Origin of the sequence: Kitasatospora kazusensis (assembly GCF_039529945.1) — a bacterium.
In the GTDB taxonomy this organism is placed as follows: Bacteria; Actinomycetota; Actinomycetes; order Streptomycetales; family Streptomycetaceae; genus Kitasatospora; species Kitasatospora kazusensis.
In genome coordinates, this window is the sequence record NZ_BAAANT010000021.1 from 1 (window position 1) to 55,862 (window position 55,862).

Genomic DNA, 55,862 nt, shown 5'->3' on the forward strand with positions numbered 1-55,862 from the left:
GGCCGCACCCGCGCGCGGGTGCGGCCCCGCCGCCGTGCGTACCGCCGCAGGGTCAGGCGGGCACCGTCCAGCGCTGGGCGCCGGTGCCGTTGCAGTCCCAGATCTGGAGCCGGCTGCCGTCGGTGGTGTCGCTGTTCGGGAGGTCGAGGCAGCGCCCCGAGGGCGGGTTGAGCAAGGAGCCGTCCGAGCGCGGCCACCACTGCTGGGCGCCGGTGCCGTTGCAGGTCCACAGCTGCACCTCGGTGCCGGCCGCGTTCCCGCTCCCGCTGACGTCCAGGCAGTGGCCGAAGGCCTGCAGGGAGCCGTCCGAGGCGGTGGTCCACTGCTGGGCGCCGGTGCCGTTGCAGGTCCACAGCTGTACCTTGGTGCCGTTGGCGGCCTGGCTGTGGTCGACGTCCACGCACTTGCCGGCGAGTCCGGTGACCGGGCCCGTGGCGGGCTTGGCCGGGCCGACGTCGAAGGACGGCGGTGCGTCGGCCGGCGCCGAACCCCACCAGGACGGGCTGCCGCTCACCCCGAACTGGAGGGTGCCGCCGGTACGGACGAAGTCCTCGCTCAGCCAGGGCTTCTGCGACCAGGCGCCGTTGAGCAGCAGTGAGCCGACGTACGGGGTGCCGTCCGCGGCGCCGGGGGCGCTGATGTCGATCGTCACGCCGTTGCCCCGGGTGATCGTGATGTTCGGGAACAGCGGGCTGGCCAGGGCGAGTTCGGCCCGGCCGGGGACCTCCGGGTACATCCCGAGCGCCGCCCAGACCGCCCAGGCGGACATCTCGCCGAGGTCGTCGTTGCCGACCTCGCCGTTCGGGGCGTCCGAGTACAGGGTGGTCAGTGCCTGGCGGACCACGGCCTGGGCCCGGTACGGGCGCCCGGCGTAGTCGTAGAGCCAGGGGACGCCGAGCGAGGGCTCGTTGCCCAGGTAGGCGTTGTCGGCGTTCGGCCCGGCGTTGAGGTTGGAGAAGAACGGGTCGAGCCGGCCGACCACCGCGTCGTTGCCGCCCATCGCGTCGAACAGGCCGCGCGGGTTCTGGGTGGCCAGCCAGGTGTACTGCGCGCTGTTGCCCTCGACGAAGCCGTTCTGCCAACTGGGGTCGAAGGCCGGCCAGCTGTGGTCGGCGTTGCGCGGCTGGACGTAGCGGCTGTCGGGGTTGAGCAGGTTGCGCCAGTTCGAGGAGCGGTGCAGCATGATGTCGTGGATGGCCGAGTCGCCCAGCCGGCCCGCCAGTTGGCCGATCGCGAAGTCGGCCGCGGCGTACTCCAGGGTGTCCGCGGCGGGCCCCCACTCGGAGCCGGTGCCGACGGGGACGAAGCCCTCGGCGTCGTACTGCGCGTGCCCGCCGCGCTCGTTGTCCTTCACGGTGCCCTGCCAGGCCTGCCAGAGCATGCCCCAGGCGTCGAACCCGGTGGCGCCGAACGCGTAGAGCTCGCTCGCGATGATCGGCATCGGATCGCCGATCATCACCCCGGTACCGCCGTTCGCCAGGGTCCAGCGGTCCAGATAGCCGCCCTGGGCACCTTGGTTGACGATCGACTGGCCGATGTCGGACGCCTGCTGCGGCGCGAGGAACGCGAGCAGTTGGACCTGTGAGCGGTAGATGTCCCAGCCCGAGAAGTCGGCGTACTGGGCATGGCCGGCCGGGACGCTGTGCAACTGCCCGTCGAAGCCGGGGTACCGGCCGTCCGTGTCGCTCAGCACGCTCGGGTGCAGCAGAGCGTGGTAGAGCGCGGTGTAGAAGGTCCGGGTGTCGTGCAGACTGCCGCCGGAGACGGCGAGCCGGCCCAGCATGCCGTTCCACGCCGCCCGGGTGCCGGCCGCGACCGTGGCGAAGCTGTTCCCGCCCTGCTCCGCCTGGAGGTTGGCCCAGGCGTTGTCCGCACTGACGAAGGACAGGCCGACCTTCGCGGTGACGGTGCGGTTGACCGAGGTGTCGAAGGACACCAGGGCCAGCGCGTTCGAGGCCGCCGCGGTCATCTGCGGGTGCGGGGCGGGGGTCGCCGTCCCCGTCCGGGCCTGCTGCGCGACCGCCGGTCCGGTCCGGGCGGGCTCCGGGGCGAGGCCGTCCGTCGTCCCGGTGGCGGAGGTCCGGCCGGTGTCCAGGACGCCGTTGGTGACGATGCCGGACCGGGTGAACGGCCGGTCGAAGACCACCGTGAAGTACAGCCGGTAGCGGTTGCCCATCCCGCAGAACCCGCCGCTGTCGGTGTAGCCCGCGATCCCGTTGGCGCTGATGGAGATGGAGCCGGAGGCCGCGTTGAACGCCGTCCCGGCGTCGACGGTGAGCGAGGCGGTCTGGCCGGCCGGGTAGGTGAACCGGGCGATGCCCGACCGCTGGGTGACGGCCAGGTCGGTGGTCAACCCGTTGTCGAACGTGACGGAGTACGTCCCCGGCGAGGCCGACTCGTGCGCGTGCGAGAAGGAGTAGTCGGCGACCGGGCTGCTGCCGAGCACCGGCATGAAGGGGATGTTCCCGTAGTCCCCGCAGCCCGCACCGGAGATGTGGGTCAGGCTGAACCCCCGGATCCGCTGGTCGTTGTAGTCGTAGCCGCCGTTCTGGTAGGTGACGGTGTCGGGGCTCCACTGGACCATGCCCAGCGGCGCCGAGGCCCCTGGGAAGGTGTTGCCCGCGCCGCCGCCGTTGCCGTAGTCCACGGCGGCCTGCTGGGTGCCGACGAACGGATTGACGTACTGCGCCGGGTCGTTGACCGTGACCCGGCGCGCCGCGCCGAGGACGGTGGTGGGCGCGGGGGACGCGGCGGCCGGCTGGAGGCCGCTCACGGCCACCAGTGCACTGCAGGCCGTCAGGGCGATGCCGCCGCGCCGCCGGGCGGGACGGTGCAGGGTGTGAGCGGGGCCCGGTCGGCGGACGGTACCCGAGGAGAGTGACGGACAGTGGGGGCGTGGCGGCCGAACGGGCCGCAGAGGGTGCGAGGTTCTCTGGCGTCGCGGAATGCGCACGTGGAACTCCCTCCTGACTCAGGGTCATTGTTCCCGTGCGGAGCGTGATAATTCGAGAAGGCTCTCATCTGTTCATGTGGATTTCCCGGGCTGTCCGTTGACGCCGCCCTGGGGCCACCGGAGGCGACCCTGATTCCGCAGAGCACGCGGCGCCCCTTACGGAAGTCGAACGGAGCCCCGCCGCGGCGGCCGGGCGCGGCCTCCCGGTGGCAGGGTGAACGGGTGCCCTCCCGTACCGCTGGTCCCCGTACCGTCCTGTCCCGTACCGTCCTGTCCCGTACGGCCCTGCTCCGTACCGTCCTGCCCTGCGCCCTGGCGCTCGCCGCGCTGGCGGCCGCGCTCGCCCGCACCGTCACCGGCGGCGGGACGCTCGGCGACCCCCTTCCGCTGCACGACTGGTACCTCGCCGACGCCGCGCTGTTCGCGCTCGCGCTGGTGCTGCTCCGCCGGGTCCCCGGGCGGTACGTGACCGGGCTGGTGCTCGCGGGCGCCGTCGCGGTCGCGGCCACCGGCCTGCTCGCCCCGCCGCGGACCAGCGACGACGCCTACCGGTACGTCTGGGACGGCCGGGTGCAGGCCGCCGGGATCTCCCCGTACGCGCACGCGCCGGACGACCCGGCGCTGGCCGGGCTCCGTGACCCCGGGCTCTTCCCGGGCGGTTCCTGCACGCGCTGGGACGAGCGCCGGACGGCGGCGGGGGACTGCACCCACATCAACCGGCCCGCCGTGCACACCATCTACCCGCCCGTCGCCGAAGCCTGGTTCCTCGCGCTGCACCCCTTCGGGGGCGGTGTGCGCGGGCCGCAGGCCGGCGGGGCGCTGCTCGCGGTCGCGACGACGGGGGTGCTGCTGCTGATCCGGCGTCGGGACCGGCGGGCCGCCCTGTGGGGCTGGTGTCCCGGGGTGGCCGTGTGGTCGGTGAACGACGCCCATGTGGACACCCTCGGCGCCCTGTTGATGGTCGGCGGCCTCGGCTGCGCGGCGCTCGGGCGGCCGGTGAGGGGCGGCGCGCTGCTCGGCGCGGCCGTCGCCACCAAGCTCATCCCCGCCCTCGCCCTGCCCGGCGCGCTGTCCGGCCTGCTGGCCCGCCGCCCGCGCCCGCGCGACCTGCTGCTGCCCGCCGTCGCGCTCGGCGCCTTCGTGCTCGCCTACGTCCCGTACGTGGCGGCCTCCGGTGCCGGGGTGCTCGGCTACCTGCCGGGTTACCTGAAGGAGGAGGGCTACGACGACGGCCGGATCGAGCGGTTCGGGCTGCTGCGGCTGGTCTGCTCCGACGCGCTCGCGCCGTACGCGGCGGGGGCGGTCCTGCTGGCGGTCGTGCTGTACGTGCTGCGCCGGGGCGACCCGCGGCGGCCGTGGAGCGGTGCGCTGCTGGTGACCGGTACCGCGTTGCTGCTGGTGGCGCCGAACTACCCCTGGTACGGGCTGCTGGTGGTGGCCCTGGTCGCGCTCGACGGGCGGTGGGAGTGGCTGGCCGTCCCGGCGGCCGGGCAGGCGCTCTACCTGCTGGGCGGCGAGGTGCAGCAGGAGGCGTACGGGGCCGCACTGGGGGTGGTGCTGGCGGGGGCGCTGGTGCGGCGGCTGAGGAGACGTCAGGGAACGGCCTGACGCAGTGGATCACCGGAACGAGTGACACCCGGAGGGCGGAAGGCGGCCCGTTCGATGCCGTTCGTCACCGCTCTGACCTGCGGGGATCATCGGTTGCGGTGGCGTCAATCTGGCTACCGTCGAAGGCGCTTGGGAGAAACGTTTCGGCAGACCCGGCCGTCCCTAGGCTGGTCACGACCCAAGGGATTCACCCGTTTTTCCGGAGAGGTACCCCCGCTCATGCGCCTTCGCAATGCCGCCGTCGCCGCCGTTTCCGCCATCGGACTCGTCCTGGCCGTACCCGGATCCGCCCTCGCCGCCACCGGCCAGTTCCGGTACACGTTCCGGAACTCCGACGGCTACGAGCTGGTCGGCTTCATGAACAACCCGGTGAGCGGGAGGTGCATCAACCTGCCGGGTGCCGACGACGACCTGCCGCCCGCGTACGCACCGGAGAACGCGACCAACTCGCCGGCCGTCGTGTTCGTGGGCACCGACTGCCAGGGGCCCGACTGGCTGCTCGCTGCGGGTCGCGGCGGCTCGGACCGCCTGAAGCTGCGCTCGGTGGGGTTCCTCTGACCGAGAGGTTCCGCGCCCGATCGGCCACAGGCAGGGGCGCGGGGAGCTGCGCGAAACCGGCAGGGCACAGGTCGTTGTCCTCCGATCTCGCGCAGCTCCCCGCGCCCCCTCAGCCTCCGGTCAACTCCCTGTCAGAGGACGGTCGTTGCACAGGGACAGGAACCGCCGTCCGTGCGAGGTCCAGCGTTCGACCTCGGTCAGCCCGGCCCGGGCCGCCCGCAGGGCGGTCGCGTCGGCGCCGAGCCGGGCCCACTCGAACGGCGGGCCGCAGCGCCCGTCCGGGCCCTCGACCCGGACGGTGGACCGCTCGTCCATCTCCCGGGGCTCCACCTCCACCAGCAACACCCCGCCCGGCGCGAGGAGTTCGGCGGTACGGCGGAGCAGGGCGTCCGGGTCGCCGCCGATCCCGAGGTTGCCGTCGGCGAGCAGGGCCGTGCCCCAGCGGCCCTCGGCGGGCAGCCGGTCGAAGACCGACCGGCACAGGGCGGGCCCGCCCAGGCCGAGCGTGCGCGCGACGGCGGCGTCCGTCACGTCGACCCCCAACGCCGGTACGCCGAGGGCCAGCAGCTCCGCGACCAGGCGGCCCGGCCCGCAGCCCAGGTCGAGCACGGGGGTGGCGAGGTGCAGGCAGCGCAGCAGCAGGCTGTGGTCCGCGCCGGAGGCGGGGTCGCACCAGCGCTCGACCTCCAGCCGCTGCCGTCCGCCGTCCGACCGCCGCAGCCAGAGCGGGCCGCGACCGGTCCGCATCGCCTCCGCGAAGGGATCGTCGACCCACGCGGTGGTGAGGCTCAACCCGCCACCTCCGAAGGGGAATCGAGCCCGGCGGCCAGGTGCGGGCCGATCGCGCGGCGGCAGGCCGCGAACCGTCCGTCCGGCGCCAGCTCCGCGACCCGGTCCACCTCCGTGGCGGTGTCCACGTCGGCTAGTGAAGGAAGTTGACAGACCGTCAGATCTGCGGCGGCGAGCCGTTCCAGCAGCGCCGCGCCCGTCCCGGCGGTCGACATCGGGACACCCAGCAGCAGTTGCCGCGCGAGCCCGGCCGTCGGCCGGGCCAGGCCGAGCGCCCAGAACCCGCCGTCCACCGCAGGCCCGTACCAGGCGTCCACCCCGGCCCGCCGGGCCCCCGACAGCGGCTCGGCCAGCATCCGCCCGGTCAGCTGCGGGGTGTCCATCCCGACCAGCAGGGCCGGCGCGTCCGGTGAGGCGAGCGCGAACGCCGCCGCCAGCCGCTCGTCCAGCCCGCCGCCCGTCTGCGGCGCCACCTCCCAGCCGGGCGGCAGCCACCCGCCGGGAGTACCGTCCAGCACCAGCAGCCGCCGCCCGGCGGGCACCTGCGACAGGGTGCCGAGAGTGTCCGCGAGGGCCGCCTCCGCCAGCGCGGCGGCCTGCTCGGGGGTGTAGGGCGGGGTCAGCCGGGTCTTCACCCGGCCCGGGACGGGCTCCTTGGCGATCACCAGCAGGGTGGGCGGCGGCGCGGCGAGCACCGACCGCATGTCCCGCACCGCCTGCCGGGTGCCGCGCAGCGTGCCGGTCACCTTGGAGCGGCCGGCGCGCGGCCGGTAGTCGACCTCGCACTCGGTGATCCGCATCCCGGCCGCCGAGGCCGTCAGGACCATCTCCAGCGGGTAGCCGGAGCGCCGGTCGCCCAGCCCGAGGGCCAGCAGCCGCTCCCGCCGGGCGGCCCGCATCGGGCCGAGGTCGTGCAGCGCGGCCCCGGTGCGGGCGCGCAGCCGCCGGGCCAGCTCCGCGTTGGCGAGGCGGGCGTGCGGCGGCCAGGCCGTGAAGGCGGTGGGCCGTCGGCGGCCGAGCACCAGATCCGCCGCGCCCGCCAGCACCGGGCCGGCCACCCGGGGCAGCTGGGCGGGGTCGAGCGAGCCGTCGCAGTCCAGGAAGCACACCACGTCGGCGGTGGCCGCCAGCAGCCCGGCGTGGCAGGCGGCGCCGAAGCCGCGCCGGGGCTCGGCGACCACCGTGGCGCCCAGCGAGCGGGCCAGCTCGGCGGAGCCGTCGGTGGAGCCGTTGTCCACCACGATCGCGCGCCAGCCTGCCGGGATCCGGCCGAGTACCCAGGGCAGTGCCGCGGCCTCGTCCAGGCAGGGCAGCACCACGTCTACGGAGAGAGGGGGAGTGGTCACCCGGCTCACGCTACCGACCGGAATCCGGACAATTGCCGCATCGGCACCTTACGGAAGTCGTACGGAGGCGGCCAGGAGACCCGGGTGGCACCGCGATGTTCCTATCCTCGGAGATGTGACACAGACACCCGCCGAGCCCGTCCCCGCCGCGCCGCCCCCCGCCGGCCGCATCCTGGTGGTGGACGACGACCCCACCGTCGCCGAGGTGGTCGCGAGCTACCTGACCAGGTCCGGCTACCTGGTCGACCGGGCCGCCGACGGCCGCGAGGCGCTGGCCCGCGCCGAGGCCTTCCGGCCGGACCTGCTCGTGCTCGACCTGATGCTCCCGGAGATCGACGGCCTGGAGGTGTGCCGCCGGCTGCGCGCCACCGACCACGGCGCCGCCCTCCCGGTGGTGATGCTGACGGCCAAGGGCGACGAGGCGGACCGCATCCTCGGCCTGGAGCTGGGCGCCGACGACTACGTCACCAAGCCGTTCAGCCCGCGCGAACTCGTCCTGAGGGTCCAGTCGGTGCTGCGCCGCTCGCGCGCCGCCACCCCCGCGCCCGCCCCCGGGCTGGTCACGGCGGGCGATCTGAGCCTGGACCCGCAGGCCCGCCGGGCGCACCGGGGCGGACGTGAACTCCTCCTGACCCTGCGCGAGTTCGACCTGCTCGCGTTCCTGCTGCGGCACCCCGGCACGGCCTTCGGCCGGGAGGAGCTGATGCAGCAGGTCTGGGGCTGGGACTTCGGCGACCTGTCCACCGTCACCGTCCACGTGCGGCGACTGCGCGAGAAGATCGAGGACGACCCCGCCGCGCCCGTGCTGATCAGCACGGTCTGGGGCGTCGGCTACCGTTTCGACCCGGTGAAGGGCTGACCCGCCGTGAAAGACCTGCTCCTGATCGCCCTCTACGCCGCCCTCGGCGCGGGCATCGCCGGCCTGCTCGGCTGGCCGGTCATCCGGCTGCTGCGCCGCCGCTCCGTCGCGCTCTCGCTCTTCTGCGTCGCCGTCGTCACCGTGCTCGCCATGACCTCGGGCACCGCCGCCGTCGCCCAGGCGATGTTCCTCTCCGACCACGACTTCGGCGTGGTGATAACCGTGCTCAGCATGGCGGCCGTCGTCTCGCTGCTCACCGCCGCGCTGCTCGGCCGGCAGGCGGTCGCGGGCAGCCGGGCCCTCACGCTGGCCGCGCGCACGGTCGGCAGCGACACCGGTTTCGCCGCCCCCGCCGAACCGCTCGGCTCGGAACTCGCGGCGCTGAGCGCGGAACTGTCCGCCACCAGCGCCCGGCTCGCCGAATCCCGCACCCGGGAGAAGGCGCTGGAGCACTCCCGCCGTGAACTGATCGCCTGGATCTCGCACGACCTGCGGACCCCGCTCGCCGGACTGCGCGCGATGGCGGAGGCGCTGGAGGACGGGGTGGCCGAGGACCCGGCCCGCTACTTGCTCGGCATCCGCACCGAGGTGGACCGCCTCGCCGGCATGGTCGACGACCTGTTCGAACTCTCCCGGATCCAGGCGGGTGCGCTGAGCCTCTCGCTCGCCCGGGTGTCGGTCTACGACCTGGTCGGCGACGCCATCGCCGGGGCCTACCCGCTGGCCCGCCAGCGCGGCATCCGGCTGGAGGGCGAGGAGGTCGCGGCCGAGCCCGTCGAGGTGGACGGCCGCGAGATCACCCGGGTGCTCGGAAACCTGCTGGTCAACGCGATCCGCTCGACCCCCGAGGACGGCGTGGTGGCGGTCGCGGCCCGCCGCGAGGCGGACGAGGTGGTGCTCTCCGTCACCGACGGCTGCGGCGGCATCCCCGAACAGGACCTGACCCGGGTCTTCGAGACCGGCTGGCGCGGCGGCACCGCCCGTACCCCCCGCGCCGCCGCACCCGGCGCCCGCCAGGACCACGGCGACAGCGGCGCCGGCCTCGGACTCGCCATCGTCCGGGGCATCGTCGAGGCCCACTCCGGCCGCGCCAGCGTCCGCAACGTCACCGGCGGCTGCTGCTTCGAGATCGCCCTCCCGGCGGCCGTCGCCCCCCGCTGACCCGCCTCCCCCTCGGGGGTTGGGCCTACCCGGGCAGGGCCCACCCAAGGCAGGGCTCACCCACCAGGCAGGGCCCACCCAGGGGCGCGAGGAACTGCGCGAAATCGGGAGTGACGGCGCCGCACCTTCCGCTTCGCGCAGTTCCTCGCGCCCCTGGATGCGCCGCACCTCACCCCCGCAGGGGCGCCGCCGCGAACTCCGTCATCCCCTCGGCGAACGACACCTCCGGTCGCCACCCCAGCTCGGCCCGCAGCCGCGCCGAGTCCGCCGTGATGTGCCGGACGTCGCCGAGCCGGTACTCGCCGGTGACCACCGGCGCCGGGCCGCCGTACGCGGCGGCCAGCGCGAGCGCCATCGCGCCGACGGTGTGCACCTCCCCGCTCCCGACGTTGTACGCCCGCGCGCTGCCCGCCGGGCGCGCCGCGACGGCCCGCAGCGCCGCCAGGTTCGCCGACGCGACGTCCCGTACGTGGACGAAGTCGCGCCGCTGCCCGCCGTCCTCGAACACCCGGGGCGCCTCGCCCCGGGCCAGCGCCGAACGGAACAGGGACGCCACCCCCGCGTACGGCGTGTCGCGCGGCATCCCCGGCCCGTACACGTTGTGGTAGCGCAGCGACAGGACGCGCCCGCCGCAGGCACGGGCCCAGGCGGCGGCCAGCTGCTCCTGGGCGAGCTTGGTGACGGCGTACACGTTGCGCGGGTCGGCGGGCGCCTGCTCGCCGACCAGACCGGGGGCGAGCGGCGCGCCGCACCGCGGGCAGGGCGGCTCGAAGCGGCCCGCGTCCAGGTCGGCCGTCCTGCGGGGACCGGGCGCGACCTCGCCGTGCTCGGGGCAGCGGTAGCTCCCCTCGCCGTAGACGACCATCGACCCGGCGAGCACCAGCTCCCGCACCCCGCCGCGCGCCATCGCGGCCAGCAGCACGGACGTGCCCAGGTCGTTGCAGCCCACGTAGTCGGGCGCGTCGTCCAGATCCAGGCCCAGGCCGACCATCGCCGCCTGGTGGCAGACCGCGTCCACCCCCTCCAGCGCCCGCTCCACGGCCGCCCGGTCCCGGACGTCCCCCTGCCGGAACTCGACACCGCCCGGCAGTGCCGGCGGCCGCCCGGACGGGTGAACGGCGGGCAGCAGCGCGTCCAGCACCCGGACGCCGTGACCCGCCGCCACCAGCCGCGTCGCGACGGCCGAACCGATGAACCCGGCACCGCCGGTGAGCAGAATCTCCATACCGGTGACGCTAACCGCGCCCGCCGGGCCCGGCCGCGCCCGGCGACGCTCCGTCAGGGGTTCGTAAGCAGATCACGGGCAGAATACCCACCAAACCGGCACGACCCGGACAACGAATACCCGGTGACCGGCCGACCACCGAACAGGAGTCCCGACCCCGTGCCCGAGCCCCAGCACTGCCTGGTCACCGGCGCCACCGGCTACATCGGCGGCCGTCTCGTCCCCGAGCTGCTCGCGGCCGGACACCGGGTGACCTGCCTGGTCCGCGAGCCCGGCCGGCTCCGGGACCAGCCCTGGCGCGGCCGGGTCGGGGCCGTCCAGGGCGACGTCACCCGGCCGCAGACACTGCCCGCCGCCTTCGAGGGCGTCGACACCGCCTACTACCTCGTCCACTCGCTCGGCACCGGACCCGGCTTCGAGCGCCTCGACCGGGCGGCCGCCGAGGCCTTCGGCGCGGCGGCCGCCCGTGCCGGGGTCCGCCGGATCGTCTACCTCGGCGGGCTCACCCCGGCCGGCGTACCGGCGGCCGAACTGTCGCCGCACCTGCGCTCGCGCGCCGAGGTCGGACGGGTGCTGCGGGACTCCGGAGTGCCGACCGCCGAGCTGCGGGCGGCGGTGATCCTCGGCTCGGGCTCGCTCTCGTTCGAGATGCTCCGCTACCTGACCGAACGGCTGCCGGTGATGGTCACCCCGAGCTGGGTCGGCACCCGGATCCAGCCGATCGCCGTCCGGGACGTGCTGCGCTACCTGGTCGGCGCCGCCGGGCTGCCGCCCGAGGTGAACCGCACCTTCGACCTGGGCGGCCCCGAGGTGCTGACGTACCGGGAGATGATGATCCGCTACGCCCGGGTCTCCGGCCTGCCCCGCCGGGTGATCCTGCCCGTCCCGGTGCTCACCCCCGGGCTCTCCAGCCACTGGGTCGGCCTGGTCACCCCCGTCCCGAGCGGGCTGGCCCGGCCGCTGGTGGAGTCACTGCGGCACGAGGTGGTCTGCGGCGAGCACGACATCGCGGCCCACCTGCCCGACCCGCCGGCCGGGCTGATCGGCTTCGACGACGCCGTCCGGCTCGCCCTCAAGCGGGTCCGTGAGGCCGACGTGGCGACCCGCTGGTCCTCGGCCTCGCTGGCCGGCGCCCCCAGCGACCCGCTGCCCACCGACCCGGACTGGGCCGGCGGCAGCCTCTACCACGACACCCGCGAGACCGCCGTGGACGCCACCCCGGCGGCGCTCTGGGACGTGGTCGAGGGCATCGGCGGCCGCAACGGCTGGTACTCCTTCCCGCTCGCCTGGGCCGTCCGGGGCTGGCTGGACCGCCTGGTCGGCGGCGTCGGCCTGCGCCGGGGGCGGCGCGACCCGCACCGGCTGCGGGTCGGCGACTCGCTCGACTTCTGGCGGGTCGAGGAGATCGAACCCGGCCGCCTGCTCCGGCTGCGCGCCGAGATGCGGCTGCCGGGCCTGGCCTGGCTGGAACTCGCGGTCGAGGACGGCCCGCAGGGCGGCGCCGTGCTCCGCCAGCGGGCCCTGTTCCACCCGCGCGGCCTGGGCGGACACCTCTACTGGTGGAGCGTCGCACCCTTCCACTCCGTGGTCTTCGGCGGCATGCTGCGCAACATCGCCGACCGGGCCCGGCGCCCGGCCGCCGACCGGCCCTGAACCCTCCGCACCGACCGGCCCCGAACCCCCTGGAGGTCCACCCCGATGCACTCCCGCCTGCTCCGGCTCGTCGGCGCCGCCACCGCCGGCTACGGCCTCGCCGTCACCGCCCGCCCCGCACTGCTCGCCCGGCCGTCCGGACTGGTCGACGCGGCGGGCAAGGTCGCCCCCGACACCGAGACCAGCCTGCGGCCGCTGGCCTGGCGCGACGCCGCCTCCGGCCTGGCCATGGTGCTGGCCCCGGACGGCGCCGCGCTGCGGCTGGCCGCCCTGCTCCGGATCGCGGCCGACTTCGGCGACGCCGCGCTGCTCGGCAGCACCCTCCCGCGCGAGCGCCGGGCGCTCGCCGTCGCCGTCTCGGTCGGCTGGGGCGCCCTCTCGGTGGCCGGCCTGCTGCTGCCCGGCCCTGACGAACAGGCCGATCGCCGGTAGCCGTACCTAACATGGCGTCATGGGAGCACTGAACGACCTCGACCGCGAGCTGTTCGTCCGGGTTGCCGTCCGAGGCCTGCGCGGCGCGGACCCGTGGCTGCCCCGGCTCAGCCGGGCCGCCGACCACGGGAAGCTCTGGTTCGGCACGGCGGCCCTGCTGGGCGCCACCGGGCACCGCGGCGCCCGCCGGGCCGCGCTGCGCGGCGTCGGCTCGGTGCTGCTCGCCTCCACGGCCGCCAACATCTTCGCCAAGGGCGCGACCAGGCGGCCCCGGCCGCTGATCGACCCGGTGCCGGTGGCCCGGCGGCTGCTCCGGCAGCCCGCCAGCAGCTCCTTCCCGTCCGGGCACTCCGCCTCGGCGGCGGCCTTCGCGACCGCGGTCGCCCTGGAGTCCCCGCTGCTGGGGCTGGCCGTCGCACCCGTGGCGGCGGGGGTGATGGCGTCCCGGGTCTACGTCGGCGTGCACTACCCCGGGGACGTCCTGGCGGGCGCCGCCCTGGGAGCGGGAGTGGCCGCGCTGACCCTGCGCTGGTGGCCCCGCCGCGCCGACCGGCCCGCCACCACCTCCCCGCCCCGGATCGACGCGCCCGCCCTCCCGGGCGGCGCGGGGCTGCACGTGGTGGTCAACAGCGGCGCGGGCAACGGCGCACTACCCGGCGGCGACGGGCCCGAGGAGATCGTCGCGGAGCTGCGCGCCGCCCTGCCGGAGGCCGACATCCGGCTCTGCGGGCCGGACGACGACCTGGTGAAGCTGATCGACCAGGCCGCCGCCCGGGCCGCCGAGTCCGGTGGCGCCCTCGGGGTCTGCGGCGGCGACGGCACGGTCAACCTGGCCGCGAGCGTCGCCGACCGCGAGGACCTCCCGCTCGCGGTCTTCCCGGGCGGCACCCTGAACCACTTCGCGGTCGACCTCGGCAGCCACACCCTGCGCTCCACCGCCGAGGCGGTACAGGAGGGCAGCGCCGCCGGGGTCGACCTCGCCACGGTGTCGGGGGAGGGCACCCGGCAGGTCTTCCTGAACACCTTCAGCATCGGCGTGTACCCGGAACTCGTCCGGGTCCGCGAGAGTCTGGAGGACCGCCTCGGCAAGTGGCCCGCGCTGGCGGTCGCCCTGGTCCGGGTACTGGCCACGGCGGAACCCGTCCGGCTCGAAGTCGCCGGAACCCCGCGCAGCCTGTGGATGCTGTTCGCGGGCAACGGCGCGTACGACCCGCCGGGCTTCGCCCCGAGCCACCGCAGCAGCCTGGACGACGGCCGGCTCGACGTCCGCGCGGTGGACGGCAGCCACCCGTTCGCCCGCACCCGGCTGCTGGCGGCCTTCCTCACCGGCACGCTCGGCCGCTCCCCGGTCTACCGCGAGGCCCGCCTCACCGCCCTCGACCTCGCCGGCCTGCACGACGTCGACCACCTCGCCGTCGACGGCGAAGCCGTCCCGGCCCCCGACCGCCTCCGCCTGGCCAAGACCCCCCGCCGCCTCACCGTCTACCGCCCGGCCCGCCCGGCCATCCCCTGACCCACCCGGAAGGCACGCCGCCGCACCGGTGCACGTTGCCCAGAGGTCAGAAGAGTGCGTCCTGCTCGCCGGGGTCGGCCGGCCGTCGGCAGAGCCGCAGCTCCAGCCCGGTCGGCGGACCGGGTTCGGCGGGTGCCAAGGTCCAGCCGGTGAGCAGCCGGGTGTCGAGCAGCAGCGGCGGCTCGCCACCGTCGGTGTCCACGGCGTCCACCGCGTCCACGGTGTCGATGAACAGGTGCCGTCCGACCGGTGCCCGGAGCGTGCCGCTGACGGTGGCGCCGCAGCTGAACGCCGCGACCTCCCGGTAGGCGGGCGGCGCGTCCTCGGCCAGCCCGAACAGTTCCACCTGGTCGATCACCGGACCGTCCGGGAACAGCTCGACCGCGTGGCCGTCGAGCAGCCGCAGCACGTCCGCCCGCAGCCCCAGCAGCTCCTGCCGCCGAGCCGCCGTCCCGGGCAGCCCCCACCAGTGGGCCGCCTTCACCCGGGTGGTCAGCCGCTCCCGGGCCAGCCCGGCCTGCGCGACCGTGAGCTCGGCCCGCCGGACGGCCGGCAGCGGCCCGCGCGCGACGAAGGTGTACCCGAGCGCCGCCTGTTCCAGCAGCCGGGTGGTGCCGCGCTGCTCGGCGGTGAGCCCGACCTTGAGCAGCCCCGCGCCGAACCAGGCCAGGTAGAGCCGGTAGGTGCGGCCGTCGTCCAGGATCTGGTCGCGGGCCAGCGCCAGCCCGGGATCCGCCCCCTGGCACGGCCCGCACTGGGCCGACTTCGCGCCCGGCTCGACGACCGCCCGGTACGGGCACGGGTGGTGCACCCCGCCCGTCCGCACCCCGCCGCACCGCCGGGGCCCGCTGACCAGCCAGCTGACCCGCGTCCCGCCGGTGACCACCCGCTCGTGCGAGCGCCGCCCGTTACCGGCCGTCAGCACCGGCAGCCCGCCGCGCCAGCGTAGCCCGGTGGCCGTCCACCCGCCCTGCCCGCTCAGCCCGCCGTCCTCCGAGATCGCCACGACAGGTGAGCGTACGTCCCACCACTGACAACGGCCGTGCTCAGGGCAGCACCAGCGCCGGGTGCCGGGGGTCGTCCGACCGCACGGTCAGGTCGGCCGCCGTGGCCGGGTCGGTCTCGGCGGCGTAGCGGGCGAAGGCGGGCAGGGTCCACTGCCGGTCGGCCGGGGTGCGGCGGGCCAGGGCCGCCGGGGTGAGGGTCAGGTGCACCGTGAGGTCGAACGGGAGCCAGCGCCCGAGCAGCAGCGCCCCGTCCAGCACCAGCACGCCGCCGGGCGGCAGCGGGATGTACGGCGCGCGGGTGGCCCGGTCGGTGGCGGCGTCGCGGAGGGTGGGCAGGATCAGCCCGCTGCCGCCCGGCTCCAGCGGGTCCAGGACTTCGCGCAGCAGCGCGCCGTCGTCCAGCCAGAGGTCGTGGTAGGCGTCCGGGTCGTGCCGCCCGTACTCCAGCCGGACGGAGGCGGGCCGCAGGAAGTCGTCGGCCGACACCCGCTGGACGGGCCGGCCGCGCAGCCGCAGCGGCTCGACCAGGGCGTCCGCCAGTTCGCCGGGCCGGGCGGCCGGGGCGCCGTCCACCGCGACCCTGATCCACCGGCCGTCGTCGGCCGGCAGCGCCGCGATGCGCTCGGCCAGCAGCTGCGCCAGGCGGTCGGGGGAGATCGGGTTCACCTGCACGGCCCTCGGTGTCCTTTCCTGTCCGTCAGGCCGACTATATTGCGGCGGAACTGATCACCGCTCACACCCGGGAGCCTCCATGGCCGTGCTGACCCCCGCCGAGGTCGAGGCCTTCGCGGTCGAGGCGTACGCCGGGCTGACCGACAAGAGCGGTGTCCCGTACATCGAGCACGTCCGCGCGGTGGCGGCGGGCGTCGCGCCGTTCGGGGCCGGGCTGCGGATGGCCGCGTTGCTGCACGACGTCCTGGAGGACACCGCGCTGACCGCCGAGGACCTGCTCCGCGCGGGGGTGCCGACAGCCGTGGTCGCGACCGTCCGGCGGGTCACCAAGGTGCCGGGCACGGACTACCGCACCATGATCACGCAGATCACCACCGACCACTCCGCCACTCTCGTCAAGATCGCCGACAACGCTCACAACTCCGTCCCGGCCCGCGCCGCACTGCTCCCCGAGCCGCAACGCCGCCGCCTCGCCGACCGGTACCGCGAGGCCCGCGAGCTGCTCTGGCCGGCCGTGGCCGCCGAGGACGTCCGCACCGTCCTGCTGATCGTCAACCCGTCCCTGCTGCCGGAACTCGACCCCGGGCAGGCGGGCCGGGGTGACTGGACTGCCCGGCCGGGCGGGCGCAGGCTGGAGTGAGCAACACGCCCGGCCGACCGCGTGCCGTCACGGCCGCGCGGCCGGGGCGACGGGCCCGAGCACCCAGGGAGCCGGCGATGTCCGACATGTACGAGAGGTTCAGCGACAAGGCCGAGCGGGACGGCGAGGACGTCCGCGCGGCGGACCCGGAAGAGGGCATCACCTCCTACCAGACCGCCCACGCGCAGGACCTCGCGGCGGCGGAAGGGGCCCGGGAGCAGGAGCGCGAGGAGGACGGCGCCAGGTAGTCGCGAGCACGACCCCTGGGGCTCCCGCGCGCACCCGTGGGCGACCTCAGCCGGACGGCCCCGGCCGGGCGGCGGCCGGAGCGATCCGGGCCAGGTCGGCCGCCAGGCCGGACAGCCAGCTCCCGGCGTCGAACAGCAGCGGGAGACCGGCCGGGGGAGTGTCGGGGCGACTGTCCGCGTACGGCGGCGCGTCCGCTACGGGCCGCCGATCCGCGCGTGTCCGGTCCGCGCGTGTCCGGTCCGGGCGTGTCCAGTCCGTCCAGTCGGTCCAATCCGTCCGGTCCGAACGGCCCGGGCGGTGGGCGAGGCGGTCGGCGAGCAGTACGTACTCGCGGGCCACGCCGTCGGCGTACCCGACGAGCCACGCGCCGGAGCGCGGGCCGGGAGCGGGGGTGCCCGGCGACTCCCGGTGGTGCAGCAGGCGCTGCGCGCCGTGCAGGGCGTGGTGCCCCGAGATCAGCGCGGCCTGCCAGTCCGGGTGGTCGGTCCGGCCGTCCGGCGGCTCGGACTGGAACTGGGCGTAGGCCGACTCGGCGAGGGTCAGGGCGTGCAGGACCGACCGGTCGGGGGGCGGGCCGTCCGTCGGGCCGTTGACGACGACGGATGCCGTGCTGGTGATGGTGGCCGCCACGGTGTCCAGCACGAGGCTGATGTCCCGGCGCAGTTCCTCCTGGGCCCCCCGGGGCCAGGCCAGCAGCCCGCAGAGCAGACCGATCATGCTCCCGGTGAGTACGTCGAGAAGTCTGACCTCGGCCAACTGCCAGGTGGTCGGTGCGAGTTGGGCGAAGGCCGTGGCGACGGTCAGGGTGAACAGCGCCTGCGCCCAGCCCACCCCCAGGGTCGGGCCGAGGCAGAACGTGGCCAGCATGACGAACGGCAGGACGGCGGCGTACACCCCGGTGTTCTCGCCGATCGCCGCCAGCAGCCCGGCCGCCGCCAGCGCGCCGACCAGTGTGCCGGTGAGCGCCTGGCGGACGGTCCGGCGGGTCTGGACGGCCGTGGTCCGGGTCAGGGTCAGTGCGGCCAGCATCACCCAGAAGCCGTGCGGCAGGGCGACGGCGCCGGCCACCGCCCGCGCGGCCGCCAGGCCGACGCTGATCCGTACGGCGTTCTGGAAGTACACCGAGCGGGGGCTCAGATGGCCGGTGAACCGGCGCCACCAGAGCCGCCGGGCACTCAGCCCGCTGTACCAGAAGGACCCGGCCCGCAGCTCCGCCGAGAGCAGCGGGCCGTCCGTCGCCACCGCCACCGCCCGGACCAGCGTCAGCGCCGCCTCGGCCGTCTCGACCAGGGCCGCCTGGCGCGCCAGCACGGCCGTCGGCAGACCGCCCGGCGCCGTTTCGGCGAGGAGCGCCCGCCTGCGGGTGAACTCCGCCGTCGCCGCCTCCAGCGCGGCCGGGTCCGGCGGCGGTCCGCCGCGCAGCGCCGCCGCCGCGCGGGTGGTGGCGTCGCCGACCCGCTCCAGTACGGCCTGGGTGTTCCGGGCCAGACCGGGCCCCGGGTCGGCCGGCACGCCCGGGAAGTCGTGCAGGCACATCAGCAGCCGGCGGGCGGCCCCGCCGGCGTGCGAGAGTGCGCGGTCCCGGCGTCCGGGGCCGGCCGGCCGCTCGGCGGGCGGCAGGCCGGACAGGCGCAGCGTCTGCCCGGCCGCCGAGCTGCGGTCCCGCAGCTCGGCGGAGAGCGGACGGCCGTGCCGCGCGCTCTCGGCGGCGCAGCGGCCCGCCAGCGCGACCGCCTTCGCCAGCAGCTCCCGGTAGCCGGTCGCGGGCCGGTCCGGCAGCAGGAGGGCCTCGGCCAGGGCGAGCAGGGCCACGCCCAGGGTCGCGCCGCCGAGCCGCTCGCCCAGCTCCTGCGGGGCGTACGGCGGGAAGCACGGGAGGATGTAGAGCAGTTGCAGACCGGGTGAGGCGCCGCCCGGTCGGGGTCCTGCCACGGCGGCCAGGGCCAGCACGAAGCCGATGACCAGCATCCCGGCCACGGCCGCCCAGGTGGTGACGGCCAGCAGCGTTCCGGCCGTCACCAGCAGCCAGCCCGCCGGCAGCACCCGCAGGATGGTCGCGGCCCGCTGGCGCCCCGACCCGGGGATCCGGGACAGCCCGGCCAGCGCGACCGGTCCGAACAGCGCGTAGAGGGCGACCACCGGCTGGTGCAGCCCGTACAGGCCGAGGTAGAACCCGGCCGAGGCCGCGAGCGCCACCCGTACCGCACGGCGCACCGTCGTCGCCACCAGGTCCCCGCCCGCCCCGCGCCGGGCCCCGAGCGCCCGCAGCCGGGCGAGCGTCCCGGCGCCGCCGGGCCGGGCCGGGCCCGGGTGGGCCGCTCCCCGGCGTGACGGCTGACCCCGGTCCTCGGCTTCGGTGTCCATACCGGTCTGCCCGTCCTCGCCTGTGTGCCCAAGCATGGCACCGGCACCGGCCCGTCGCAGCCTCCGCCGGACCGCTCGGCCTCGCGCCTGCGGTCGGCCTCGCGCCCGCGCGGGGCAGTACAGGCTCACGCGCGGGGCAGTACAGGCTCAGGGGTGCCGGTCGCGACCGTGCCGCACCCGGCAGTTCGCCGCCGCCGGCCTCAAGATCAACCAGGGACGGCATCCCGCCCCCGGCGGCCCGAGCTGTGCCGCGCCGGGCTGCCGCGCGTTGTACCGGGAGTGGACCGTTTCCGGCGACCTGGCGCCTAGCATTCCCGCGACATCGCGCAGTGGGACGCGATCGGAACCGGGGAGGGACCATGGCGACTTCACCGAGCGCGCCACCGGCGGCCGGGCGGGCAGCGGCTGATCCGGAAGTGGAGGCGGTGCACGCGGCCGCCCTGGACGGCGCGTTGCTGTGGCCACGGACGTACGCCGCCTACCAGCGGTACGCGGCCATGCTCGACGACGCCGCGGCCGCGCACGCCCTGCGCCGCTCCCGGCTGGCCGCGCTGCTCCACCACGCGGTGCGCAACGTCCCGGTCTACCGCGAACGCGGCCGCCACCGGGCCGCGCCCGCGGACCCGGCCGAGTTCCTGGCCACCTTCCCGCTGCGCAGCAAGCAGCAGCTCCAGGCCCGCTTCGCGGACCACTGCGACGACGAACTGCGGCCGGAACAGAGCTACTCCGTGCACACCTCGGGCACCACCGGAATCCCGTTCACCTTCCTGACCGACCAGCACCACGCCGTCCACCTGGCCGCGCTGAACCTGGCACTGGAGGAACGGGAGACGGCCGGCGGGGTCTTCCACCGGCGGATCCTGGAACTGTACGACGCCCGCCATCACGGCTGGTTCGAGTTCACCTCCACCGCGCGCGGCTTCGCCCGGGTGGGCAGCGGCACGCTCCGGGGCACCGAGGACGCCCTGCGGGCCACCGTGGCCCGGATCCGCGAATTCCGGCCCGACTCGGTGACCGGCCTGCCCTCGCAGTGCGTGGAGTTCGTCGATCTGGTGGCCGAACTCGGGCTCGCCATGCCGCCGGCCCCGGCCGCCGTGCACACCACGAGCGAACTGCTGACACCCGCCGCGCGCGCCAGGATCGAGGAGGGCTTCCAGGCCCCGGTCCGGGACACCTACGCGATGCGCGAGATGGGCGCCATCGCCGCCGAATGCGCCTTCGGCACCCGGCACGTGATGGACGAGCGGCTGTGGGTGGAGGTGGTGGACGACGACGGGCACCCGGTCGCGGACGGGAAGCAGGGCGAGATCGTGATCACCAATCTGATGAACCGGGTGATGCCGTTCATCAGGTACCGCACCGGAGACCTCGGCGCACTACGGCCGGCCGAGGGGCCGTGTGCCTGCGGACGGACCTCCGACGTCCTGCAACTGACCGCCGGCCGCAGCAACTGGGCGATCGAGCTGCCGGGCGGCACCAAGCTCGCCGTCCTGACCCTCACCCGGCTGATCCGGCAGTTCCCCGTCGAGCGCTACCAGCTCGTCAAGCGCCGCACCGACCTGATCGAGGCCCTGGTCAGACCACTGCCCGCGTGCCGCACGGAAGACCTGCGAGCGATGGAGGAGCTGTTGCGCGCGACCTGCCGGCAGAGCGACAGCAGCGTCGAGTTGCGCTTGCGCACGGTCGGCAGCCATGACTTCCTCAGCACCGGCAGCCGCAAGCAGGTCGACTTCGTCGACCTCACCGACCGCTGACCCACTGCTCGTCCGACCGTTCCTCCTCTCCAGCTCCTCCTCTCCCTTTCCTCTTCTCCCTGCGACTGTTCCTCCGAAGGAGCCCGGTGCCCGGCGACAACCTGACACGCGAGGAGGCCGGGCAGCGGTCCGGGCTGATCACGGTGGACGGCTACGCCGTCGCACTGGACCTGCGATCGGCCATGGACCCCGACTGCCCCACCTTCCGCTCCGTGAGCACGATCGACTTCCGCTGCGCCCGCCCCGGTGACGGCACCTTCGTGGACCTGATCGCGCCCTCGGTCGACTCCGTCCTGCTCAACGGCGAGCGGCTGGACCCAGCGACGGTGTTCGACGGGACCCGGATCTCGCTGTCCGGTCCGGCCGCGGTGAACCGGCTGGTGGTGACGGCCGACTGCGCGTACAGCCGCAGCGGCGAGGGCCTGCACCGGTTCGTGGACCCGCTGGACGGCGAGGTCTACCTGTACACCCAGCACGAGCCGGCCGAGGCCCGCCGGGTCTTCGCCGTGTTCGAACAGCCGGACCTCAAGGCGCCGTTCACCATCACGGTGACCGCGCCGGAGCACTGGACCGTGGCGAGCAACAGCCACCAGGGCGAACCGGACGCCGGCACCTGGCGGTTCGCCCCGACCCGGCCGATCGCGGGCTATCTCAGCGCGATCGTCGCCGGCCCCTACCACCTGGTCCGTGACCGGTACACGCGCACCCTCGAAGGCGGCAGCACGCTGGAGATCCCGCTCACGCTGCTGTGCCGGGCCTCGATCGCCGAACACCTGGACGCCGAAGAGCTGTTCACGCTCACCCGGCAGGGCCTGGACTTCTTCCACGATCAGTTCGGCTTCGACTACCCGTTCGGGGGCTACGCCCAGGCCTTCGTGCCCGAGTACAACATGGGCGCGATGGAGAATCCGGGGTGTGTCGTGCTCCGGGAGGAATTCCTCTTCCGCGGCAGGGCGACCGATGCGCAGTACCAGACCCGGGCCAATGTCGTCCTGCACGAGATGGCGCACATGTGGTTCGGCGGCCTGGTCACCATGCAGTGGTGGGACGACCTGTGGCTCAAGGAGTCGTTCGCGGACTTCATGGCCACGTTCTCGATGGTCGAGGCCACCCGGTTCGACGGCGGGTGGGTGGCGTTCGCGAACCGGAGCAAGTCCTGGGCCTACCACGCCGACCAGTTGCCGACCACGCACCCGATCGCCGCCGACATCCCCGACCTGCGCTCGGCCGGGCTCAACTTCGACGGGATCACCTACGCCAAGGGCGCCTCCGTACTCAAGCAACTGGCCGCCTATGTGGGCCGAAGCGCCTTCCTGGACGGCGCGCGGCTGTACTTCCGGCGCCACGCCTACGGCACCGCCCGGCTGGCCGATCTGCTCGCCGTACTGGCGGAGACCTCAGGCCGCGACCTGACCGCCTGGGCACACGCCTGGCTGCAGACTTCCGGCGTCAACACGCTGACACCGCAGGTCTGTTACGACGAAGACGGCCGGATCGCCGAACTCGCCGTGCGGCAGCAGGCCACCCCTGAGCAGCCCGAGCTGCGTCCGCACCGGATCGCCGTCGGCCTCTACCGCCTTTCGGCCGCAGGGACGTTGGAGCGCTACGCCCGTGCCGAGGCCGAGCTGGCGGGTCCGCGTACGGTGGTCGCCGAGCTCGCCGGAGCCGGGCGGCCCGACCTGGTCGTGGTCAACGACGAGGATCTCGGCTACTGCCTGATCCGCTTCGACGAGACGTCGCTGGCCACCCTGCGCGACCATCTCGGCTCCCTCCCGGACCCGTTGACCCGTGCCGTGTGCTGGACAGCGCTGTGGAACATGGCCCGGGACGGGCTGCTGCCGGCCCGCGACTTCCTGGCCATGGTCCTGCGGTTCGCCGGGCAGGAGAGTGACATCGGCGTCCTCCAGTCGCTGCACACCTGGGCGACGCAGGCATTGGAACGGTTCACGGCGCCGACGCACCGGGAGGAGGCCCGCCGCCTGCTCGGCGCCGGCGCCAGGCGTGAGCTGGCGGCCGCCGAACCCGGCAGCGGGCACCAGCTGGCGTGGGCGCGGTTCCTGGCCGCGGTGGCCTCGACGCCGCCGGAGCTGGTGCTGCTCGGTGACCTGCTGTCCGGCGCCGCCGCGGTCGACGGGCTCGACATCGACCAGGAACTGCGGTGGAGCTTCCTGGAGTTGCTGGCCGCCCACGGCAGCGTGGGGGAGGAAGAGCTGGCGGCCGAACTGGACCGCGACAACACCGCGGCCGGCCGGCTGCGCCTGGCCCGCTGCCTGGCCGCCCGCCCCCTCGCCGAGGCCAAGAAGGCGGCGTGGACGGACACGGTGGAGTCCACCCGCCTGTCCAGGGCACTGGTCGCAGGCACCGTCGCGGGCCTTGTCCATCCGGCTCACCGCGAGCTGCTGGCGCCGTATGCCGCACGCTACTTCGAGGTCATCGAACGTCTCTGGTCCGAGCGGCCGGCCGCGATCGGCACGACGCTGGTACGCGGCCTGTTCCCCGCACTCCAGGTCAGCGAGGCCACGGTACGGGCCGCCGACGCGTGGTTGGCCGAGCACCCGGACGCTGCGCCCCCGCTGCGCCGGCTGGTGCTGGAGGGCCGCGACGAGCTCGTCAGGTCGCTGCGCGCCCAGTCCCGGGACCGGGACATCGGCACGGCCTGACGGTCTGGCCGCGCGTGTGCCCGAGCCCGGGGAAGCCCGACCGGATCTGCCGGCCGTGCTTCCCCGGGCTCGGGCTTTCGCGGATCTCCCCGGGCTTTCGCCGCTGCCGTCGGGCCGGTGTGTCCGTCGGGCCGGTGTGTCCGTCAGGCCGGCGCGTCCGCTGCCGGCCCGACGAGCGACCGGGCGAAGTCCAGGACCGAGGGCAGCGGCCCGGCATCCGCCTGCCCGGTCCCTTGGAGCGCCGTGCGGACAGCCGTGTCGGCCGCGTCGACCAGTTGCGCGGGTGTCAACGAGTCCAGGCAGCGGCGGTACCGGGCCAGCAGCTCCGCCGCGGCCGCCAGCATGCCCGCCTCGTCCACCGGCAGCGGCGCGACCCGCGGTCCCGATTCGAGCCGTTCGCGCAACGCCGCCTGCAGATCGTCCGTACCGGCCTGACGGACGGTCAAGGACAGATGGACGGAGAGGCCTTCCTGATCACCCACCGCCGAGTGCGGGGCGCCGCGCGGGATGTAGAGCACTTCGCCGGTCTCCACGGCCGCTTCCAGAATCGGTGGCCCGGGATTCGGCTCCGGCGCGGCAGCCCAGTCGCCGTCCTGTGGTGGGCGGTGCACGTTCCACCGCTTGCGGCCGTTCAGCTGCACGACGAAGACGTCCGCGTCGTCCCGGTGCGTGCGCAGACCCTGCGCACCCGGCGGGGTCACGAACACGAACGCCTCGACCCGGCGTCCGAGTTCGCCGGCCAGACAGCGGGTCAGGGCCGCGACGGGCTCGTGCCAGTGCTCGACGTTGCGCAGCAGCAGCGTGGCGCCGTCGGCGAGTTCCCGCAGCACGCCGGCCCGGTCCGCCCAGCCGTGGTAACTCACTCCGCCGACCAGGCGGTTGCCGGTGAAGCGGTCCGGCGGCTGGTGCCGGCCGGCCTTGAGCATCTCCAGATAGGGAAGCCGCAGCCTGCTGCCGAGCAGCACCCGGTCCAGGTCGGTGAGCGTCACGGCGTCCAGCGGAGGCCGGTCCGGCCGCAGGACGCGGGCCTCCCGGCGCCAGGCCGTGGCGAGGAACCCGGGTACGTCACCGACCAGTGAGCCCAGTGCGGTGAAGTCCTGCCGGGCAGCTGATGGTTCCAGACCTGTCGACGTCCTCATGGCCGTCCCCCCTTTTTTCTCCGAGTGGGTCGGATACGGGCTCACAACTCCACCTGCCAGCCTCTCGCTCTGCGGTACGGACGGGGTACAGAACCGGTCCGCACATCGTTGCGGGGGCGCCCGGAACGGCAACGGGGCTCTTCCCAGGGCCGGTCCGGGCGGATTCCGTGCGGCTGCCGGACCGGCCCACCGGACCTGCAAGCGCCTCTGACGTGCGGAGCGTTCGATTCCGTTCCCGTGACCAGCTGTTTCTGTACCGGCCGTTCCTAGTGTTCTCGGTGTCGGCAGGAAGCCCCGGGGTGAATCCCCCGGAGCCGGTCGGCGCACGGTGTGCACGGTGTGCAACCACCATCCCCTTTCGCCTACAGGAGGCTCCCATGTCCGAGAACATCAACACCGCCCCGGAGCAGGACGAGACCGAGACCCCCGAGGTCAGCGCCCACCAGGAGAGCAAGTCGGAGCGTATCGACCAGGTCGTGGGCCAGGCTTTCGCCGAGGGCCACGTCATCTGACCAGGGGCACTCCGCGCACCGGCTCCAAGAGAGCCGGTGCACCCCGGTCACAGCAGGAACCGGACAGGGCCCTGCACCCGCCCGGCGCGGTGCGGGGCCCTGCCCCACCTCCTCCATCCGCTTTCCTCATCGCTCCCCTTCGCTACAGGAGCTCGGCTCATGGGCATGATTGACGCGGCAGAACCGGCCGTGGCCGACGCGGCAGAACCGGCCGTGGCCGACGCGGCAGAACCGGCCGTGGCCGGGACGGTTGAACCGGCCGAGGCCGAAGCCGTTCTGGTGAGCGCCTCGGGACTGCACAAGAGCTACGGCGACCACCACGCCGTCCGGGGAATCGACATCCGGATCCGGCGCGGCGAGGCGTTCGGCCTGCTCGGACCGAACGGCGCCGGCAAGACCTCGACCATGCGGATGCTGGCCTGCGTCTCGCCACGCTCCGGCGGCGAGCTGTCGGTGCTCGGCCTCGATCCCGACCTGGCCGGGCCGCAGATCCGGGCCCGACTGGGCGTGGTGGCCCAGCAGGACAACCTGGACACCGAACTGAACGTGAACCAGAACCTGCTGGTCTACGGGCGCTACTTCGGCCTGTCCCGTGGCCACTTGCGGGAGAAATCGGTCCAACTGCTGGAGTTCGCGCAGCTGTCGGACCGGGGCGACAGCCGGGTCGACGCGCTTTCCGGGGGCATGAGGCGACGGCTCACCATCGCGCGGTCACTGGTCAACGACCCGGAGATCCTGCTGCTCGACGAGCCGACCACGGCCCTCGACCCGCAGGCGCGACAGGTGGTCTGGGAACGGCTCAGCGCCCTCAAGCGGCAGGGCGTGACCCTGATCATCACCACCCACTACATGGACGAGGCCGAGCAACTGTGCGATCGCCTGGCCGTGATGGACCAGGGGCGGATCGTCGCCGAGGGAACGCCCGCCGAACTGATCGAACGCTACTCCAGCCGGGAGGTCCTCGAACTGCGCTTCCCGGCCGGCGACACCGCGCAGGCGGACGCCGTCGCCGGTCTCGGTGACCGGACCGAGGTGCTGGCCGACCGGGTGCTGCTCTTCACACACGACGCCGAGGCGGCGCTGAACGCCGTGCGGGCCCGCGGCATCCGCCCGGAATCCAGCCTGATGCGGCGCAGCACGCTCGAAGACGTCTACCTGCGCATCACCGGCCGCGAACTCGTGGACTGAAGGGATCGGCCCATGCTTGACACCGCGTCCACCGCGTCCACCCCGCCGGCCGCACCCGCCGCGCCGGCACCCCCCACGCCGTGGCAACCGGCCCCGCAAACGTCCTGGCAGGCGGCACGTTGCGTGCTGGGGAACCTCTGGATCCGGCACCGCGTCACCTGGCGGTCCACCTTCATCTCCAGCGTGCTGCAGCCGACGCTCTACCTGCTCGCGCTGGGCCTGACCCTGGGCGCGCACATCCGTCCCGGGCCGAACACCTGGGGGCAGCCCTACGCGGTCTACCTCGTCCCGGGGATCCTGGTCACCAGGGCGGTGCAGAACGCCGTCGGCGAGTCCACCTACCCGCTGCTCGACGGATTCCGGTGGACCCGGACCTACTGGGCCGCGGTGTCCAGCCCGTTGGAGCCGGTCGACCTGCTGAACGGGCAGGTGCTCTGGGTCGCCGTCCAGGTGCTGGAGTCGGCCGTGGCGTTCCTGGTGATCGCGGCGGTGTTCGGCGTGGTGACGGGACCGGGGGTCGTCCTCTCGCTGTTCTTCGCGATGCTGACCGGACTGGCCGTCGCCGTACCGGTGATGGCGTTCGTCGCCTCGCTCGAACGCGAAGGCCCGTGGTTCACGGTTCTCTCACGCTTCGTCATCCTCCCGATGACGCTGGCCGCCGGTACGTACTTCCCGGTGAGCCAACTGCCGGGCTGGCTCCAGCCGGTCGCCTGGGTGACACCGGTCTGGCACGGCAACGAACTGGCGCGGGAGGCGGCCTTCGGCGGCCTGAACGTCGCGACACTGTCCGTCCACACCGGCTACCTGCTGCTCTTCCTCGCAGCCGGATACGCAATGGCACGTCGGCGGTTCACCCGGCGGCTGAGGTTCTGAAGGGTTTCCAGCCATGCCAGTGGTCGAATCACCGCTCACCCTGTCCGCAGTCCTGCCACCGGGGATCTATGCCCGCCGCGCCCGGGCTCTGATCGGGCGCTCCGCCATGGTGGGCCGCCACATCTGGCTGCTGATCGCCTCCGGTTTCGTGGAGCCGCTGCTGTTCCTGGCCGTCTTCGGCGCGGGATTCGGAACCATGATCGGCCCGGTGACCGGACCGGACCACCACCCGATGCGCTACATCACCTTCGTGGCGCCCGCGCTGCTCGCCGTCTCGGCGATGAACGGCGCTCTGCACGACGCCACGTTCAACGTCTTCGGGAAACTTCGCTCGAAGTTCTACGACACGGTGCTGTCGACCCCGCTGGGCACCCTGGACATCGTCATCGGCGAGATGTCCTGGGCCCTGATCCGGGGCGGCATGTACTCGGCCGGCTTCCTCGCCGTGATGCTGGCGACGGGCCTGGTCGGCCCCGTCGCCGCGGTCGTCTGCCTGGCCGCGGCGTTGCTGGTCGGCGCGTCCTTCGCAGCGACCGGCATGCTGGCCACCACCTACCTGCGGAGCTGGCAGGACTACTCGTTCGTCACCACCGCGACCATGGTGCAGTTCCTGTTCTCGACCACCTTCTACCCGCTGTCGACCTATCCGAAGGCGCTGCAGTGGGCGGTCCAGGTGTTTCCGCTCTACCAGGCGATCCAGCTGATGCGGGACATCACGTTCGACACCGTGGGCCCGCAGACGGCGGTGCACATCGCCTATCTCCTCGTGCTGGCGGCGATCGCCTTCGTCTGCGCGGTCCGCCGACTGCACAGAAAGCTGATCTCGTAACTCCCCTCCGAAGAGGCACGCTCATGCTCCTGTCGGCTGCCAAGCCCCCCGGCCCCGCCAAGTCCCCCGGTTCTGCCAGGTCCGGCGGCTCTGCCAAGCCCACCGGCCTCGTCAAACCTCCCGGCCGTGGTCAGATCCGGCCTTTCCCCCCGTTCGAAGGCACACCCACCGTACGGCAGCACGCCATCGCGGCGGTGTTCCAGGAGATCTGGGCCAAGACCCAGCGCGAGCTGCCGCCGGCCAACCCCGACCGGGCGCGACCGGTGCTGCTGCACCGTCGCAACGACCCCGAGTGGAGCGGCTGGCGCGGTGCCACGCTGACCCGGGAGGTGGACCTGGCCGGCCTGACCCAGGCACAGCTCCCCCTCCCCGCCAGGCGGGCGAACCTGGAGACCGCCGCGTTCGTCGACGGCTGGATCGCGGACTTCCGCCGCTCCGGCCGTACGGTCGAGCAACTGCGCGGATCGGCGCACGAGAAGCGCCTGGTGCTGCTGCTGTTCGGCTTCTGGTCGACCGTCCGGCTGGCCGCGGACGGCCGCAAGCGGTCCCACCCGATCGAGAGCCTGCCGGCTTCGGCCGTCGAGGAGATAGCGCGCTGGCGCTCGCTGTCCCTCGGCCCAGTGGGCGACGGCGGCATCGACCGCTTGATGGCGGCGACCTTCGTCCGTACGCCCTACCAGGCCGTCCTGGACAGCCGGATGATCCGCGGCGCCGTCGAGTGCCACCGGGTTCCGCCCGACGGCGTCGTGCAGATGGCCCGCTACGGCGGCTGGCCCGGTCGGCACGAGTCCCTCTCCGCACGCGTCCCCGCCGTCCCGAAAGGATGAGTGCACATGTACGCCAGGCTGCTGGGTCCGGCCGACGCAGGTGAGATCGACCGCCTCTTCCGCGACGGTACGGGCGCCCTGTTCGTCTGGACACCGCGCGAGGCCGCGGGCGTGGAGGCGTCGATGGCGGCCTTGAAGGACCTCCTGACCGGCCTCGCGCCCCAGGACACCTTCCCCGGCCTCGACCGGCTGCGGGCGGACCGGCAGAGCTTCTGGCTGGCCTCCCGAGGACTGGGTACGCCGTTCACGCCCGACCCCGCCTTCCTGGAGTCGCTCGACGGCGACCCGGCCGGCGGACGGCGGGGCGCGGCGTTCCTGCACGGGAACCCGCAGGCCGGGGCCGACCTGGAGACCCTCAAGGAGAGCCTGGACCGGGCACTGGCGCTGAGCGCCGCCGAGGTGGGCATCCCGCGGTCGTGGTACCCCGCGCTCACCGTGCGGTACCGGGTGATCCGCTACGCACCGCTGCGCCGCCGCTCGGCCGGCATCGGGATGCACCCCGACGGCAGCGTCCTGTCGGCACTGGTCACCGACCGGCCGGGGCTGACGCTGTGGCGCGACGCGGGGACCGCCGTCCAGCCGGCGCGGGACGGCACCCTGGTCCTGCCCGGTTCCATCCTCCACCGCTGGTCCGAGGGCCGCTACGATCCCACGTTCCACCGGGTCGAGGTGGGCCGGGACGCGGAGCCGAAGTTCTCGATGGTGGCCTTCCTCAACTTCCCCGACCGGTCCGGGATCCCGCGGCGGGGCGGGACCACGGCCGGGCGGGTCTTCCCCAACGACGTCCAGGCGTGCAAGGAGGACGACATGGACCGAGGGGGAGGGCACTGGCAGCGGTTCGCCGGGCCCCGCCCCGCCACCGAGCCCCGCCCCGCCACCGGGCCCCGCTCCGCCGCTGGGCCGGCGAACGCCCTCAGGGCCGGCTGACGAGCCGCCCCACCCGGTGCGGAACCCGGCTCTCGGCGCCAGGGAGGGGACGCCCTGGTCACGCCGCGGCGCTCTCGCGGGCGTAGAGCTGGGTGAGGACCGGCATCTCGTACAGTGCCATGTGCGCGGAGACCTCGGCCGTCGGGTAGCCGAGGAGGCCCACTTCCATCAGGCTTTCGACGGTCCGGCTGGCGACGTGTTCGTTGCACTGCAGGGCGGCGGTCGCGTCGGCCAGGGTGAAGAGCGGCCTGGGAAGGTGCCCGAGACGGTGCAACTGGCACCGGACCTCCTCGGGCAGGCTGTGCCACCACGCCGCGAGGCGGCTGCGTACCGAGAGTTCACCCGCGGTCAGCTCGTCGAGCAGGGACGGGCACTTCTCCAGCCGGGCCGCGTACTCCTGGGGCGTCAGGTACTTGAGCAGGGCGAGTTTGGTGCCGCTGACCCGGAGGGCGAGCGGGAGTCGGCCGAGTGCGCCGGCGATTCGTTCGGCGGCGGCGCGGTCACCGGCCAGCCAGGCATCACCGGTGATCCGCGACAGCAGGGTGACGGACTCGTTCTGGGTGAACGGGCCGAGTCCGACCTGGTGCAGCGGGCCGAGGCCGACGAGAATGCGACGGCTGGTGACCAGGACGGAGCCCGAACCGGTGCCGGGAAGCAGGCGGCGCACGCTCTCCTCGTCCGGTGCGTCGTCGAGCAGCACCAGGACCCGGTGGCGGGCGACCCAGGAACGCCAGACGGCGGCGGCCTCCTCGCAGTCCTCCTGCGCGACGGCCCGCAGGGCCGACCGCGGGACGGAACCCAGCAGCCCAGCGGCGCGGAAGAGTTCGGCCAGCACCGACGCGGCCGGCCGCGGCGAACCGTTCTCCTGGCGGAGCCGCACGCTGAGCACACCGTCGGGGTACTCCGCCTGCAGCTGATGACAGACATGCACGGCGAGGCTGGTCTTGCCCACGCCGACCGGCCCGTGCAGCACGACGAGCCGTCCCTCGCCCAGGAGCGCCTGCCGCAGGTCCTGGATGTACGGCTCGCGCCCGGTGAAGTCCGGCAGGTCGGCGGGCAGCGCGACAACCGGATGCCGCGGCTGGGGGGTGACGGACTCCGTGACGGAGTGTCGCGGTCGGCCCGGCCCGCCGTGGTCCTCCACCGGGCGGTCCTCCACCAGGCGGTCCTCCAGTACGCCGCGGTGGACGGCCTCCAGGGTCGGGCTGACGTCGAGCCCCAGTTCCCGGGCCAGGTACTGGCGGATGTCGTCGTAGGAAGCCAGCGCCTCGGTCTTCCGTCCCGCGCGGTAGAGCGCGGTCATGTGGGCCGCGCGCAGCCGCTCGCGCAGCGGGTGCTCGCGAACGGTCTCCGCCAGCAGTTCGGCGACCGCCGGTGCGTGGCCGAGCCCCAGTTCGACCTCGGCCCAGTCCTCGCAGACCGCTACCCGGCGCGCCGCGTAGCGGTCAGCCTCCTGCCAGATGGCCTGCCCGGCCGACAGGTCACTCAGCAGCGGTCCGCTCCACAGGTCCAGTGCCTCGCGCAGCAGGCGGGCGCCGTGCTCCGCCGCGCCCAGCTGAACGGCCTGCCGTCCGGCGCGCAGGAGTTCCTCGAACCGGAGCAGGTCCAGCTCGGCGGGAGAGACCCTCAGCACGTAGCCGCCGGCGTGGCGGACCAGCCGGTCGGGGCGGCCCGCAGGGGCGAGCAGCTTGCGCAGCGAGCAGATGTAGGACTGCAGGTTCTTGCGGGCGGAGGCCGGTGGTTCGTCGGCCCAGACGGCTTCCGCCAGCAGATCGACCGACACCGTGGTGTTGGGGCGGCTGACCAGGACGGCGAGAGTCAGCCGCTGCTTGACCGGGCCCAACGGCACCGGTCGGCCGTCGATCGTCACTTCCAGTTCGCCCAGGGCCCGGATGCTGAGGCCCTGCGATGCCGGACTCTGAGGTCGGGGCAGTGAGTTGATCATGGGTCACCCCTGGGATGCGCTGTTCGTCCGTCAAGTGAAGCGGGCCCGCAGGCCGCACGGTCGTCGTGCTGTACCAGGAACGCACCACCGCACGGCGGCCGTTCACTCCGTACCGGCCGCCACTCGGTGCCCGGAGCCGGAGGGCCCGTACCCAGACCCTGCCGGGCCCGGCTCACGTGCCGCGTGCGTTCTGCTAACGCCCTGATGACCGGAACCGGCCCCACCCTCGGGCACCCCCGGGTGTCCCCGCCGTACGGCCCCCGTCGGACCGATGGATTCTGAGCAGCCATCAAGATGTGCCATGGGTATGCGTATTGACGGGACGAGGTCGGGCGTCATCGGCCCAGGATTCCGATCGCACGCGTATGTGCAGGTCACAGGGCTCGGACTTCACCCCACGTCCGACGATGACTTCGCGGGCCTCGTCCGTGAGGACGGGCTGTCCACGGCGTCCAACGCGTCAACAACTACCGGTCTCAGAACCGGCGGACCAGGCCCTGCCACACCTCACGGGTCGGGTGGAGCTGGTGCGGCATGTTCCAGCCGTCGGCGAGTTTCGAGGGGTGGATGTTCTGTCCGCCGCCGAAGAACTCGCAGAACTTCATCGCCCGAGGCAGTGATGAGATCGTACAGCGCGCGACGTGAAGGGAAGGCTCCGGGTTCGGTGAGGCGAAGGGGGTGCCGCCGTCTGCGGCCACTCGCCCCGAGCCTGCAGTCGAAGCGCTGGAGTGGGTGCGTTGACCTGGCCTTTTGTAGTGGTTCAACAGGAGCCGAGGAAGGCTGGGAACTGCTTCCGGTCGGAGCACGGCGGTCTGTTGTGTCGGATGAGGATCGGGTCTTGGACAGGGATCCGAAGGTGTCGCGAGTCCCAGGTGTAGCTGCCCGTGGCAGCGTCTACTCGGATCAATGCCGACCTCTCTGACGGATCATCAGATAGGAGTCGCAGTCTCTCCGGAGTGGGCAGGGAGCTCATCGGCGGAGCGACGCGAACCATTTTCCCACATGCATTCTCGCTGTTCAGCGCGCTGCAGCGACGCTCGACCTGTACGGGTCGGGCCCACCTTTCCCGTGGGCCCGGCTCGTGCGCCCGGGGACTACTGTCGCTGCCGACCAGCAGTTCCCGACGTCCTACGACCCTTTCCCGCTGCCGTGGACACCTTGGACTTCTCCTGAGCGATTTCCCCCGCTACCTGTACCGAGAAGCCGGTTTCCTTCAGGAACTCCATGGCGGCGAAGATGTCCTTTGAGCTCAGGGCGGGTTCACCACGGGAGGTTCCCGGATCGGTCGATGAACTGTCCCGTCGGCCCGTCCGGGCCGATCGTCGCGAGGGTCACGATGGACTCTGCGCCGTCGGCGACGCTGTGTCCGAGGCCGCCGGTGAAGTCGGTCGCGGTCTGCCCGGGGTCTGCGGCGTTGACCTTCACGTCCTTCAGTTCCTTGGCGTACTGCGTCGTGAGCATCGTGACCGCGGCCTTCGAGGCGCAGTAGAGGGGCAGGGCGTACTGTGACTCGATCCGCGCCGGGTCCTGGGTCATGCCGAAGGAGCCCATCCCGCTGGACACGTTGACGATGACGGGGTTCGGTGACTTGCGCAGCAGCGGGAGGAAGGCGTGCGTGACGCGCACGATCCCGACGACGTTCACGTCGAGCACGGCGCTCACGTCGGCCGCGGTGTACTCCTCGACGGGGCCGACCTTGCCGAGGACGCCGGCGTTGTTGATCAGGACGTCGATCGTCCCCTCATGCGCGGCGACATCCGCGGCCGCGGCCTGGACCGAGGCATCGTCGGTCACGTCGATCTGAACGAACCGGGCGCCGAGCGACTCGGCCGCGGCCCGACCGCGCTCAGGGTGGCGGGCACCGAGGAGGACGGTGTGCCCCGCCTCGACGAGGCGACGAGCGGTTTCAAAGCCGAGGGACTTGTTGGCCCCGGTGACGAAAGTGGTGGTCATGCTGGTTCCTCCTGGTCCGAACAGCACGGTCGTGCGCTGTTCACGCACTCCATGCTGGGTTCCCGGGAGGGTTGGCGGGAGCTACGGAACTTCCTGGTACCGCGCGTACCACCCAGCAGCCTGGTCCACCGGACGGGGCGGAACGCGGGCCTTCATGTCTGCGGAGACATCCTCTGGACGCCAATGGCCGCAAGGAATTCGAGTTTGCTGCGGGCGTCGGTGCCTGGCTGCGGCGTGTACACCACGAGGCGAAGGTTCGTGTCCTGGGTGTTGAGGATGTCGGAGTTCATGGCGATGTCTCCGACATCCGGGTGCCGGACGAGTTTGTGCGCACTCTGGTGACCGCCCACCGCTCCGCGGCTCCACAACTCGCAGAACCGTGGGCTGAGGTTCAGCCTCGATACCAACGCCGCGAGGTCGGGATCGTCGGGGTACCGGCCCGTCGTCGTGCGCAGGTCCGCGACGAGGGACTCCTCGAACGCCACCCGCTCGGCCGCCGTCTGCCGAACCCGGGGCAGCTCACCCAGGAACTGCCAGACCAGGACGTTGCGGTCTCCCACACCGCGGACCGTGGGATCGCCGAACGTGGCCGCGAACAGCGGATTCCAGTGCAGCAACTGCCAGGTGGCGTCGTAGATCGCCAGCGGGTTGCCGGCGAGCTGGTCCACGATCCGGTACAGGCTCCCTGGGATCGTTCGTGGAACCCTGGCCGGATCCGCCGTGTGACCGGCCATGCGCAAAAGGTGAGCATGCTCGTCGTCGGACAGGTGCAGGGCGCGAGCCAGGGCCGAGCAGACCTGCGCCGAGGGTGTCGCCACCCGTCCCTGCTCCAACTGGACCACGTACTCGACCGAGATGCCGGCCAGCGTCGCCAGCTCCGCGCGTCGCAGACCGGGGACCCGACGGGGTGAGCCGTGTGCGAAGCCCACCGTCGCGGGATCCAGCCGGTCCCGCCACGCCCGCAGCGCGGCACCGAGTTGATCCATGCGCGCCATCCTCCCGCACACTCCGCCCCGCTGGGTGGTACGCGCTGTACCACGAAGCCCCGTAGCTCCCGCCGACGCTCCCCGGGGCTCAGTGTCGAGTATCGAGTCCGTGATCGCCGGGCTCAACGCCGACGAGGACGATCACGCTGCGGAGTTGCCGGTGAGTGGTGCTCAGCGGTACGGATCGCGCCGCTGAGCTGCGCCGGGGCTGCTGTGAGCCTGTGGCCAGAGCTACGCCGAGTGACGACGTGGCCCTTCCGTGCCTGGGAGAGGCGGCCGGTTGGGGGATCTCCTCGGCAGGGCCGGCCAGTGTCACCCTGCCGAATTGCCGTGTCCGTCAGGAATGTCGGATGGCCGGTTCTGTCCGGCTGTGTGGCTGTGTGGCAGATGTGGTGGCGGCGGGCATGGTTTTACTCCTGTGCTATACCTAGGAAGACAGGTAGCAAGTTTATCTAGCAAATAGGGGGTCGTGTTGTCCTCGACCAGAGCCGTACGCCGGTGGCGGTGGCTTCTTCCGGTGGTGCTCGTCGTGCTGTGGCTGGCGATCGGCGGCGGCCTCGGGCCGTTCGCCGGAAAGCTCGGGCAGGTCGCGACCAACGACAGTGCGGCGTTCCTCCCGCAGAGCGCCGAGTCGACGAAGGTCCTGGCCGCTCAGCGGGCCATGGACACCCGGGAGTCCGTCCCGCTGGTGGTCGTGTGGTCCTCGGCCCCGGCCGCGCTCCCCGCCGCCGCAGCGGACGGGGCGCAGCGGGCGCTCGCGGGCCTGACGGGGCTGTCCGCGCTGGCGGGTACCCCCGGTGCGGTGGTGCCGTCCAAGGACGGCCGGGCGCTTGAGGCAGTGGTTCCCCTGCGGACGGATCTGGGTGACCGGCTGCGGGCGACGGTGGACCTCGTGCGCTCCCGGGCGGCGGTCGCCGGCACGAGCGTGTACCTGGCCGGGCCGGCGGCGAGCCAGGCGGACCTGGTCGACGCCTTCTCCGGGATCGACGGGTTGTTGCTCGGCGTGGCGCTGGGGGTGGTGCTGATCATCCTGGTGCTGGTCTATCGCAGTGTCCTGCTGCCGCTGGCGGTGATCGTCAGTGCCGTCTTCGCACTGGGGCTGGCCAGCGGCGTCGTCTACGTGCTCGCCCGGCACGGGGTGGTCCGGATCGACGGGCAGGTACAAGGGATCCTGTCGATCCTGGTGATCGGTGCGGCGACCGACTACGCGCTTCTGCTCAGCGCGCGCTTCCGCGAGGAACTCATGCACGCGCCGGACCGGTTCACGGCGATGCGCACCGCGTGGCGCCGCTCCTTCGAGCCGGTCGTGGCCAGCGCCACCACCGTCGCGCTGGGCCTGCTGGCGCTGCTGCTGAGCGATCTGACGAACACCCGGGCGCTCGGCCCGGTCGGTGCGATCGGGGTGGTGTGCGCCGGCCTGAGCGCGTTGACGTTCCTGCCCGCCGTGCTGGTGCTGTTGGGGCGCGCCGCGTACTGGCCGACCCGACCCCGCCCCGGACAGGGCGCGAGTTCCGGGCTCTGGACCCGTGTCGCCCGCCTGGTCGGCGCCCACCCCCGCCGGGTGTGGGTGTGGTCCCTGGCCGCCCTGGCCGCGGCCGCCTGCGCGCTGCCGCTGTTCTCCGCGCGCGGCCTTCCCCTGGCGGAGACGTTCATCCACACCGAGCCCTCGGTCACCGCCCAGCGGGTCGTCGACGCCCACTTCCCCGCAGGACAGGGCAACCCCGCAGTGATCCTGACCCGCGCGGACCGGACCGACGCCGTCCTGGCCGCGGTCCGGGCGACCCCGGGAGTCGCTGCCGCCGCCGCAGCGCCCGACGGCACGACAGGTCCCGTACGTGTGCTGGACGCCGTCCTCGCAGATCCCGCCGACAGCCGTGCCGCGCAGGACACGGTGCACCGGCTGCGCGCCGCCGTGCACCGGGTGCCGGGCGCCCAGGCCCTGGTCGGCGGCTACACCGCTCAGCAGTCCGACATCCAGGACACCGCCGCACACGACCGGCTCGTCATCATCCCGGTGGTGCTGGCGATCATCACGTTCATCCTGATCCTGCTGCTGCGGGCCCTGGTGGCGCCGCTGCTGCTGATTGCGACCGTCATGCTGAACTTCGCGGCCACCCTCGGCGTGAGCGCCCTGGTCTTCCCCGCCGTCTTCGGCCTGCACGGCGCGGACGCCTCGGTCCCGCTGTACGGATTCGTGTTCCTGGTGGCTCTCGGGGTCGACTACAACATCTTCCTGATGACCCGTGTCCGCGAGGAGTCCCGGCATCTCGGCACCCGCTCGGGGGTCCTGCGCGGACTGACCGCCACCGGAGGTGTGATCACCTCCGCGGGTGTCGTCCTGGCAGCCACCTTCTCCGCCCTGGGCGTCATCCCGCTCGCGTTCCTCTTGCAGATCGCTTTCATCGTGGCGTTCGGCGTCCTGCTGGACACCACCGTCGTGCGTTCGCTGCTGGTGCCGGCCCTGGTACACAGCCTGGGCGAGCGCGTGTGGTGGCCCGGCCGCCCGCGGCACGGCGCGGCCGGCGCACCCGCCGGTACGGACGGGGAGCCGGCCGGAGGACAATAGGCGGGACAGCGCGACGGAAGGTGGTGTGGCCAGTGGCCGAGGCAGTCGAGGACGGCGCACGGACGCAGGCCGCGCCGCCGCCACGCGGGGGCGAACTCGGAGGGCCGGTCTCCTGGGCTCTGCGCCAGGTGCTGCTGGCGAACCGGGACGCCGAACAGGCCCTCGCCCGGCACCTGGGCCTCGGGGTGAACGACGTCACCGCGATGGAGCACCTGCTGGGTGCTCCCGAAGGTCTTGGCCCGATGGACATCGCCCAGCGGCTCGGTATCCGCTCCGCGTCGGCCACCGTGCTGGTGGACCGGCTGGAGGAGGCCGGACACGTGACCCGGGTACCACACCGGACGGACCGGCGCCGGACGGTGGTGCAGCCCACCCAGCACGCGCGCGCGGAGATCGTCAGGGCATTGCTGCCCCTGGTGGCGGCCGTCGAGGACGCCGCGGCCGGACTCAGTGAGACCGAGCGGTCGATCGTGGTCCACTTCCTGGACAGGGCGGCCGAACGCATCAGGGACGAGGCGGGAAAGCTGAACGCCACCCAGGATTAACGCAAGGAAGCGATGCTGCTCCGGCGAACGGCCTCCGGTCGGTCTCACTCCAGACAGGCGCGCCGGGCAACGCGCAGCCTGAGTCGGACAGCTGACGGGTCACTATGTCGACCGCGAGCATGGTCCGGCTCGGGGTTCGGTTCGACCAGCGGTCACGGCCGCAGCTCGCGGGACGGCGTTCCCGCCGGTACCAACTACCGCTCCGCTCACCCCGTCGGTTGCCCGGACCGGCTGCCGAGCGGGCGCGCGACGGGCGGGCCGGTCCGCGCAGGACGAGGACCTCGATACAGGCAGCGCCGACTGGGACCGAGCTGAGCGTCTCGGTGGTGGCTGTTCTCCTGGGGATCAGCCGCAGGTCCGCGACCGCTGCGCGTAGCGCGCCGGCCGTCGAATCGACCAGGACCACGAAGACAACCGCCGGTCAGATCATCGATGCCGTCGGACGCTACTGTGCGAGGGTTCCGGACAGGGCCTATGCACCGTACCGGTCGGCAAGTTCGCGGACGGTCGCCACGAGGCGGGCCCGCAACTCATGTGGTTCGAGGACCTCCAAGTCGGCGCCCAGTTTCAGGAACTCGCCGTGGGCGTGGTCGAGCGACTCGATGGGCACGGCCGCCCTGGTCCAGCTGTCCGCCTCGACCACCCCACCGTCCGCGACCGCCCGGCCGACCGCGTGGCCCAGCTGCTCGCGGACCCGGGCGACACCGCGCGGCGACAGCCGCACCACCGCCTCTCCGGTGTGCAGTCGGGCGTGAAAGTCGGCGAGCCGGTCCCGCCAGTGGGCGGCCAGGTCGAAGCCCGCAGGTGACTCGAACTGCTCCTCCAGAGCACGTAGTTCGAGGATCTGGTCGACCCGGTACGTACGCGCGGTGCCGCCGCCCTCGGCGGCGACCAGGTACCAGCGGCCGGCCTTGAGCACCAGTCCGTACGGCTCCAGCCGCCGCTCGACCTCGGTGGGAGCCTTCCACCGCCGGTAGCGGACCCACACCGCGTGCCGATCCCAGACCGCGGCGGCGACGGCCGCCAGGTGCGGCGTCTCGTCCACGTTCCCGTACCAGCCGGGTGCGTCGAGGTGGAAGCGCTCCTGGATCCGCCCGGCCTGCTCCCGCAGCTCCGCCGGGAGGGCGGCCCGCAGCTTGAGCTGGGCGGCGGCCAGCACCTCGCCGAGGCCCAACTCGGCGGCCGGGCCGGGCAACCCGGCCAGGAAGACGGCCTGCGCCTCATCGGCTGTGAGCCCCGTCAGCCGGGTGCGGTACCCGTCGAGCAGCTGGTAGCCGCCGCCGTGCCCGGCGTCCCCGTACAGCGGGATGCCGGCTGCGGCGAGCGCCTCGACGTCCCGGTAGACCGTCCGGACCGAGACCTCCAGTTCATCGGCGAGCTGGCAGGCCGTCATCCGGCCCCGGTTCTGAAGGAGCAGGAGCAGCGAGATCAGTCGGCCGGCGCGCATGGCTGTCAGTATCCACTGACAGGAGATGGCAGTGAACCGGCTTTAGTCTCCGGACCATGAACGACTTCGACTTCCTCCACGGCTCCTGGGACGTGGCCAACCGCAGGCTGACCGAGCTTCTGGTCGGCGGTGGCAGCTGGGAGGAGTTCCCCGGCCACGCCGTCGTCCGCCCGCTGTTCGGCGGGAGCGGCAACATCGACGAGATCACCTTTTCGACCCTGGGGCACCAGGGCGTGACCCTCCGGCTTTTCGACCAGGAACGCAAGGAGTGGTCGATCCACTGGGCCGACAGCCGCACCGGCCGGCTCGGCCCGCCCGTCGTGGGCAACTTCGTCGGCGGCCGGGGCGACTTCTACGGCGAGGACACCTATCGGGGGCGCCCGATCCGGGTCCACTTCGTCTGGCAGCGGCTGACGGCCGACTCGGCCCGCTGGGAGCAGGAGTTCTCGGTGGACGACGGGCAGAGCTGGGAGCTCAACTGGGTCATGGAGCTCAGCCGGGCCCAGCCGAAGGACGCCTCATGACCATCGTCGAACTCCGCCAGTACACCCTCCACCCGGGCGCCCGCGACACCCTGATCGAGCTCTTCGAGCGGGAGTTCGTGACCGGTCAGGAAGCCGTAGGCATCACCGTCGGCGGCCGGTTCCGGGACCTGGACCACCCGGACCGCTTCGTCTGGCTGCGCAGTTTCCCGGACATGGCGGAACGGGCGCGAGCGCTGCAAGCCTTCTACTACGGCCCCGTCTGGCAGGCCCACCGCGACGCGGCCAACGCCACCATGCTGGACTCGGACGACGTTCTCCTGCTGCGCGGTCCGGGCTTCACCGCCCCGGACGGCGCCGGGCCGGTCGTCGCGACCATCTGCCATCCCCTGGACGCCGCCGCCTTCGCCGACCACTTCGAGCAGCATCTGCGCCCGGAGCTGACCGCCGGCACACCGCCGCTGGCGGTCCACCGCACCGAGCACGCGGAGAACACCTTCCCCGCCCTGCCCGTGCGGACCGGCGAGGACGTCCTGGTGTGGTTCACCGCGGGGGACTCAGCACCCCTGCCGGACCTCTCGACGCACCTGAAGTCCGTCCCGCAGCAGCTGCGTCTCGCGCCGGTGCCGCGACGCTCCTGGCGCTCCTGTCCGGAGCCCCTCGCGCAGTAGCGTCCGATGGCGTCGATGATCTGGTCGGCGGTCCTGGTCCACTTGAAGGTCAAGCCCGTGCGCGGGCGGGCACCTCCCGGGCGAGGACGATCGCGACGGCACCGAGAAGGCTCCCAGTGGTCCAGCGTTGCCACTTGGCCCATGCCGGGCGGCTCTTGAGCAGGCCGGCGATCGATCCGGCCGCGAGCACGATCAGCGCGTTCACGGTGAGGCCCACCGCTATCTGCACGGCGCCGAGAGTGAACCCTTGGGCCGTGGTGTGGCCGCGAGCGGGATCGATGAACTGCGGGATGAGCGCGAGGTACAGGATGGCGACCTTCGGGTTGAGCAGGTTGGTGATCAGCCCCATCCGCAGCAGCCTCCAGTGCGAGTCGCGCTGGAGGCTGCGTGGCTCGAACAACCCGCGTCCTCCCTGCCTGAGCGCCTGCCAGGCCAGGACTGCGAGGTAGGCGGCGCCGGCAGCCTTGAAACCGATGTACAGCCACGGGACGGCAACGAAGACCACCGCCAACCCCACGTTGGCCAAAGTCATGTACACGAGGAAGCCCACCGCAGTCCCGACCAGCGAGACAAGCCCGGCTACGCGGCCCTGGCTGACGCTCCGAGACACCAAATAGACCATGTTCGGGCCCGGCGTCAACGCCATTCCTAGTTCGACCAGGGCCATTCCGCCGGCTGCCGCCAATGAGATCATCACACATGCCACCATGTCAGACGCGGTGCAACAGGCGTCACCCGGCATCCGGTCGGCGGTGCTCCAGGTGGTGGGGCGCGCACCCACGGCGGCTGAGGCGGCCCACATGTCCGCTACGCCCTGAACGAGAACCCCATGAGTTTCTGATCAACAGCACGGGCCTTCCGGTTCATCCGAACCAGCGAGTCCGGGAGGGTGTGCTGCGCGGCTCACCGATTGGGCCCATGAGTGACCTGGAGGAGTTGTATCGCCACAGTTCATGGATGCCAAGCAGACTGCCGAGTACCTCAATATGTCTCTATCGTGGGTGTATCGCGACGCCGCCCGCTGAGCTTGCCTTTAACGTCCGGCTTCGAACGGGCGGGCCCGGTGATCACTCGTCCGGTGTTCCTGGGACGGTGGCACGGCTACCGGGGGTGTGATCGAGATGCGCGTCAGAGGGGCAACGGAATGATCTTGAAGCCCTGAGTCCGGCCCCCGTATTTCAGAGGGACACGCGCGCTGTTCTGCCAGCGGCGGAACACCGGCCGGACCGGGCTCGACGGTCACTACAGTCCAGTCTCATGAGGACGATTACGACGCGCACGGTCGAGTACCCGGCGGACGGTTTGACGATGATCGGGCACCTCGCGCTCCCCGCTGGTGCCGACCGCCGGCCCGCGGTGCTGCTCGGACCAGAGGGCATGGGGCTCAGCGACGTCGAGCGCCGCCGGGCCGACGCTCTCGCCGAACTGGGATATGTAGCGCTGGCCTTCGACCTTCACGGCGGGCGCTATGTGGGCCACCCCGAGGAGATGCTGGCCCGGTGCCTGCCGCTGCTCGCCGATCCGGACCGGATGCGGGGCATCGGCCATGCTGCGCTCGACGTGCTGCGCACCGAACCGCGGACCGACCCCGACCGGATCGCCGCCATCGGCTACGGCACCGGGGGCGCCATCGGGCTGGAACTCGGGCGCGACGGCGCCAACCTGCGCGCGATCGGGACAGTCAACGCAACTACCACGGGCCGGCCGGGCGAGGCGGCGCGCATTCGCTGCCCGGTGTGGGCCGGGGTCGGGTCGGAAGACCCGATCATGCCGCCCGCGCAACGGAACGCGTTCACCGCCGAGATGCAGGCCGCAGGCGTCGACTGGCGCCTCACGGTCTACGGCGGCGCCTTGCACGCCTTCCACCACCCCCCGGTCGACCACCCCACGGTCCCCGGCGTCGGCTACCATCCACGGCACGCACAGCGAGCCTGGCGCGACGTCGTCAACCTGCTCGCCGAGTGCCTGCCCGTGACGGAGGCTCCGGGGGCATGACCCAGGCAGACAGCCCGGCACCAGGCCACGACGATCACTCGTCCGAGTGTTCCCGGGACGGCGGTACGGCCTTCGCGTGATCCTGAACTCGACCAAGAGATAAAGGACTTGACGCGAAGGCCGTGATGGTGAGTCTGGTGGAGCGGGGCGTGCAGTGCGAGCCGTTCGCGGAACTGTCACGCTTCCGCGGGGTCTTCTACGACTACCTGACCGGACGGCGTGACGCGCTGTTCGAGCTCACCGACGCGGTGCTGTGCACCGACGGGTCGGTGAAGACCCTGGTGGACCTGGCGCTCGCTCCCGAACGCCGACGCGGGCACGGGGCCCTGTACGGCGCGCCGAACAAGGGATGCCTGGACGTCGAGCGGCTGCGGACCGCATTGGTTGGCCTGCCACTGCCACTGCCACTGCCACTGCCACTGCCGCGGGCCGCCGACGGCCGCCCGGTCCTGGCGGTGGACGTCTCGCCCTGGTTGCGGCCCGGCGCCGCCACCAGCGATGCCCGCTCGTTCTGCCACCGCGAACGCGATGGCCTGGGACCGTATCCACCCCCGGCTCACCACTCGCTCCGCGTGGATCGACCACGACGGTGAACTCCCCACCCTCGAAGGAACGTTGATCCGCCTGGAGGTCGACCGTCTGCCCGGCGGCGGAGACCCGCTACCCCTGTGGTTATGGTCCACCACCGGCATGACCACCGGCGACGTCGACGTGCGGTGGCAGGCCTTCCTCAGGAGATTCGATCTGGAACACACCTTCCGGATGATCAAGCAGACGCTCGGCTGGACCCGCCCGAAGCTCCGTACTCCACAAGCCGCCGACCGATGGACGTGGCTGATCGTCACCGCTCACACCCAGCTTCGCCTCGCCCGCCCACTCGCCGAGGACGTCCGCCGGCCCTGGGAACGACCGGCCGAACCGAACAGGCTTACCCCTGCCCGAGTCCGACGCGGGTTCAGAAACCTCCGCCCGACTTTGCCCTGTCCGGCCCGTGTGCCCAAACCCACCCAGCCCGGCCCCGGCAGGCCGCTCGGCTCCAAGAACCGGCATCCCGCCACTCGCTACGACGTGGGCAAAACCGTCCGACGCCCCGAGACCATCATCGAACGCGACCGGGCCGGACCCTGACAAGTGTCGTGGGAGATCCAATGTGGGCTCCATGCGTCAGGTCGCGGTGGGGATGTAGCGGGCTGCTGCGAGCTTGGCCATCGTCCGAAGTCTCGCGAAGTAGGAGGCGCAGTACTCCGAGTTGATCAGGGTCACGACCTTGTCGAGGTCGGCGATGCAAGCCCGGAGGATGGCAATGCCACTGTCGTCGAGCCCACCGTTCAGCTCTCTCTGAACGAGGCCGGCGACGTCGGCGTCCAGGAGGATCAGCTCCACACCCTCAATGTCAATGCCGCGGAAGCTGTCCGGGTACAGGGCGCGCCGGTGTTCCTCCCACAGCCGGGCGAGTCGGTCTTCAGGCTGCGCTCCGTTCATGTCGACAGCTGCCACCTCTGCCGCAGATGGTGGGGGAAGGAGCAGGGAAACAGCATCGAAGACGGCACGCACCATGGTGACGGCCCTGACCGGGCCGAGGGCGGCACTTGTCACAGTGCCCTGCGTGAGCTTGTCGCGCAATAGTCGGCTGCGGTCGAGCTCGGCAGCGAGTTCGGCCGGGATGAGCCCTGCATCGGCGGCCCGCTCGATGAGGTCCTGGACCGGTTCGTTGACGGCCAGACGCTCGGCAAGGACGTGCTCCAGAGCGAACAGGGAATGCGTGACGGCAACTGTGGCGAACTCGTACCGGTAGTAGGAGTGCCGGATGAGCTCGCGGGACGTTTCCATCGCGCTCATGACGTACATCGACGCGTCGCCGGGCAGAACCAGGTCGGCCACCAAGGCGTCCATGCCCGCACAGTCGAGAACGACGTCGCGGACACGCGGGTCCGGTACTGGCAGAGGGAGCGGGCCGGGCAGCGGCGGCAGGGTGTTCACCAGGGCAGTCTTGTCGTCTGAAGGCTCTCGGTGCCAACGGATTTGCTCGGGGCGGTCGGCGACCCGGTGCCGCACATCGCCACTGGCCCGATCCGACCTTAAAGAACAAGATCAGATTGGAGTCGCAGTCTCCCAGGAGTGAGCAGCGGGTTCGTCGGTGGAGTGGCACGAACCAGTTCCCCACATGCATTCTCGCTGGTCGGCGAGCTGCAGCTTGACGCAGATGGGTGAGTGGACCGGGCTGAGCAGCTGTGACATGGCCGTGCTCTGCAGGTTCCGACATGCTGTCTTGAAGCGCGTGCCCACCCACCGCCACGTCTTCTGCCGCGCGGCGGTGTTGCCGTCGGATGCGACCAGGCTGAGCCTGGTGGAGGTGACCCGTGCCGTGCTGGACGGCAGCACCGCCCGGGACGCGGTGCCGGCGGGCTGAAGCCCAGCAGGTCCAGTTGTCACGTGCTCGCGGACGGGCACCGTCCGTCAGCCGTCGCGTTAACGCGATGTCTGATTCCTGCCAGCACGCGTGCGTACGTCGAGCAAGCATGGGCGCATGACCAGGTACACCGTACTTCCCATCGACGCGGCAGCCTTCGAGGAACTGAGGGTTGCCGACGACGCAGGCCGCCCCTGTACCCCGTACGTCGCGACCCGCGACGACACAGGATCCCCGCTGCGTTGCTGCCTGCGCCCCATCGCGCTCGGCGATCGGATCGCCCTTGTTTCCTATGCTCCGTTGCGGCGCTGGGCCGCTGCGACGGGTGAACGTCCTGGCGCCTACGACGAACAGGGCCCCGTCTTCATCCACGCCGATGACTGTGGCGGGTTCGTCCCTGGCGAGAACTACCCCTTCGATCGGCCGGGCGCCCTGCGTACCGTGCGCCGCTACGACGCCCGGGGCCGTATCGCCGGTGGGCGCCTGCTGGAGATTCCGACCGACGCCACGGGCGGCTTCGATGCAGCCTTCGACGATGCGTTCAGCGACCCGGACGTGGTGCTCGTGCATGTCCGGGCACTGGAATACGGATGCTTCCAGTTCGAGGTACGGAGGCCCACCGCAGAGGTTGATGAGGCCTGTTGAAATTGGCTCTGACCGGATCTGCGTGAACGCTCTTGTAGGTTCTTCCGGACTCGCACGAGCGGATCCCCGGCGGAGGCAGACGGAGTGACTGAGGTTTTCTCAGCGGTGATCACTTCAGGTGGGATCGGTCCGTAGACTGATGGCATGTCAGCCATGGATCTCCAGCGCATCGCGGCCTTCCGCGCGTCCTTCGCCCGGCGGCAGGCCGCTGCGGTGACCGAGATTCCCGGCGGTGTGGTGGTCCTGGACCAGGAGTACGCGGCCTCCCACGAACACAACCAGCTCGTCATCGAGGGGCCGACGGCTCCCTCCGACCTCCCCGCTCTGGCCGATACCGCTCTCGGCCACCTGCGCCACCGCCGGATCACGATCCTCGACGACGCCGTCGGCACCGGCTGCGCGCCCGCCCTCACCGCAGCCGGCTACGCCCACGAGACCGAGCTCGTCATGACCTATTCCGGCTCTTCCACCGTCCCCGGCTCGCCCGCGCAGACGGTCGCTCTTGGCGACCTGCTTCCTGCCCTGGTCCGCCAGCTCCGTATCTGGATGCCCCAGGCCGAGGACGATGCGGTCCACCAGCTCGCAGACCGCCGGACAGCCCGGCTCCGCGGCGCCGAGCAGGTCCGCTTCCTCGCTGTCCGCGATGAGAACGGCACGGTCTGCGCCTGGGCCGACACCTACCTCGATGCCGCCCACGGGATCGCCCAGATCGAGGACGTCGTCACCGCTGACGCCCATGTCCGGCGCGGCTACGCGGACACCATCCTCGCCACGGCCCTGCAGCACGCATCGGGCTACAGCCTGGTCTTCCTCCTCGCCGACCCCGACGACTGGCCACGCTGCTGGTACGCCCGCCGTGGCTTCACCCCGATCGGCCGCTCGCACGTCTTCACCCGCACGGAATCCGGGAGCTGAGCGGGCCCGGTCCGGGACGGTCCGCCGTCGTTGCGGACAGACGCAAAGCCTCTGGTAGGACAGGTCCAACCACAAGATCATGTCCATAGCTACCAGAGGCTTCACGGTGGTCACCTATGTTGCCACGCTCGACGTCCCGCACCCGTGTCGTCGAGTTCCTCGCCCGCCACCTGGCCGCCCACCGGCGGCGGAGCATTAGCGTTTCGGGTCAATATGTCTACGACTGTAGATAGCGCGTCGTATGCTCATATCCATGAGTGCTGCACAGCCCGCTCGTCGGCGCGACGCCGCAGTGACCCGTGAAGCCATCCTTGCCGCCGCCGTCATCGAGTTCACCGAGAACGGATACGCCGGTGCCGGCGTCCGGCAGATCACGGAACGGGCGGGCGTGTCAGCCATGATGATCAACCGCTACTTCGGCTCGAAGCAGGGCCTGTTCGCCGAAGTGGTCGACCGCTCCTTCGGGCCGCCGACCGTTGTCGGCGCCGAACGCTCCGGATTGCCCCGCGCCATCGCGCAGGCACTTGCCGAGAACACGGCACCGGACACCGAACGCCTCGATCCTTTTCTCCTCACCCTGCGGTCCGCGTCCGATCCCGAGGCTGCGGACATCGTTCGGAGAGGCATCGAGACCCATGTGGGTGCGCGCCTTGCAGGGCTGATCGGTGGCTCCGAGGCGGAACTCCGCGCTCAGCTCGGGCTCGCCCTAACCGCAGGGACATGGCTGATGCGCACTGTCATCGGCACCCACGCGCTAGCAGGGGTCGACAACGAGCGGCTCACTGAACTCCTGGCAGCCATGCTGGAACCCATTGCCCAGGAGGCTGATGCCGGGCCCGCCCCAGTCAGAGACGCGTCTGCGGGGTAGGCAGATCGAGGTCATTGCCTGTTGCACCCGGAATATTGGGGGCGACGCGCAAACATTTCCCGGACAACGGTGTGCAGTCCGTGGTCGGTGGCTCGCTGTCCGAAGGTGTGTCTCCCTTCGTAACGTAGAGACCAGGATGTCCGGCTTCCCCTCCGGCCATGGTTTCTACGTTACGAGGGGAGAGACAGGCTCCGGCTGCAGCCCTCGATGAGCGGCTCGCGCAACTGTTGGCTGGGATCGCACTGTCTGGCGCAGGCGACTGGCCAGGCCGAGCGCCGACGTTCCGGGTTTCGGATCGGTGGAGGTCGCGGGACCTCTGATCAGAAGGCGGAACGGATGAGCCCGCCGTCGACGCGGATCGTGGCTCCGCTGATGTACTGGGCGTAGGCGCTGCAGAGGTAGGCCACCGCTGCAGCGATCTCATCGGGCTCGCCGAATCGTTCCTGGTCGTTGGGGATGAGTGCCTCGACGGCGTTCGGCTGTATCTCCTCCCACGTGTCGCCCCACCCGCGGTCGGGACCGATGTGGGTGACGAGTTCCTTCGTCGCCTCGACGAGAATCGCGCCGGGGGAGACCACGTTCGAGGTGACGCCTGTGCCCTTGAGCTCTCGGGCCAAGGAGACCGCGAGATTGTGGCGGGCCGCGAGAGTGGCGTTGTACTGCGGGTGGGTGTTCATCGGCTGGGAGGCCAGGCCGCCGCCGATCGTGACAACCCGTCCCCAGCCGCGTTCCCGCATCGCCGGGACCAGGTGCTGGATCATTCGCACGCCCGAGACGACGTTGACGTTGTAGGTGTCGTTCCACTCCGCAGGCGTGGCGTCCGCCCAGGCCAGATGCCTGTAGAAGCCGGCGTTGTTCACCAGGATGTCGATCGGGCCCTCTGCGGTCGCCGCACGCGTGGTCTCGGCAGCGCCGTCCTCGGTGGCCAAATCGCCCAGCGCCGTGGTCGCCGTCCCCCCGGACTGCCGGATCTCCTTCGCCACCTGCTCCACTCGGTCCCTGTTCCGTCCGTGGATCACCACCGTGGCACCTTCGGCAGCCAGCAACTTCGCGGTGGCCTCGCCCAATCCGGAGCTCGAACCGGTGATCAGTGCGCGCTTTCCCAGGAGATCGAGGTTCATGATCGTGCCTTCCTTTCGGGGCCTGCCCCGCGCCACGGCGGCGCGCGGCAATGGATCGCCACATCCTAAGTCTACACTTGTATACTTGCTCTCCGTGGCGGGCGGACTGCGTCGGCCACCCGCCAGGCGCACGGGCCGTCGGGGCCCTGGCGTCAGGAGCCAGGGCGCAAAGGTGCTGTGAGACGAGTCGAACCGCAATGGGTGCAGATCTTCTGAGGGTTTGCCATAGGTCTGTGACCTGCAGATTCGTCGTTGGTGGCCGATCAGGAGGATTCACGTCCTGCTATTTCGACACCGGAACATGCGAGCTCTGGTGACGAGTCGCGCCGACCAGCACGGATGCCGACTGCGCGAGGCGCCTCACAGAACAGGCCTATGTGTAACTGCGCAGGTCACGCCGGCCTTCTATGTACCCTCGGAAGATCTGCACCCAACGAGGACCACGGACGGCGGAACCCGCATCGATATTCAGCTGACGCGGAAGCCGGGCTCCCTGAAGGGCAGCTGCCGGCATCGCTGCTTCCCGCGGTTGCCCCTTCGTCCCTGCGCAAGTCGTTCGCTGGTCCCCTGCACGCTCGCTGATCGCGAACGGCAGTCCGGCGCGACCCGCGGAGCGGTCCGCCGAGCACGTCTGACCGCAACAAACGGGCTACCAGAGGAGGGCAGCGGCAACTGTTGTCCCGGGCAGCCAACCGCTTTTGCCACTGGAATGGCGCGGGCAGTGCAGCACCTGCTGGACGGAGTCGGTCGGGCAGGGTGATAGCACGGGGAGGCAGTGGGCAGGCCCCGCGCATCTGTGCCCTGCCCGGCCACGAGGGACAGGTCGAGCAGATCGACCAGGGTCGCCTGCAGGGCCTTGCCCGCAATGTCGCGCTCCTCGTCCGGCAGCGGGCTGCTGATGACAGACATACGTGTTCCCTTCTGAGTGGTCCGACAGCATCTCAGTCTGCGAGCCGGGCCCCGAGACCGGATCGGTCAACTGACTGCCGATTACGGAAGCGGGCCGAGGACCCCTCTCTTGCCTGTCACTGCGATCACGTCGCAGCAGTCTGACCGGCAAGTTCGTTGACATTTTCGCGTCACCGAACAAGGCCGATGAGTCGAATGACCTACCGGCTGGTCAGCGAATTGCCGGCACCATCGGCTGCGCTGCCCGAGGCGAAAGACCTAAGGGTCCCTGACCAGCTGTTCCGTCCGCGAAGAACACGCTGGGTGACGGTAGTAGGAGAGCGGCCAAACCGGCCGTCATATGACTGACGCGGAAAAGCTCCCAGGTGACCGAGAGTCGAAGCATCGGGCCGCGCTGAAGAGGATTGCCGATTCCGCTGACACGGGAAGCAGTCCACGCCTCGGCGTATGAGGCAGGCCGGGAAACCGAGCAGCATCGCGGGAACGAGGAAGGAACGGTCATACCCATGGGCAGGACATGGTTGATCACAGGGGCGTCATGAGGGTTCGGGCGTCACCTCGCCGAGGCGGTGCTGGAGGCGGGCGACCGGGTGGTGGCCACCGCGCGCCGCCCGGAGCAGTTGGACGAACTGGTAGCGAAGTTCGGGGACAGGGCGCGCGCGGTGGCATTGGACGTCACCGACGCCGTTGCGGCCGCAGCTGCTGTGTGCGCGGGAGTGGAGGCCTTCGGCGGCCTGGACGTGGTGGTGAACAACGCCGGCTACGCGAACAGCGCGCCGATCGAAGAGGTCTCCGAAGACGACTTCCGGGCCCAGATCGAGACCAATCTCTTCGGGGTCGTCAACGTGACACGAGCGGCGTTGCCGGTGTTCCGCAGCCAGCGGTCAGGGGTGTTCGTGCAGTTCTCCTCGCTGGGCGGACGGGTGGGCGGCATTTCCGGCATGGGCGCCTACCAGGTGGCGAAGTTCGCGGTCGAGGGCTTCTCCGAAGTCCTCGCCGCCGAGACCGCACCCTTCGGCGTGAAGGTTGTCATCGTCGAGCCCGGAGCCTTCCGCACCGACTGGCAGGGCTCCTCGATGGAACTGCACCCCGTGGGCCCCGACTACGAGGAGACCGTCGGCGCCATCAACCGGTACCGCCAGGAGAACGACGGCATCCAGCCCGGCGACCCCGCCCGCGCCGCCAAGATCATCATCGACGTCGTCAGCGCCGACAACCCCCCGCGCCGGCTCCTGCTGGGCAGCGACGCCCTCGCCATCGCCCGCAAAGCCGCGGACGTGCGTGCCACCGAGGCCGAGAACTGGGCCCAGGCAAGCCGTGCATCCGACTACTCCGAGACCGACGACTAACACCGCAACGCCAACACATCCGACTTCCCGTACACCCCGAAAACAGGAGAACACCATGAACTCCAGGACCTGGCTCATCACCGGTGCCTCGCGCGGCCTGGGCAAGGCTCTTGCCGAGTACGTCCTCGCGCAGGGCGACCAGGCCGTCGTCACCGCCTCGACCGTCGAGGCGACAAGCGAACTCGCCGCCCGCTACCCGAACACGGCGCTGGCGCTGCCCCTCGACGTCAGCGATCCCCAGCAGCGCGCCGAGGGGGTGCGCCGGGCCGAGGAGCACTTCGGCGGCATCGACATCCTGGTCAACAACGCGGCCATCGACTTCATCGGTGCCCTGGAAGAACAGGAGGAGGACGACTACCGCCGCCTGTTCGAGATCAACTTCTTCGGCCCGGTCGCCCTGACCCGACTCGTCCTGCCCGGCATGCGCAAGCGCGGGAGCGGCACCGTCATCAACGTCTCGTCGATGGACGGCCTGGCCAGCCTCGCCGCCAACGGCTACTACTCCGCAAGCAAGTTCGCCCTCGAAGGGTTCACCGAGGCCCTGTGGCAGGAGATCGAACCCCTGGGCCTGCGAGCCATGATCATCCAGCCGGGATCCTTCCGCACCGGGATCGAGCAGCGCACCCGCGCCTCCGGCCCCGCCATCGCCGACTACGCGGCAACAGCCGGCGCCTTCCGGGCCATGATGGGCAACCTCACCCCCGCCATGTTCCCCGGCGACCCGGAGCAGGCGGCCAAGGTGATCTACCAGGCCGCAGGATCCGAGGAACTCCGGCACTGGATCGTGCTCGGCAGCGACGCCCAGCGCAGGATCGACGCCAAGCTGACCCAGCTGCGCACCGAGTTCGACGCCGGACGCGACGTCGCTCTGAGCACCGACTTCCCGGGAAGCGCCGACCACGCGGTCCTGTGACCGCGATCCGCCCGTAGCCCCGCCGGAACCACCGGCTCGCCGCGAATCCCTTGGCCAGGTCCTTGGCCCCCAACTGACCGAGCACCAGGCCAAGGGAATACGGCGGCCGCTATTGGGTCTGTACTGTGAGCGGTGGGAACTCTCGGGTCGGGTAGCCGGGTCACGTTGCCGTGACCCGACCCCCTCAGGACCGGACTTGTGCCTTTCAGCACATCCGGCTGGCGCCTTCCGGCTTGGGCAAGTGCGTCCTCGGCCCGGGCAGCCAAGGCGGTGACGAGGTCAGCTGCGCACGGTAGATCGGTGATGAGGTCGACTGCCTCGCCTGCCCAGACCGGCATCGGTGGAATCACCCCGCGTGCCACGTCGTCCTGGTAGTCCTGACGGGCCTGCAAGTCGCCGGCCAACTCGGTTTCCCGGTCGCGCCATCGGTCGAGATAGGGGTGGCCGAGTGTGCGGGCGGTGTACTTCTCCGTCGGCCAGCTCGCGCCGCGGGCGATGTCCAACACGCTGTTGCGTTCGGTGTCCTGTCCGCGTCCTTCGATGAGGGCCTTGCTGACGGAGGGGGCGACCAGGGCCTCGGTCGTGGTCTGGAAGCGGGTGCCGATGAGAGCTCCGGCGGCACCCAGGGCCAGGGCCCGCCTGGCCTCCTCAAGATCGGTGACCTGAACCATCAGAACCGCGCCCGAACGGCGGATTCGATCGACGAACGGGCTCGGGTCGCCGAAGGAGAGCATCACCGCCGCAGGTCGGAACTCCAACGCCTGCTCCACCGCGCCGGCATCGACCGCCCGGTTCAGAAAGCCGACACCCCACGGCTGATCGGTACCCTCCGCCACGATCGGCAGCTCTCGCGCCAACCACTCCCGGTCCCCGTACGCGCCGCCCAACAGCCCGAGCCCGCCCGCTCGGGAGACGGCCGCCGCCAGTGCGCCGCCGGCCGAACCGCCCATCGGCGCCAGCACGATCGGGTGCCGCACGCCCAACAACTCCGTCAACTCCGTCGACAATGCCATGGCCTCATGATCGCTCTGCGTCAACGGACAGGGTAAGGACTCGGGGAACGCGCCTCCATGAGCGCGCACATCGAACTGCAACCCGTCGGCGACTGTGCGTTGTGACATCCGCGGCCAGATGACTCCCCGCCAACTGGCCGCGAGTGGGGAATCTGAACTGGCCACTAACACCCGAGGCGGTTCGTCCTCTGTACACGGGTGAGGAGGTGCTCCACGATGAGTGCGGGCTGACCGGCCCGTACATGCGATCCGCAGCTCTTCGGGGGAACCAACATGTCGATACTCACTCGCGTCCGAGCAAGCCTCGTCGCACTCGGCGTGGCAGCGTCGAGCCTGACCATCGCCACCGTCGGCGCAACCGCCGCGCACGCTGCCACGATGGCCCCTGCCTACAACAACTGCGGGGAATCGGGCGTCTACTACTGCCAGGAAGTCGACTCGTCCATCGGGTCGATCCGACTGGCGACTGCACTCGGAAGCGACCACCACGAGTACGCCCAGGCAGAGGGGTTCACGAGTGCCGCCTCCCACGCCGTCTACATGGACCAGTCGTCAGATAACGGCCGCACCTGGACGGGCTGGATCAACCCGCTGTACAACCAGGACGGCGGGTGGACGGACCCGATCTACGACGGGCCTCCCTATGTGACGCGCGCGTGCCTCACCGATCAGGGCCAGTACATCTGCACCGCTTGGCACTGATCCTCCACTCGTGGACGGACCGCTGGGGTGGGCCGACAGCACCGGCTGCCGGCCCTGCCCCACACGTCACATCTCGGTGCCGCCGGGCAACGGCTGTGCCTCTACGGCTGGTGACACCGTTCGCCGCCGCTTTCGTGGTCGAGCCCGTGCCCGCCGGGGGTCCTGCGGGGGATCCTGGACGGAGTCCTGGTGCCGTTCCCCACCCGTCAGGGCGGCCGGGAAGTCCGACCTCCTCTTCTGGGCCCTTTCCTTCTGTTGGTGGTCGGGGAGCGGTCGTACGCCGCCAGGGCGAGGGCGTGGGCCTGTGCGGAAATCTCCTGCTCAGTCCAGTCCTTGAGGCGACGCCGAACCGTTCGGTCGGAGCATCCGGGCGTTGCGACGCGCTCGTAACGGTTCGACTCCCTGGCCCACGCCGCTTCCGTTCGCCTCTCGCAGGATGGGGGTCGATAGAGACTCGCCATGCGGTGCACGAGCCGTCACCAACCTTCTGCGAACCGGGCCCGGGCTGCTGGCGGCAATCGGACACGGCACTCCGGCCGGGCGGACACGGCGGAGCGGGCGGGGCCGGGGGCTGCCGTGCGCCCGAAGCACGGCACCGGCCCGGCCTGGCCCCTCACGGCCTACGCCGAGTCGGTCAGCACTGTTCCGCCTCACCGACCGGCCGCAGCCGCACCGCGTGCGACCGGCCGCCCATGGCGAACGAGAGCAGCAGGGCGCCGTCACGTCGGACGAACTCGGTGACGTGCTCGGCCGCGTCCGGCCGGGTGAGGAAGTAGTGGAAGGCGTCCGCCTGCACCGCGCCGAGCGGTAGCGCCCGCAGCGACTCCCACAGCGCGGCCAGGGCATCGGGTAGTTCGTCGAAGCGGGCGGGCGCGGTCACGCCGTCGATCTCGACCACGACAGCGCCGATCCCGCCGGGCCGGTCCTTCCTCCGCCTCACCGCGCACCGCCGGCCACCGGAGCGACCGTGCACCAGGTGAACTTCCCGACCCCGCCCGCACGCGGACAGCATCCCCAGCTCTCGGCCAGCTCCCGTACGAGCAGCAGCCCGCGCCCGCGCTCGTCGTCCCCGCCCACCGACCGCACCACCGGCCGGCCCTCGCCCGCGTCGTGCACCTCGATCCGCAACGACCCCGCGTACAGCTCCAGCCGGACCCACAACAGATGCCCCCGCGACTTCGCGTGCGTGACGGCGTTGGTCACCAGCTCGCTGAGCAGCAGCTCGCCGGTCTCGGCGTAACGCTCCCCGCCGTCCAGATCGGCAAGCAGGTCCCGCAGGAGCTGCCGCGCGGCCCGGGGTGCGCTGGGGGTGTACGGCAGCCAGCGGGAATCCTCACCGGCGTCGGCCGGCGGTCGGGCAAGCATTCCGGGCATGGGGAACTCTCTTTCAGGGCACCGGGTATCAAGCGGCGGGAGGAGATTTGGCCTTCTGTCCTTCAAGCATCGGCGCGCGCGACTACCCTCACCAGGGGGAACAGTCCAACGAGCACCGAGTCGGACAGGGGATTGCCTACCGATGCCACCTGCGCGCGAACTTGACCCGTCGTCATCTGTACTCGCCTTTTTCGGATCGGAATTGCGTCGTTTCCGATCGGCCGCCGGGATAACCCAGGAGCAGCTGGGGGAGATCGTGAACTACACGGGTGCGCTGGTCGGCCTGGTAGAAACGGCCCGTCGGCTTCCTTCCCAGGACTTCGCCGAGCGCTGCGATGCCGCACTGGGCACTGATGGGGCGCTCTCGCGGCTCTGGCCGCTGGTGAGCCGGGGATCTTTCCCATCCTGGTTCCGGGGCTTCGTTGACCTCGAAGCGGCGGCAACCGACATCAGCTCGTTCCAAGTTCAGGTTGTCCCTGGCCTACTCCAGACCGAGGACTACGCCAGGGCTGTGATCAGCGCCGGGCGGCTGAACGACGTCGAGGAGAAGGTCGCCGCGAGGCTCGAACGACAGAAGATCCTCGCCGCGCCCTCGGCGCCCCAGCTCTGGGTCATTCTCGAAGAGAATGTGCTGCGTCGCCCCATTGGCGGGCAGGCGGTGCTCCGGGCCCAACTGGGTCATTTGTTGGATGCCGGAAGAAGTCCCCAGGTGATCATCCAAGTGTTGGCGGACAGCGCAGGGGCGCACGCCAGTCTTGATGGTCCGATGGCTCTGCTGTCCTTCGCTGAAGGGCCCAACGTGGCCTACGTCGAGGGGCATGCGACAGGGCAAATGATCACCGAACCTCATGAGGTGAGGCGGTGTAGTCTGATCTTCGATCTGATCCGGGCTGACGCGCTGTCGCCGCAGGCTACGGCAGTGCTGATCGCCACCGCTATGGAGGGATTGAGTACATGACCAGCAACCCGGAGCTCCCCGCTCTCGCCTGGCGGAAGTCGACTTTCAGTGGCAGTCAGGGCGGTGACTGCATCGAGGTGGCGGACGGTGTCCCCGGTGTGATGCCCGTCCGCGACAGCAAGGACCCCGGCGGGCCCGCGTTGGTCTTCCCCGCCGACGCCTGGTCGGCGTTCGTCGACGGGGTCAAGGCGGGCGACTTCCCGACGGTCTGATCAGACAGGCCGTTTCACGCCGTAGCCCCGGTGCGGACCGAGTGGTCCGCACCGGGGCTACGACGTTTCGTTCACGCGGTCCGGGTTACCGGACGATCCGTAGGATCTGCCCGGCTTCGATGTGGTCCGGGTCGGTGAGGGCGTT

Annotated in this window: 49 protein-coding genes and 6 pseudogenes (1 of these 55 running past the window's edge); 32 read left to right on the forward strand and 23 right to left on the reverse strand. The window is 71.8% G+C overall.

Annotation, left to right across the window (positions count from 1 at the left end; translation table 11 throughout):
* Nucleotides 1-52 precede the first annotated feature (52 nt).
* A complete protein-coding gene (locus ABD330_RS18640; protein WP_344466452.1) occupies nt 53-2,773 on the reverse strand; it encodes a lectin in 2,721 nt (906 codons plus the stop codon).
* Nucleotides 2,774-3,175: 402 nt separating this feature from the next.
* Here ABD330_RS18640 and ABD330_RS18645 point away from each other — a divergent pair, with 402 nt between their 5' ends.
* Together ABD330_RS18645 and ABD330_RS18650 are read left to right on the forward strand one after the other, a co-directional pair.
* Nucleotides 3,176-4,561 carry an MptA/MptB family glycosyltransferase gene (locus ABD330_RS18645; RefSeq protein ID WP_344466454.1) on the forward strand — a complete coding sequence of 462 codons (1,386 nt, stop codon included), beginning with the start codon at nt 3,176-3,178 and terminating at the stop codon, nt 4,559-4,561.
* Between the two features lie 219 nt (nt 4,562-4,780).
* On the forward strand, nt 4,781-5,119 hold the full coding sequence (locus ABD330_RS18650; RefSeq protein ID WP_344466456.1) for a hypothetical protein: 339 nt from the start codon (nt 4,781-4,783) through the stop codon (nt 5,117-5,119).
* 120 nt (nt 5,120-5,239) lie between these two features.
* Here ABD330_RS18650 and ABD330_RS18655 read toward each other — a convergent pair whose 3' ends face one another.
* The 3 genes and pseudogenes from ABD330_RS18655 to ABD330_RS18665 all read right to left on the reverse strand — a co-directional run.
* The gene (locus ABD330_RS18655) at nt 5,240-5,911 is read right to left on the reverse strand and encodes a methyltransferase domain-containing protein (RefSeq protein ID WP_344466458.1); all 672 of its coding nucleotides are present in this window, start codon (nt 5,909-5,911) and stop codon (nt 5,240-5,242) included.
* Nucleotides 5,908-6,612: a TIGR04282 family arsenosugar biosynthesis glycosyltransferase gene (locus ABD330_RS18660; RefSeq protein ID WP_344466631.1), complete on the reverse strand. Its 705-nt coding sequence runs from the start codon at nt 6,610-6,612 to the stop codon at nt 5,908-5,910. Before ABD330_RS18660 ends, ABD330_RS18655 begins: the two co-directional genes overlap by 4 nt.
* Nucleotides 6,586-7,263, reverse strand: a pseudogene (locus tag ABD330_RS18665) (glycosyltransferase family 2 protein); the annotation flags it as partial. The pseudogene ABD330_RS18665 and the gene ABD330_RS18660, both read right to left, overlap by 27 nt.
* Before the next feature lie 106 nt (nt 7,264-7,369).
* Between ABD330_RS18665 and ABD330_RS18670 the strand changes: the two are divergent.
* Together ABD330_RS18670 and ABD330_RS18675 are read left to right on the forward strand one after the other, a co-directional pair.
* Nucleotides 7,370-8,113 (forward strand): response regulator transcription factor, encoded by a 744-nt coding sequence (locus ABD330_RS18670; RefSeq protein ID WP_344466460.1) that lies wholly within the window; start codon nt 7,370-7,372, stop codon nt 8,111-8,113.
* Nucleotides 8,114-8,119: 6 nt separating this feature from the next.
* Entirely contained in the window at nt 8,120-9,274 is a 1,155-nt protein-coding gene (locus ABD330_RS18675) for a sensor histidine kinase (protein WP_344466462.1), read from the forward strand.
* A 169-nt stretch (nt 9,275-9,443) separates the two neighbouring features.
* On the opposite strand, the gene ABD330_RS18680 is transcribed toward ABD330_RS18675, so the two are convergent.
* Entirely contained in the window at nt 9,444-10,499 is a 1,056-nt protein-coding gene (locus ABD330_RS18680; RefSeq protein WP_344466464.1) for an NAD-dependent epimerase/dehydratase family protein, read from the reverse strand.
* 159 nt (nt 10,500-10,658) lie between these two features.
* On the opposite strand from ABD330_RS18680, the gene ABD330_RS18685 reads away from it, so the two are divergent.
* The 3 genes from ABD330_RS18685 to ABD330_RS18695 are packed head-to-tail and all read left to right on the forward strand — an operon-like array spanning nt 10,659 to nt 14,097.
* Nucleotides 10,659-12,152: an SDR family oxidoreductase gene (locus ABD330_RS18685; protein ID WP_344466466.1), complete on the forward strand. Its 1,494-nt coding sequence runs from the start codon at nt 10,659-10,661 to the stop codon at nt 12,150-12,152.
* 45 nt (nt 12,153-12,197) lie between these two features.
* Nucleotides 12,198-12,584, forward strand: coding sequence for a hypothetical protein (locus ABD330_RS18690; protein WP_344466468.1), 387 nt, complete (start codon nt 12,198-12,200; stop codon nt 12,582-12,584).
* 19 nt (nt 12,585-12,603) lie between these two features.
* Nucleotides 12,604-14,097, forward strand: a complete 1,494-nt coding sequence (locus ABD330_RS18695; protein ID WP_344466470.1) for a bifunctional phosphatase PAP2/diacylglycerol kinase family protein — start codon at nt 12,604-12,606, stop codon at nt 14,095-14,097.
* A gap of 46 nt (nt 14,098-14,143) precedes the next feature.
* On the opposite strand, the gene ABD330_RS18700 is transcribed toward ABD330_RS18695, so the two are convergent.
* Both ABD330_RS18700 and ABD330_RS18705 read right to left on the reverse strand, forming a co-directional pair.
* Entirely contained in the window at nt 14,144-15,103 is a 960-nt protein-coding gene (locus tag ABD330_RS18700; RefSeq protein WP_344466472.1) for a DUF2797 domain-containing protein, read from the reverse strand.
* A 40-nt stretch (nt 15,104-15,143) separates the two neighbouring features.
* Nucleotides 15,144-15,776 (reverse strand): nucleoside/nucleotide kinase family protein, encoded by a 633-nt coding sequence (locus ABD330_RS18705; protein ID WP_344466474.1) that lies wholly within the window; start codon nt 15,774-15,776, stop codon nt 15,144-15,146.
* 79 nt (nt 15,777-15,855) lie between these two features.
* Here ABD330_RS18705 and ABD330_RS18710 point away from each other — a divergent pair, with 79 nt between their 5' ends.
* Both ABD330_RS18710 and ABD330_RS18715 read left to right on the forward strand, forming a co-directional pair.
* On the forward strand, nt 15,856-16,416 hold the full coding sequence (locus tag ABD330_RS18710) for an HD domain-containing protein (protein WP_344466476.1): 561 nt from the start codon (nt 15,856-15,858) through the stop codon (nt 16,414-16,416).
* 77 nt (nt 16,417-16,493) lie between these two features.
* The gene (locus tag ABD330_RS18715; RefSeq protein ID WP_344466478.1) at nt 16,494-16,664 is read left to right on the forward strand and encodes a hypothetical protein; all 171 of its coding nucleotides are present in this window, start codon (nt 16,494-16,496) and stop codon (nt 16,662-16,664) included.
* Nucleotides 16,665-16,710: 46 nt separating this feature from the next.
* On the opposite strand, the gene ABD330_RS18720 is transcribed toward ABD330_RS18715, so the two are convergent.
* A complete protein-coding gene (locus tag ABD330_RS18720) occupies nt 16,711-19,029 on the reverse strand; it encodes an FUSC family protein (protein ID WP_344466480.1) in 2,319 nt (772 codons plus the stop codon).
* 359 nt (nt 19,030-19,388) lie between these two features.
* Here ABD330_RS18720 and ABD330_RS18725 point away from each other — a divergent pair, with 359 nt between their 5' ends.
* Nucleotides 19,389-20,783 (forward strand): phenylacetate--CoA ligase family protein, encoded by a 1,395-nt coding sequence (locus ABD330_RS18725; RefSeq protein ID WP_344466482.1) that lies wholly within the window; start codon nt 19,389-19,391, stop codon nt 20,781-20,783.
* An 86-nt stretch (nt 20,784-20,869) separates the two neighbouring features.
* Nucleotides 20,870-23,443 carry an aminopeptidase N gene (pepN, locus tag ABD330_RS18730; protein WP_344466484.1) on the forward strand — a complete coding sequence of 858 codons (2,574 nt, stop codon included), beginning with the start codon at nt 20,870-20,872 and terminating at the stop codon, nt 23,441-23,443.
* Nucleotides 23,444-23,586: 143 nt separating this feature from the next.
* Here pepN and ABD330_RS18735 read toward each other — a convergent pair whose 3' ends face one another.
* Complete coding sequence (locus ABD330_RS18735; RefSeq protein ID WP_344466486.1) at nt 23,587-24,582, reverse strand: JmjC domain-containing protein; 996 nt, start codon at nt 24,580-24,582, stop codon at nt 23,587-23,589.
* 377 nt (nt 24,583-24,959) lie between these two features.
* Between ABD330_RS18735 and ABD330_RS18740 the strand changes: the two genes are divergently transcribed.
* From ABD330_RS18740 to ABD330_RS18765, 6 genes are all read left to right on the forward strand, one after another.
* Entirely contained in the window at nt 24,960-25,094 is a 135-nt protein-coding gene (locus ABD330_RS18740) for a hypothetical protein (protein ID WP_344466490.1), read from the forward strand.
* 159 nt (nt 25,095-25,253) lie between these two features.
* Entirely contained in the window at nt 25,254-26,282 is a 1,029-nt protein-coding gene (locus tag ABD330_RS18745; RefSeq protein ID WP_344466492.1) for an ABC transporter ATP-binding protein, read from the forward strand.
* A gap of 123 nt (nt 26,283-26,405) precedes the next feature.
* Complete coding sequence (locus tag ABD330_RS18750; protein WP_344466494.1) at nt 26,406-27,155, forward strand: ABC transporter permease; 750 nt, start codon at nt 26,406-26,408, stop codon at nt 27,153-27,155.
* A gap of 13 nt (nt 27,156-27,168) precedes the next feature.
* On the forward strand, nt 27,169-27,984 hold the full coding sequence (locus ABD330_RS18755) for an ABC transporter permease (RefSeq protein ID WP_344466496.1): 816 nt from the start codon (nt 27,169-27,171) through the stop codon (nt 27,982-27,984).
* Between the two features lie 194 nt (nt 27,985-28,178).
* A complete protein-coding gene (locus tag ABD330_RS18760) occupies nt 28,179-28,811 on the forward strand; it encodes a hypothetical protein (protein WP_344466498.1) in 633 nt (210 codons plus the stop codon).
* A gap of 6 nt (nt 28,812-28,817) precedes the next feature.
* A complete protein-coding gene (locus ABD330_RS18765; RefSeq protein ID WP_344466500.1) occupies nt 28,818-29,738 on the forward strand; it encodes a 2OG-Fe(II) oxygenase family protein in 921 nt (306 codons plus the stop codon).
* 58 nt (nt 29,739-29,796) lie between these two features.
* On the opposite strand, the gene ABD330_RS18770 is transcribed toward ABD330_RS18765, so the two are convergent.
* The 4 genes from ABD330_RS18770 to ABD330_RS18785 all read right to left on the reverse strand — a co-directional run bounded on the left by ABD330_RS18770 (nt 29,797) and on the right by ABD330_RS18785 (nt 34,622).
* Nucleotides 29,797-31,683 (reverse strand): AfsR/SARP family transcriptional regulator, encoded by a 1,887-nt coding sequence (locus ABD330_RS18770; RefSeq protein WP_344466502.1) that lies wholly within the window; start codon nt 31,681-31,683, stop codon nt 29,797-29,799.
* Nucleotides 31,684-32,159: 476 nt separating this feature from the next.
* Nucleotides 32,160-32,288, reverse strand: coding sequence for a hypothetical protein (locus ABD330_RS18775; RefSeq protein ID WP_344466504.1), 129 nt, complete (start codon nt 32,286-32,288; stop codon nt 32,160-32,162).
* A gap of 655 nt (nt 32,289-32,943) precedes the next feature.
* Nucleotides 32,944-33,636, reverse strand: coding sequence for an SDR family NAD(P)-dependent oxidoreductase (locus ABD330_RS18780; protein ID WP_344466506.1), 693 nt, complete (start codon nt 33,634-33,636; stop codon nt 32,944-32,946).
* A gap of 152 nt (nt 33,637-33,788) precedes the next feature.
* The gene (locus tag ABD330_RS18785; protein ID WP_344466508.1) at nt 33,789-34,622 is read right to left on the reverse strand and encodes a helix-turn-helix domain-containing protein; all 834 of its coding nucleotides are present in this window, start codon (nt 34,620-34,622) and stop codon (nt 33,789-33,791) included.
* Between the two features lie 469 nt (nt 34,623-35,091).
* On the opposite strand from ABD330_RS18785, the gene ABD330_RS18790 reads away from it, so the two are divergent.
* Nucleotides 35,092-37,188, forward strand: a complete 2,097-nt coding sequence (locus ABD330_RS18790; protein ID WP_425555575.1) for an MMPL family transporter — start codon at nt 35,092-35,094, stop codon at nt 37,186-37,188.
* Nucleotides 37,189-37,220: 32 nt separating this feature from the next.
* Entirely contained in the window at nt 37,221-37,733 is a 513-nt protein-coding gene (locus ABD330_RS18795) for a MarR family winged helix-turn-helix transcriptional regulator (protein ID WP_344466512.1), read from the forward strand.
* Nucleotides 37,734-38,205: 472 nt separating this feature from the next.
* Here ABD330_RS18795 and ABD330_RS18800 read toward each other — a convergent pair whose 3' ends face one another.
* Complete coding sequence (locus tag ABD330_RS18800) at nt 38,206-39,180, reverse strand: helix-turn-helix transcriptional regulator (protein ID WP_344466514.1); 975 nt, start codon at nt 39,178-39,180, stop codon at nt 38,206-38,208.
* Nucleotides 39,181-39,236: 56 nt separating this feature from the next.
* On the opposite strand from ABD330_RS18800, the gene ABD330_RS18805 reads away from it, so the two are divergent.
* Nucleotides 39,237-39,704 (forward strand): hypothetical protein, encoded by a 468-nt coding sequence (locus tag ABD330_RS18805; protein ID WP_344466516.1) that lies wholly within the window; start codon nt 39,237-39,239, stop codon nt 39,702-39,704.
* On the forward strand, nt 39,701-40,333 hold the full coding sequence (locus ABD330_RS18810) for an NIPSNAP family protein (protein WP_344466518.1): 633 nt from the start codon (nt 39,701-39,703) through the stop codon (nt 40,331-40,333). Before ABD330_RS18805 ends, ABD330_RS18810 begins: the two co-directional genes overlap by 4 nt.
* Nucleotides 40,334-40,382: 49 nt before the next feature.
* Here ABD330_RS18810 and ABD330_RS18815 read toward each other — a convergent pair whose 3' ends face one another.
* A complete protein-coding gene (locus ABD330_RS18815) occupies nt 40,383-41,027 on the reverse strand; it encodes a LysE family translocator (protein ID WP_344466633.1) in 645 nt (214 codons plus the stop codon).
* A gap of 563 nt (nt 41,028-41,590) precedes the next feature.
* On the opposite strand from ABD330_RS18815, the gene ABD330_RS18820 reads away from it, so the two are divergent.
* Both ABD330_RS18820 and ABD330_RS18825 read left to right on the forward strand, forming a co-directional pair.
* Entirely contained in the window at nt 41,591-42,328 is a 738-nt protein-coding gene (locus tag ABD330_RS18820) for a dienelactone hydrolase family protein (protein ID WP_344466520.1), read from the forward strand.
* A 125-nt stretch (nt 42,329-42,453) separates the two neighbouring features.
* Nucleotides 42,454-43,456: pseudogene (locus ABD330_RS18825) on the forward strand (transposase).
* 36 nt (nt 43,457-43,492) lie between these two features.
* Here ABD330_RS18825 and ABD330_RS18830 read toward each other — a convergent pair.
* Nucleotides 43,493-44,308, reverse strand: coding sequence for a hypothetical protein (locus ABD330_RS18830; RefSeq protein ID WP_344466522.1), 816 nt, complete (start codon nt 44,306-44,308; stop codon nt 43,493-43,495).
* Nucleotides 44,309-44,606: 298 nt separating this feature from the next.
* On the opposite strand from ABD330_RS18830, the gene ABD330_RS18835 reads away from it, so the two are divergent.
* The 4 genes from ABD330_RS18835 to ABD330_RS18850 all read left to right on the forward strand — a co-directional run bounded on the left by ABD330_RS18835 (nt 44,607) and on the right by ABD330_RS18850 (nt 47,166).
* On the forward strand, nt 44,607-44,738 hold the full coding sequence (locus ABD330_RS18835; RefSeq protein ID WP_344466524.1) for a hypothetical protein: 132 nt from the start codon (nt 44,607-44,609) through the stop codon (nt 44,736-44,738).
* A gap of 117 nt (nt 44,739-44,855) precedes the next feature.
* The gene (locus tag ABD330_RS18840) at nt 44,856-45,383 is read left to right on the forward strand and encodes a DUF1203 domain-containing protein (protein ID WP_344466526.1); all 528 of its coding nucleotides are present in this window, start codon (nt 44,856-44,858) and stop codon (nt 45,381-45,383) included.
* A 144-nt stretch (nt 45,384-45,527) separates the two neighbouring features.
* Nucleotides 45,528-46,298, forward strand: a complete 771-nt coding sequence (locus tag ABD330_RS18845) for a GNAT family N-acetyltransferase (protein ID WP_344466528.1) — start codon at nt 45,528-45,530, stop codon at nt 46,296-46,298.
* A gap of 253 nt (nt 46,299-46,551) precedes the next feature.
* The gene (locus ABD330_RS18850) at nt 46,552-47,166 is read left to right on the forward strand and encodes a TetR/AcrR family transcriptional regulator (RefSeq protein ID WP_344466530.1); all 615 of its coding nucleotides are present in this window, start codon (nt 46,552-46,554) and stop codon (nt 47,164-47,166) included.
* Between the two features lie 320 nt (nt 47,167-47,486).
* Here the strand turns inward: ABD330_RS18850 and ABD330_RS18855 are convergent, their stop codons facing one another.
* Together ABD330_RS18855 and ABD330_RS18860 are read right to left on the reverse strand one after the other, a co-directional pair.
* Complete coding sequence (locus ABD330_RS18855; RefSeq protein WP_344466532.1) at nt 47,487-48,287, reverse strand: SDR family NAD(P)-dependent oxidoreductase; 801 nt, start codon at nt 48,285-48,287, stop codon at nt 47,487-47,489.
* Nucleotides 48,288-49,088: 801 nt separating this feature from the next.
* Nucleotides 49,089-49,196 (reverse strand): annotated as a pseudogene (locus ABD330_RS18860) (DNA starvation/stationary phase protection protein); the annotation flags it as partial.
* A 506-nt stretch (nt 49,197-49,702) separates the two neighbouring features.
* Between ABD330_RS18860 and ABD330_RS18865 the strand changes: the two are divergent.
* Nucleotides 49,703-50,545 (forward strand): annotated as a pseudogene (locus ABD330_RS18865) (oxidoreductase).
* A 55-nt stretch (nt 50,546-50,600) separates the two neighbouring features.
* Nucleotides 50,601-51,458 (forward strand): SDR family NAD(P)-dependent oxidoreductase, encoded by an 858-nt coding sequence (locus tag ABD330_RS18870; RefSeq protein WP_344466534.1) that lies wholly within the window; start codon nt 50,601-50,603, stop codon nt 51,456-51,458.
* A gap of 704 nt (nt 51,459-52,162) precedes the next feature.
* Here ABD330_RS18870 and ABD330_RS18875 read toward each other — a convergent pair.
* Nucleotides 52,163-52,579: pseudogene (locus ABD330_RS18875) on the reverse strand (nitronate monooxygenase); the annotation flags it as partial.
* A 165-nt stretch (nt 52,580-52,744) separates the two neighbouring features.
* Here ABD330_RS18875 and ABD330_RS18880 point away from each other — a divergent pair.
* Nucleotides 52,745-53,173 (forward strand): hypothetical protein, encoded by a 429-nt coding sequence (locus tag ABD330_RS18880; protein ID WP_344466536.1) that lies wholly within the window; start codon nt 52,745-52,747, stop codon nt 53,171-53,173.
* 269 nt (nt 53,174-53,442) lie between these two features.
* Here ABD330_RS18880 and ABD330_RS18885 read toward each other — a convergent pair.
* The 3 genes and pseudogenes from ABD330_RS18885 to ABD330_RS18895 form a co-directional block, all read right to left on the reverse strand.
* Nucleotides 53,443-53,562: pseudogene (locus ABD330_RS18885) on the reverse strand (IS5/IS1182 family transposase); the annotation flags it as partial.
* 245 nt (nt 53,563-53,807) lie between these two features.
* Complete coding sequence (locus ABD330_RS18890) at nt 53,808-54,113, reverse strand: hypothetical protein (protein ID WP_344466538.1); 306 nt, start codon at nt 54,111-54,113, stop codon at nt 53,808-53,810.
* Nucleotides 54,110-54,547 carry an ATP-binding protein gene (locus ABD330_RS18895; protein WP_344466540.1) on the reverse strand — a complete coding sequence of 146 codons (438 nt, stop codon included), beginning with the start codon at nt 54,545-54,547 and terminating at the stop codon, nt 54,110-54,112. Before ABD330_RS18895 ends, ABD330_RS18890 begins: the two co-directional genes overlap by 4 nt.
* A 142-nt stretch (nt 54,548-54,689) precedes the next feature.
* On the opposite strand from ABD330_RS18895, the gene ABD330_RS18900 reads away from it, so the two are divergent.
* A complete protein-coding gene (locus ABD330_RS18900) occupies nt 54,690-55,505 on the forward strand; it encodes a helix-turn-helix domain-containing protein (protein WP_344466542.1) in 816 nt (271 codons plus the stop codon).
* Nucleotides 55,502-55,717: a DUF397 domain-containing protein gene (locus ABD330_RS18905; protein WP_344466544.1), complete on the forward strand. Its 216-nt coding sequence runs from the start codon at nt 55,502-55,504 to the stop codon at nt 55,715-55,717. The genes ABD330_RS18900 and ABD330_RS18905 overlap by 4 nt, the downstream gene beginning before the upstream one ends.
* 85 nt (nt 55,718-55,802) lie before the next feature.
* Here the strand turns inward: ABD330_RS18905 and ABD330_RS18910 are convergent, their stop codons facing one another.
* Nucleotides 55,803-55,862 carry the final stretch of a LysM peptidoglycan-binding domain-containing protein gene (locus ABD330_RS18910; protein ID WP_344466546.1) on the reverse strand. Its footprint extends 915 nt past the window's final position, so only the last 60 of its 975 coding nucleotides appear in the window; its start codon lies off the right edge, out of view — the gene reads right to left on this strand; it ends in the stop codon at nt 55,803-55,805.

What these genes read in the sequence shown, in the direction of transcription:
- ABD330_RS18650 (WP_344466456.1), top strand. Translation starts at nt 4,781, where the DNA reads ATGCGCCTTCGCAATGCCGCCGTCGCCGCCGTTTCCGCCATCGGACTC.
- ABD330_RS18660 (WP_344466631.1), bottom strand. Translation starts at nt 6,612, where the DNA reads ATGCGGTCGGTGCTCGCCGCGCCGCCGCCCACCCTGCTGGTGATCGCC.
- ABD330_RS18680 (WP_344466464.1), bottom strand. Translation starts at nt 10,499, where the DNA reads ATGGAGATTCTGCTCACCGGCGGTGCCGGGTTCATCGGTTCGGCCGTC.
- ABD330_RS18690 (WP_344466468.1), top strand. Translation starts at nt 12,198, where the DNA reads ATGCACTCCCGCCTGCTCCGGCTCGTCGGCGCCGCCACCGCCGGCTAC.
- ABD330_RS18695 (WP_344466470.1), top strand. Translation starts at nt 12,604, where the DNA reads ATGGGAGCACTGAACGACCTCGACCGCGAGCTGTTCGTCCGGGTTGCC.
- ABD330_RS18710 (WP_344466476.1), top strand. Translation starts at nt 15,856, where the DNA reads ATGGCCGTGCTGACCCCCGCCGAGGTCGAGGCCTTCGCGGTCGAGGCG.
- ABD330_RS18715 (WP_344466478.1), top strand. Translation starts at nt 16,494, where the DNA reads ATGTCCGACATGTACGAGAGGTTCAGCGACAAGGCCGAGCGGGACGGC.
- ABD330_RS18720 (WP_344466480.1), bottom strand. Translation starts at nt 19,029, where the DNA reads ATGGACACCGAAGCCGAGGACCGGGGTCAGCCGTCACGCCGGGGAGCG.
- ABD330_RS18725 (WP_344466482.1), top strand. Translation starts at nt 19,389, where the DNA reads ATGGCGACTTCACCGAGCGCGCCACCGGCGGCCGGGCGGGCAGCGGCT.
- ABD330_RS18735 (WP_344466486.1), bottom strand. Translation starts at nt 24,582, where the DNA reads ATGAGGACGTCGACAGGTCTGGAACCATCAGCTGCCCGGCAGGACTTC.
- ABD330_RS18740 (WP_344466490.1), top strand. Translation starts at nt 24,960, where the DNA reads ATGTCCGAGAACATCAACACCGCCCCGGAGCAGGACGAGACCGAGACC.
- ABD330_RS18745 (WP_344466492.1), top strand. Translation starts at nt 25,254, where the DNA reads ATGGGCATGATTGACGCGGCAGAACCGGCCGTGGCCGACGCGGCAGAA.
- ABD330_RS18755 (WP_344466496.1), top strand. Translation starts at nt 27,169, where the DNA reads ATGCCAGTGGTCGAATCACCGCTCACCCTGTCCGCAGTCCTGCCACCG.
- ABD330_RS18765 (WP_344466500.1), top strand. Translation starts at nt 28,818, where the DNA reads ATGTACGCCAGGCTGCTGGGTCCGGCCGACGCAGGTGAGATCGACCGC.
- ABD330_RS18770 (WP_344466502.1), bottom strand. Translation starts at nt 31,683, where the DNA reads ATGATCAACTCACTGCCCCGACCTCAGAGTCCGGCATCGCAGGGCCTC.
- ABD330_RS18775 (WP_344466504.1), bottom strand. Translation starts at nt 32,288, where the DNA reads ATGAAGTTCTGCGAGTTCTTCGGCGGCGGACAGAACATCCACCCCTCG.
- ABD330_RS18780 (WP_344466506.1), bottom strand. Translation starts at nt 33,636, where the DNA reads ATGACCACCACTTTCGTCACCGGGGCCAACAAGTCCCTCGGCTTTGAA.
- ABD330_RS18785 (WP_344466508.1), bottom strand. Translation starts at nt 34,622, where the DNA reads ATGGATCAACTCGGTGCCGCGCTGCGGGCGTGGCGGGACCGGCTGGAT.
- ABD330_RS18800 (WP_344466514.1), bottom strand. Translation starts at nt 39,180, where the DNA reads ATGCGCGCCGGCCGACTGATCTCGCTGCTCCTGCTCCTTCAGAACCGG.
- ABD330_RS18805 (WP_344466516.1), top strand. Translation starts at nt 39,237, where the DNA reads ATGAACGACTTCGACTTCCTCCACGGCTCCTGGGACGTGGCCAACCGC.
- ABD330_RS18810 (WP_344466518.1), top strand. Translation starts at nt 39,701, where the DNA reads ATGACCATCGTCGAACTCCGCCAGTACACCCTCCACCCGGGCGCCCGC.
- ABD330_RS18815 (WP_344466633.1), bottom strand. Translation starts at nt 41,027, where the DNA reads ATGATCTCATTGGCGGCAGCCGGCGGAATGGCCCTGGTCGAACTAGGA.
- ABD330_RS18820 (WP_344466520.1), top strand. Translation starts at nt 41,591, where the DNA reads ATGAGGACGATTACGACGCGCACGGTCGAGTACCCGGCGGACGGTTTG.
- ABD330_RS18840 (WP_344466526.1), top strand. Translation starts at nt 44,856, where the DNA reads ATGACCAGGTACACCGTACTTCCCATCGACGCGGCAGCCTTCGAGGAA.
- ABD330_RS18845 (WP_344466528.1), top strand. Translation starts at nt 45,528, where the DNA reads ATGTCAGCCATGGATCTCCAGCGCATCGCGGCCTTCCGCGCGTCCTTC.
- ABD330_RS18850 (WP_344466530.1), top strand. Translation starts at nt 46,552, where the DNA reads ATGAGTGCTGCACAGCCCGCTCGTCGGCGCGACGCCGCAGTGACCCGT.
- ABD330_RS18855 (WP_344466532.1), bottom strand. Translation starts at nt 48,287, where the DNA reads ATGAACCTCGATCTCCTGGGAAAGCGCGCACTGATCACCGGTTCGAGC.
- ABD330_RS18870 (WP_344466534.1), top strand. Translation starts at nt 50,601, where the DNA reads ATGAACTCCAGGACCTGGCTCATCACCGGTGCCTCGCGCGGCCTGGGC.
- ABD330_RS18880 (WP_344466536.1), top strand. Translation starts at nt 52,745, where the DNA reads ATGTCGATACTCACTCGCGTCCGAGCAAGCCTCGTCGCACTCGGCGTG.
- ABD330_RS18895 (WP_344466540.1), bottom strand. Translation starts at nt 54,547, where the DNA reads ATGCCCGGAATGCTTGCCCGACCGCCGGCCGACGCCGGTGAGGATTCC.
- ABD330_RS18900 (WP_344466542.1), top strand. Translation starts at nt 54,690, where the DNA reads ATGCCACCTGCGCGCGAACTTGACCCGTCGTCATCTGTACTCGCCTTT.
- ABD330_RS18905 (WP_344466544.1), top strand. Translation starts at nt 55,502, where the DNA reads ATGACCAGCAACCCGGAGCTCCCCGCTCTCGCCTGGCGGAAGTCGACT.